The organism is Pseudomonas sp. GD03944, assembly GCF_029839275.1.
Classification (GTDB): Bacteria; Pseudomonadota; Gammaproteobacteria; order Pseudomonadales; family Pseudomonadaceae; genus Aquipseudomonas.
In genome coordinates, this window is the sequence record NZ_JAOCAH010000007.1 from 226,186 (window position 1) to 279,394 (window position 53,209).

Genomic DNA, 53,209 nt, shown 5'->3' on the forward strand with positions numbered 1-53,209 from the left:
GCCTCGGCGCCCTTGAGCAGCGTGCCGACACGCTCCTTCATCTCGCGCGCCGCCTTGTTGGTGAAGGTCATGGCGACGATGTGCTGGGCACGGATACCGCAGTTCTGCACCAGGTGGGCGATCTTGCGGGTGATTACGCTGGTCTTGCCGGAGCCTGCGCCGGCGAGCACCAAAAGAGGGCCGCCGACGTAGTTCACGGCTTCCTGCTGCCGGGGATTCAGTCGGGACATTGCTACAACACCTGGAAAAGAGGGCGCGCATTTTAGCAGGACCGAGCGGTTGTGCCTCGACTCTCTGGTATTGGCTGACGGCGTGCGTGCGTGCCGCAGGCCGGTTTGGCCGCGGAGTGTGAACCAGTACCCGGTGAACACTTGCCGGTTCGCCATCTTTGGCGCAGGATGCGCGACGATAGCGACCGGATGCACACGATTAGACGCCGATAACGGCGCAGAAACACGGTTTGTCGATCATCTTGTTGTTGGTGGCCTGGGGAGGTTGCTTGTCCACGCTCGTCGAACCCTTGCGGTTGGTGCTGCTGGCGGAAACGTCAGAGTGGCCCGAGCTGTTGCGTGAGCGCTTGAGTGCGCTGGGCAGCCTGTTCCCGCTGATTACCGCGCCGTCCTGGGAGGCAGCCAGTACGCTGTTCGACGGCCAGCGCGACGGCCTGCTGCTGACCACCCCCGCCTGCCAGCCGGCCCAGGGCGCCTGCCCGCTGCCGACCATCCTGCTGCTCGACGAAGAACCCCATGACGCGCCCGCCGATGTCAGCGACTGGCTGGTGCGCGGCAACCTCACCGACGACGTCCTGCGCCGCAGCCTGCGCTACGTGCGCGAGCAGGGCAGCCTGAAGGAAACCCTGCACCGCCTGGCCGAGCAGGATGCACTCACCGGCATCGCCAACCGCCAGGGCTTCCAGACCCTGCTGGCCGCGCGCCTGGCCGAGTGCGAAGGGCGGGGCCTGACGCTGGGCCACCTCGACCTGGACAACTTCCGCCACGCCAACGACGCCCTGGGTTACCAGGCCGGCGACCGGCTGATCCTGCAGGTGGTGGCGCGGCTGAAGGCGCAGTTGCGTTCCGGCGACCAGCTGGCGCGCCTTGGCAGCGACGAATTCGCCCTGCTGATCGACACCCGCCGCGATCCGCGCCGGGTCGAGCGACTGGCCGAGCGCATCACCGAAGCCCTGGCCGAACCCTACTGGATCGATGGCGAAAGCCTGCTGCTCGGCTGCAGCCTGGGTCTGGCCCATGCCCGCCCGGACGTCGCGGCCGACCCGCTGATGTGGCACGCGCACATCGCCATGCAGCAGGCGAAGAACCAGCAGGGCTGCACCTTCCATATCTATGACGAACGCATCAACCGCAGTGCCCGCAGCCAGGCCGACCTGGAGGGCGAGCTGCGCCGCGCCCTGCGCCGGGACGAACTGGAACTGCACTATCAGCCGCGCCTGTGCCTGGAGACCGGGCGCATCGTCGGCCTGGAGGCGCTGGTGCGCTGGCAGCACGCCGAGCGCGGCCTGCTGAACCCCAACGAATTCGTGCCGCTGGCCGAGGAAAGCGGGTTGATCGTGCCGCTCGGCTACTGGGTCATCTCCCGCGCCCTGCGCGACATGCAGTGGTTGCGCGGCCGCGGCCTGCCGCCCCTGCACATGGCGGTGAACCTGTCGTTCCGCCAGTTCCAGGACAGCCAGTTGCTGCCCACCTTGAGCCGCCTGATCGAAGAGCGCGGTGTCGATGCCCAGTGGCTGGAATTCGAGCTGACGGAAACCGCCGTGATGCGCCGCAGCGACCAGGTGCAGCAGACCATGCTGGAGCTGGGGCGGCTCGGGGTGCGTTTCTCCCTGGACGACTTCGGCACCGGTTTTTCCTCATTCGTGCACCTCAACAGCCTGCCGATCACCCTGCTGAAGATCGACAAGAGCTTCGTCGGTGGCATGGGCGAACGCCCGGAGAACCGCCAACTGGTGCGGGCGATGATCAACCTGGCGCACAACCTCAACCTGGAGGTGGTGGCCGAGGGTGTGGAAAACGTCGAGCAACTGGACCTGCTGCGTCAGTTCGGTTGCGACCAGGTGCAGGGCTACCTGATCAGCAGGCCCGTGCCGCTCAATGAGCTGGCGCGTTTCCTGGTGTTCGGCCAGCGCCAGCCGCTGTTCAATGGTGCAGGCGCGCCGTTCTAGCGTTTCTGCTGCCTAGCCGGCAGACGACAGGCGGGTCTGCTCCGCCGGCAACTTGGCCGGCAGCAGGCGCGAGATCTTCCATTCGAAGCCCAGCACCAGGCCGGTCGCGGTCACGGCCAGGCCTGCCGCCAGCCCCCACCAGACGCCGTGCGCGCCCCAGCCCAGCGGGAAGGCGAACAGCCAGGCCAGCGGCGCGCCGACACACCAGTAGCCCGCCAGGCCGATCACCAAGGTGGTCCTGCCATCGTTGAGCCCGCGGATCGCGCCCATGGCGATGCTTTGCAGGCCGTCGAACAACTCGAACCAGGCGGCGATCGCCAGCAGGCTCACGGCCAGGGTGACGATCTCGGCGAAGGCCGGGTCATGGCGGTCGAGGAACAGGCCGATGATCCATTCCGGCAGCAGCCAGAACAGCAGGGCGAACAACAGCATCAGCGCCGCCCCCAGGGCCATGCCCAGTTGCGCGCTCAGGCGCGACAGGTGCAGGCGTTCAGCGCCGTAATGCAGGCCGACACGGAAGGTCACCGCGTAGGACAACCCCTGCGGCACGATGAAGGCCAGGGCCACGGTCTGCATGGCGATCTGGTGGGCCGCCAATTGCACGCTGCCCAGCGCACCCATGCACAGGGTGGCGAAGGTGAACAGGCCCTGTTCAGCTGCGTAGGTGCCACCGATGGGCAGGCCCAGGCGCAGCAGCGCGCCCATCTCCGCGCGTTGCGGCCGGCCCAGGCCGGCGCGCGGGGCGTAGGGGCGGTAGGTGGGCGCGAGCAGGATATACAGCGCCAATGCCAGGGCCATGCCGGTGCTGACCAGCGCGGTGGTCATGCCGATGCCTCCCAGGCCCAGGCTCGGCAGGCCGAACCAGCCCTTGATCAGCGCGTAATTGATGACGAAGTTGGCGATGGTGCCGACGATGCTGATCGCCATCACCGGGCCGGGGTGGCCGATGGCGCTGGTGAAACCGCGCAGCGCCATGAAACACAGGTAGCCGGGCAGGGCCAGCGACAGCGGGCGGAGAAAATCCATGGCCTGGCTGGCAGCAGCCGGGTCCTGGCCCAGGTGTGGCAACAGGGGGCCGAGGGCATTGAGGCATAGGGCGCTGGCGATACCCAGCAGCAGGGCCAGCCACAGGCCGTTGCGGATCAGGCGCGAGACGCCGGCGGGGTCGCCGGCGCCATGGCGGATCGCAACCAGGCTGCCCACGGCGGCGATCACCCCGGTGCAGAAGATCGAGAAGATGAAATAGCAGGTCGCGCCCAGCGCACCCCCGGCCAGTTGACCAGGGCCGAGCATGGCCATCATCAGCGTGTCGGTGAAAATCATCAGCGCATGCGCCAGTTGCGCGGAGACCAGCGGGCCCGCCAGGCGCAGCAGCGCGCCCAACTCACGACCAGGGGAATTCTTCATGATGAGTCAAACTTCGGCAGGATAAGCATCCCCGGACAGTCGGGGGATGAGAAACTGCCGCTATTCTCTGGTTTGGATCGGCCCTGCACAAAAGGAAAATAGCGATGTCTTGCATGATTAAAACTCATGGATTGAGCCTGTGAACCGCCACCTGCCGCCCCTGTATGCCCTGCGCGCCTTCGAAGCGGCGGCGCGGCATGCCTCCTTTACCCGCGCCGCCGAGGAGCTGGCGATCACCCAGAGCGCGGTGAGTCGCCACGTGCGCACCCTGGAGGAGCACTTCGGCTGTCGCCTGTTCGAGCGCCGCGGTCGCACCTTGCAGTTGAGCGAGTCCGCCCGCCTGCTGTTGCCGGGGCTGCGTGAGGGCTTCGACTCCCTGGAGCGCGCCTGCACCACGCTGCGCGCCGACGACACCACGCTGCGCCTGAAGGCACCGTCGACCCTGACCATGCGCTGGCTGTTGGCGCGCCTGTCGCGCTTTCGCCTGCAGAACAGCGACGTCGAGGTGCAGCTGACCAGTGCCTGGATGGACGTGGACGTAGTGGATTTCCAGCGCGAGCCGTTCGATTGCGCGGTGCTGCTGAGCGAGGGGGGCTTCGGCGACAGCTGGGACAGCGAGAAGCTCTTCGATGAATGGCTGATCCCGGTCTGCGCCCCGGAGGCGGCCCGCGATGGGGCCTGGGACCTGGCGCGGTTGCAGGGCGCCGAGCTGCTGCACCCGACCCCGGATCGCCGCGACTGGCGGCGCTGGTTGCAAGCCATGGGGCTGATGGAGCAGGTGCCGCTCAAGGGCGGCCAGGTGTTCGATACCCTGGAGCTGGGCATCGTCGCGGCGGCGCGGGGTTACGGGGTGTCCATCGGCGACCTGGTGATGGTGGCCGAAGACGTAGCCCAGGGGCGGCTCGGATTGCCCTGGCCGACCGCCGTGCTCAGCGGCTCCAGCTACTACCTGGTGTGGCCCAAGGGCCGCCGTGGCCAGGAGCGGGTGCGGCGCCTGCGGGATTTTCTGATGGCGGAGGTGGCGGCGATGAAAACGCCGGATGTGGCGCTGTTTCGGGGCGAAAATGTAACAAAGTTACAAAAAACCGACGAAATGATATCACTTTGACACGCAAGCCATTGACCTAGCGAGTTGCTCAAGTATTCTCCCCGGCCGCCGACAGATTGGTAAGGCCAATCTGGACTTTTTCGGCCTTGTATCTGCCATTTCGTGCCCCCCGGAGAGAGGAATGACAACCCCCCGTTCCCGTATTGCCTGGCAACTGGCGACCGCCCTTGCCCTGGTGCTGGTCGTGCTGATCAGCGTCAGCACGCTGTTCGCCCTGCGCTCGCTGAACCAGGCCAACCTGGTGACCCGCCAGGAGCACCTGGGCAGTGAAGCCCGCCTGCTCGCCGACCAGCTGAGCACCTTCCACAGCAGCCTGCGCGACAGCACCCAGCGCCTGGCCGGTCTGTTCGAGCGCCGCTTCAGCAGCGGCCTGAACGTCAGCAGCGAGCGGGTCTCGGTGGCAGGCGTGCAGGCGCCGGTGCTGTCCCTGGGTTCCGCGGCGCTGAACAATGACTTCGCCGAAGTGGACGAATTCAAGCGCCTGACCGCTGGTGTGGCGACCATCTTCGTGCGTGACGGCGACGATTTCGTTCGTATCAGCACCTCGGTGGAGAAGCCCGACGGCTCCCGTGCCATCGGTACCGTGCTGGACCGCAACGGCCCGGCCTACCCGCGGGTGATCAGCGGCGAAAGCTACGTGGGCCGTGCGTTCCTGTTCGAGCGCTTCTACATGACCCAGTACACGCCGGTGCGCGATTCCAGCGGCCGTGTGTTCGCGGTGCTGTTCGTCGGCTTCGACTACACCGACGCGCAGAACACCCAGTTCGACAACCTGAAACGCTTCCGCATCGGTGAAACCGGCTCCCTCGCCCTGCTCGACGACCAGGGCAAGTGGCTGGTGCCGCCAGCCGGTGCTCGTCAGCCGGAGCAGATCGGCGGCAAGCTGGCCAAGGTGCTCGATGAGCCGGGCCACGGCGCCTTCTGGAGCGACGGTGTCGACGAGTTCTTCAGCGTGGCCATGCCGTTCAGCGGCGGCCCGTGGCAGGTGGTGGCAAGCATGCCGCGCACGGAAATCCAGGCGGTGACCTGGCAAGTGGGCAGCCAGCTGGCGCTCGGCAGCCTGCTGACCCTGCTGCTGGCGGTGGCCGCCGTGATCTGGTTGCTGCGTCGCAAACTGCGCCCACTGGGTGACCTGGTGGCACAGGCACAGGCGCTGGGCGCCGGCGACCTGAGTGCCCGCCTGAACGTGACCAGCCACGACGAGATCGGCGAGCTGGCGCGCAACTTCAACCAGATGGGTGAAGCGCTGTCGACCATGGTCTCGCGCATTCGCAGCGCGGCGCACAACGTCAGCAGCCGCGCCCAGGCGCTGTCCGGCCTGGCCAGCGGCGCCTACGAAGGCATCGAGCAGCAGTCCGGCGAGATCAGCAGCATGGCCGGCGCCGTGGAAGAGTTCAGCGCCACGTCGTTGAACATCGCCGACAACATGCGCAACACCGAACGTCTGGCCAGCGACAACGCCCAGCAGACCCGCATCGGCCGCACCTCCATGGAGGAAGCCTCGAGCGCCCTCGGCCAGATCGCCGACTCGCTCAACGGCACCGCCGATGTAGTCAACACCCTGGGCCAGCGTTCCCAGGAGATCGGTGGCATCGTCAGCGTGATCACCTCGATCGCCGACCAGACCAACCTGCTGGCGCTCAACGCCGCCATCGAGGCCGCCCGTGCCGGTGAGCAGGGTCGTGGTTTCGCCGTGGTCGCCGACGAAGTGCGCAGCCTGGCCGGCCGCACCCGTGAGGCCACCAACGAGATTTCCACCATGATCGCCAGCATCCAGGGCGAGACCAGCAGCGCCATCAGCACCATGGAGCAGGGCAAGGCACTGATGCAGGACGGCCTGCAGCGCAACGCCAAGGTGGCCGCTGCGCTGGAGCAGATCGCCGAGCAGACCAACTCCGCCGGTGAGCAGTTCGCTGCCATCACCACAGCCACCAGCGAGCAGAGCAGCACCGCTACGGTGCTCAGCAGCAACCTGCAGAGTATCGCCCTGGCCAACAGCGAGCAGCGCGAAGTAGTGGCCAACCTGGCCCAGACCGCCCGTGAGCTGGACCAACTGGCTGATGAGCTGCGTCAGGAAGTCGGACGCTTCCAGTAAGACGAAAAAATGGCCACCCGACGGATGTCGGGTGGCCATTGAACGGCGCCGTGCAACGCGGCGCGAGTGGCGACGCGATCAGCGCGTCATGTGCAGGAAGTGCATGTGGCGTTCGTACTGGTCGAGGATGTCACCGATCACTTCCTCGCGGTTCCACCCCATGACGTCGTAGTCCTGACCGCCTTCATCAAGGTGCACCTCGGCGCGGAAGTACTTGCGTTCCTCGCTGGTGTCGTCACGGGTGTCACGCATCACGAAGCTGGGCTGGATCAGCGCCCGCGGGCGCACCTGGTAGTGGAAATCCGCTTCGTCGCCGTGGCTGACGGTGAGGATCACGCGGCCGTCCTCGCCGCTTTCGACCCGTGCCTCGCGGCCCTGCTTGCGCAGTTCCTCGGCCACCTGCTGGCAGGCGGGCATTACCGTGTCGGTGATGAAGCGCGTGACGTGGGCGCGGCGCGGCAGCATGGCGATGCTGCGCAAACGACGCTGCCAGCCGCCCGGGGTGTTGCTGCCGCGGGAGCTGAGCGCCACCTGCTGACGCAGGCCGCGCTTGGCCGCATCCAGCTGCAGGGCACGCAACAGGCCCCACATCGACGCCATCAGCGCCACCACGAAGGGCAGGGCGCTGGCGATGGTGGCGGTCTGCAGGGCTTTCAAGCCGTCGGCCAGCAGCAGCGAGATGGCGACCACGGCGATCAGCGACGTCCAGTAGATCCGCTGCCACACCGGTGTCTGGTCCTTGCCGCCGGAGGCGAGCATGTCCACCACCATGGCGCCGGAATCCGCCGAGGTGACGAAGAACACCACCACCATCAGGATCGCGATCTGCGACAGGATCATCGAGAACGGGAAATGCTCGAGGAAGGCGAACAGGGCCAGGGCGCTGTCCTTGTCCACGGCCTCGGCCAGCTCGGTGACGCCCTCCACGAGGATCATGTGGATCGCCGTGTCGCCGAACACCGTCATCCACAGCAGCGTGAACCCGGCCGGGACCACCAGCACGCCCCGGATGAATTCGCGAATGGTGCGGCCCCGGGAGATGCGGGCGATGAACAGCCCCACGAAAGGCGACCAGGACAGCCACCAACCCCAGTAGAACAGGGTCCAGCCACCGATCCAGTCGGTCGGCTCATACGCGTAGAGGTTGAAGGTCTTGCTGACGATTTCCGAGAGGTAGCTGCCAGTGTTCTGCACGAAGGTCTGGAAGATGAAGACCGTCGGACCCAGTACCAGTACCATCAGCAGCAGGCCCACGGCCAGCAACATGTTCAGCTCGGACAGGCGGCGAATCCCCTTGTCCAGCCCGACGACGACGGAAATCGTCGCCAGCAGCATGGTGAAGATCAGGACAGCGATCTGCACGGTGGTGGTGGTCGGCACGTCGTAGAGGTGGTTGAGGCCCGTGTTGATCTGCAGCACGCCGTAGCCGAGCGAGGTGGCGACGCCGAGTACCGTACCGATCACGGCGAACACATCCACGGCATGGCCGATGGGGCCGTAGATACGGTCCCCGATCAGGGGGTACAACGCCGAGCGCAGGGTCAGCGGCAGGTTATGCCGGTAGCTGAAGTACGCCAGGATCAGCGCCACGATGGCATAGATCGACCACGCGTGCAGGCCCCAGTGGAAGAAGGTCAGCTTCATCGCTTCCCGGGCGGCGGTCACCGTCTGGGGATCGCCCACGGGCGGGGCAATGAAATGCATGACGGGTTCGGCGACGCCGAAGAACATCAGCCCGATCCCCATGCCCGCGCAGAACAGCATGGAGAACCAGGTGGTGTTGTTGTATTCGGGCTCGCTGTGGTCGGGGCCCAGTTTGATGTCGCCATAGCGGCTGACGGCAAGAAAGACGGTGAAAAGCAGGATCAGGGCCACGGCCAGGACGTAGACCCAACTGGCGTTTCCGATAATCCACGCCTGGGTGGCGCCGAACACGGACTGGGCATTGTCCTTGAAGGCCGTGCTGTAGATCACCAGGGCGGCGATCAACAGTGTGGAGCCGAAGAAGACGGGTGGGTTGAGGGTTGAACGGGAAGACAGAGGTGCCTCCATTGAGCTGGCTCTCCTTGGTCTGAGTCGTTCCACTTCGTGCTGATCACAATAAGACTAGGCCATATCGTGGAGCATGAAGGAGCGTGTGGACTCTGGTTTATCGGATGTTCGTCAAGGGCGGTAGGCGCGCAAGTGTACCACTGTTGATAGATCGGGTCTTTTCTGTGCGTCATATCGATAGTTTTTGTTGCGTTTGGTTCCCTCTTGCCTCGGCGGCCTGGTGCGATGACGAGAGGCTTTCAGAGCTGCGTGCGGTATTGCAGGGCCTCGGCCAGGTGCTGCCGGCCAAGCTCAGGCTGGGCCTGCAGGTCGGCCAGGGTGCGGGCGACCTTCAGCACCCGGTGCGCCGAGCGCAGCGACAAGGCCAGGCGCTCACAGGCGTTTTCCAGCCACTGCTGGTCGCTGGGGGCCAGCCTACAGTGGGCGCGCAGCCCCGGCAGGTCGAGAAACGCATTGGCCATGCCTTGACGCGCCATCTGGATGCGCCGCGCCGCCGCGACCCGGGCGGCGGCCGAAGCCGTGTCGTCGCCGGCCAGGGGCGGGGCGTTCAGGGTGGTGGTTTCGCGGGCCACGGTGACATGCAGGTCGATGCGGTCCAGCAACGGGCCGGAGAGCTTGCCTCGGTAGCGCTGGATCTGTTCGGTCGAGCAGCGGCAACGGCCACTGGGGTCACCCAGAAACCCGCAGGGGCAGGGGTTCATGGCCGCCACCAGCTGGAAACGCGCCGGGAAGCGCACCTTGTCGCGGGCCCGGGCGATCACGATATGACCGCTTTCCAAGGGCTCGCGAAGAACCTCCAGCACCTTGCGATCGAACTCGGGCAGTTCATCGAGGAACAGCACGCCGTGATGGGCCAGGGTGATTTCGCCGGGTTGAGGGCGACTGCCGCCCCCAACCAGTGCCGGGCCGGATGCGCTGTGGTGAGGATTTCTGAAGGGTCTCTGCGGCCAGGCTTGTAGCGGTGCGTGGCTGGTCACGGATTGGATGGCGGCAACCTGCAGGGCTTCCTGTTCGTCCAGTGCCGGCAGCAGGCCCGGAAGGCGGCTGGCCAGCAGGGTCTTGCCGGTGCCCGGTGGGCCGCTGAACAGCAGGTTGTGCGAGCCGGCGGCGGCCACCAGCAGGGCCTGCTTGGCCGCCACCTGTCCCTGAACTTCCGCCAGGTCAGGGTAGGGCTGCACCTGACGCAACAGGCCCTGGGCCTGGTAGGGCGCCAGCACGGTGTGGCCATTGAGGTGCGCCGCCACTTCAAGCAGGTGGTCGACGGCGATGACCGTCAGCCCAGAGGCCAGGCTGGCTTCCTCGGCATTGGCCAGGGGCACCACCAAGGTGCGCCCGGCATCACGAGCGGCCAGCGCCGCCGGCAGAACGCCGCGCACCGGGCGAATGGCGCCGGACAGCGCCAGTTCGCCCAGGCACTCCATGGGCTCCAGGGCGGCGATCGGCACCTGGCCGCTGGCGGCGAGGATGCCCAGGGCAATGGCCAGGTCGAAGCGGCCACCGTCCTTGGGCAGGTCGGCGGGAGCCAGGCTCAGGGTGATACGTCGCTGGGGAAACTCGAACGCACAGTTGAGGATCGCGCTGCGCACGCGGTCCTTGCTTTCCTTCACGGCGGCTTCGGGCAAACCCACCAGCGCCAGGGATGGCAGGCCGTTGGCCAGGTGGGCTTCAACGGTGACAGCCGGCGCGTCGATACCGACCTGCGCGCGGCTGTGGACTATGGCCAGGGACATCGATCACTCCTTTGATCGTGTGCTGTCGCATCCTGCGACAGGGTGGTGCGTTACTCGCTCGGTGGTGCGCTGCGGGCTTCCAGTTCGGCGACCTTGGCTTCCAGCGCTTCCAGGCGAGCACGGGTGCGGGCTAGGACGACCATCTGGCTGTCGAATTCTTCCCGGCTGACCAGGTCGAGTTTGCTGAAGGCGCTTTGCAGCAGGGCTTTGAACTGGGCCTCGACCTCACCGCGCGGCAGCGGGGAATCGCTGCTGAACAGGCGGGAGGCATGGGCGCCAAGGGCGTCGAGAAAGGCTTTGGGCGGCAGCATGACTGGGTTCCGGTAATAGACCGGCGGCAGTGTAGCACGCCCACTTTGGCCGCCCTTGCGTGTGCCGGGTGCACGGTTTTCGCGCGCCGCCTCATGGGGCGCTGCACCGTTTTCGTGCGTTGGCGCTTGCGCCACGTCGCCATTCGAGGTGCTGAACACCGGTAACGTCCTGAAAAAAGGTGTTTTTCACTGGTTGGCAAGCTTTCTGCTTGAGCCCTCGTGACGCATGCACCGATGCAGTTCCGGTGCGACAGGCGAAGCGGGGGAGTGCGTCGCCGAAGCGATTGGCCGGTATCGGTGCCGTTGAGCCAGGGCAACGATGCATTACAAAAGCCAGACACTGCGCTTAGACTTGAATCGGGTTCGATATTCCTGGGGCAAGTCCACCTTACACGGGAGAAGAGTTACATGAAGCTAGTCACTGCCATCATCAAGCCGTTCAAGCTGGACGACGTACGCGAGTCCCTGTCGGAGATCGGCGTGCAGGGCATCACTGTCACCGAAGTCAAAGGCTTCGGTCGCCAGAAGGGCCACACCGAGCTGTACCGCGGCGCGGAGTACGTGGTCGATTTCCTGCCGAAAGTGAAGATCGACGTTGCGATTGCGGATGACCAGCTGGATCGCGTTATCGAGGCGATCACCAAGGCGGCCAACACCGGCAAGATCGGCGACGGCAAGATCTTCGTCGTCAACCTCGAACAGGCTATCCGCATCCGTACCGGCGAAACCGATACCGACGCGATCTAACCCAAGCCACCGAACCCCACGCCCCAGGAGTTAAACCATGACTCTGCGAAAAATCGCAGGGCTAGGAGCCCTTTTGTCCCTCGTTTCGCCAGGCCTGGCCCTGGCTGACGAAGCTGTATTGAACAGCGGCGACACAGCATGGATGCTGACAGCCACTGCGCTGGTGCTGTTCATGACCATTCCCGGTCTGGCGCTGTTCTACGCCGGCATGGTGCGTTCGAAGAACGTCCTGTCGGTGATGATGCAGTGCTTCGCCATCACCGGCGTCATGAGCATCATCTGGTTCGTCTATGGGTACAGCCTGGCTTTCGATACCACCGGTATGGAAGCGGGCGTCACCAACTTCAGTTCCTTCGTCGGTGGCTTCGGCAACCTGTTCCTCGGCAACCTGACCAAGGAAGCGCTGATCGGTGCGTTCCCGGAAAGCGTGTTCATCACCTTCCAGATGACCTTCGCCATCATCACCCCGGCCCTGATCGTGGGTGCCTTCGCCGAGCGCATGAAGTTCTCCGCCATGCTGATCTTCATGGTCGTGTGGTTCACCCTGGTGTACGCGCCGATTGCCCACATGGTATGGGGCGGTGACGGCGCACTGATGTGGGACTGGGGCGTGCTGGACTTCGCTGGTGGCACCGTGGTGCACATCAACGCCGGTATCGCGGGCCTGGTGGCCTGTATCGTCCTGGGCAAGCGCAAGGGCTATCCGACCACGGCCATGGCCCCGCACAACCTGGGCTACACCCTGATCGGCGCCGCCATGCTGTGGGTCGGCTGGTTCGGTTTCAACGCCGGTTCCGCTGTCGCCGCTGACGAGACCGCCGGCATGGCCATGCTGGTCACCCAGATCGCCACCGCGGCTGCCGCCCTGAGCTGGATGTTCGCCGAGTGGACCACCCACGGCAAACCGAGCGCCCTGGGCATCGCCTCCGGCGTGGTCGCCGGCCTGGTCGCCATCACCCCTGCTGCCGGCACCGTCGGCCCGGTGGGCGCCCTGGTCATCGGCCTGGCGTCCGGCGTGGTCTGCTTCTTCTGCGCCACCAGCCTCAAGCGCAAGCTGGGCTACGACGACTCCCTGGACGTGTTCGGCGTGCATGGCGTCGGCGGCATCGTCGGCGCGCTGCTGACCGGCATCTTCGCGGCCCCTGCCTTCGGCGGGTTCGGTGAAGTGACCAACGTCGCTCTGCAGCTATGGATCCAGTTCAAGGGCGTCGCCTTCACCGTCATCTACACCGGTATCGTCACCTTCGTGATCCTCAAGGTGCTGGATGTGGTGATGGGCCTGCGTGTCAGCGAAGAAACGGAGACCGTCGGCCTCGACCTTTCCGAACACAACGAGCGTGGCTACAACCTGTAAGCACACGGAGTGCGCCCGGACGCCAACCCCGGGCGCCTTAAACCGAAACGCGCTGCAAAAAGCGCGGCGGCACGAGGTGAATCATGGACAACACAGCATTGACTGCATTGCAGTACGGTTTCGATACCTTCTATTTCCTGATCTGCGGCGCCCTGGTCATGTGGATGGCCGCCGGCTTCGCCATGCTCGAAGCGGGCCTGGTGCGCGCCAAGAACACCACCGAGATCCTCGTCAAGAACGTGGCCCTGTTCGCCACGGCCTGCGTGATGTACCTGCTGATCGGCTACTACATCATGTACTCCAGCCCGGAAGGCGGCATCCTGCCGAGCCTGGGTTTCCTGATCGGTGACGAAAACAGCGTCGAATCCGTGCTTGCCGGTGGCGACGATGCGCCGTATTACGCGGCGCGTTCGGACTTCTTCTTCCAGATCGTGTTTGCCGCGACCTGCATGTCGATCGTCTCCGGTGCCGTGGCCGAGCGCATGAAGCTGTGGGCCTTCCTGGCCTTCGCCGTGGTCATGACCGGTTTCATCTACCCGGTTCAGGGCTTCTGGAAATGGGGCTCGGGCTTCCTCAATGAAGCGGGTTTCCTCGACTTCGCCGGCTCCAGCGTGGTGCATATGGCCGGTGCCACCGCTGCCCTGGCTGGCGTGCTGCTGCTCGGTGCGCGCAAGGGCAAGTACGGCGCCAACGGCCAGATCAATGCCATCCCGGGTGCCAACCTGCCGCTGGCGGCCCTGGGCATGTTCATCCTGTGGATGGGCTGGTTCGGTTTCAACGGCGGCTCGCAGTTGAAGATGAGCACCATCGAAGACGCCAACGCCGTGGCCCAGGTGTTCGTCAACACCAACATGGCCGCCGCCGGTGGTCTGCTCGCCGCGTTGATCGTGGCCCGCATCCTGTTCGGCAAGGTCGACCTGACCATGGCGATCAACGGTGCGCTGGCAGGTCTGGTGTCGATCACCGCCGAACCGCTGACCCCGAGCGCGCTGCAGGCCACGCTGATCGGTGGCGTGGGCGGTGTGCTGGTGGTGTTCTCGATCATCGCGCTGGACAAGATCAAGATCGATGACCCGGTCGGCGCCATCTCGGTGCACGGCACGGCGGGCATCTGGGGCACCCTGGCGGTCTGCCTGACCAATCCGGACGCCAGCCTCGGTGCCCAGCTGCTGGGTATCGCCTGCATCTTCGCCTGGGTCTTCATCACCAGCCTGATCGTCTGGGGCCTGATCAAGGTCGCGGTCGGCCTGCGGGTGTCCGAAGAGGACGAATACAAGGGCGTCGACATTGCCGAATGCGGCATGGAAGCCTATCCGGAATTCACCAAGAACTGATTCCGGGTGTTTTCGAGCAAGGGCGCCTGATGGCGCCCTTTGCTTTTTCTGACGCCGCGCTAGAATGCGCGCCGTTGGGCAACGCTTCGAATGCAGGCAGGCTGTTCGCGCGTGCCCGGCAAGGCCGGAAAGGGACAGTTCGGCAGCTCGACCAGGCGTGGTCATCTGAATTTTTTCCAGCGGTGTACGAAACCTTTCACAGCTGGGCTATAACTAACCTGCTTTCGCAAGTCATGAGGTTGAACATGAGCGACGAAGATCTGGAACAAGACGAGCTGGAAGGCGCAGACGAGGACGACGGCGAGGAGCTGGCTGCAGCCGATGACGGCGACAGCGGCGACGAAGGCGATGGCGAAGTCGTAGCCACCGGCAAAGGCAAGGCCAAAGCCAAGGCGGTCGACGTCGACGAACTGCCGAGCATCGAAGCCAAGCAGAAGGAACGTGATGCCCTGGCACGTGCCATGGAAGAGTTCCTGGCGCGCGGCGGCAAGGTGCAGGAAGTCGAGCCCAACGTGGTTTCCGATCCGCCCAAGAAGCCTGACAGCAAGTACGGCAGCCGTCCTATCTGATTGCGCTCTGAATGCCGTCTGCAAAAGCCCGCCCTTCTGGCGGGCTTTTGCGTTTCTGGGGGAGCGATGGGTGGATGGTTTCGGGTCAGTCGCCGCTGAAGCGCCTCCCGCGGGGTGGTGGGCTGTTTGTGGGAGGGGCTTTAGCCGCGACCCGCTACTGCCAGCGCTCGAGCAGGGCGGGCAGGTCCGCCAGGTAGCGGATTTCCCCATCCGGCGCACTGTCCGTCTCCCAGGGCTTGCCCAGGGGGTTGAACCACACCGCACGCAGCCCGGCGGCTTGCGCACCGGCGATATCGTCGCCGGGGTGGTCACCGATGTGCACGGCTTGCTCCGCGCCGATGCCGGCGCGTTTCAGGGCTTCCTGGAAGGGCCTGGGGTCGGGCTTGCCGACGCCCAGTTCCTCGGCGCACAGGGCGAACTGGAAATAGTCCGCCAGGCCCAGACGCCGGACATCGGCATTGCCATTGGTGATCACTCCCAGCAAGTAGCGGTTGGCGAGCTGCTCCAGGGTGGTGACCGTGTCGGGAAAGAAGGTGATGGCGTGGCGGGCTTCGAGCATCGCATGGAAGGCGCCTTCGGCCATCTGCAACGCCTCTTGGGCGTCGTAACCGACATCCTCCAGGGCATGGCGCAGGGTGCGCCGACGCAGTTCGCTGAGGCGGTGCCTGAGGCCGGGCTCGCCTTCCAGCAGGCGGTTGCGAATCTGCCCCAGGTGTTCCACTGGTTGGTTGGCTAGGCGTGGGGCATGGCGGGCGATCCAGTCGCGCATGGCGGCCTCTGCGCCCAGGATCACCGGGCGGTTGTCCCACAGGGTGTCGTCGAGGTCGAAGGTGATCAGTCGAATGCTCATTCCGCGCTGTCCTTGCGTTTAGCCCGAGGGTGGGCCTTGTCGTAGACGTTCGCCAGGTGCTGGAAGTCCAGGTGGGTGTAGATCTGCGTGGTGGCGATGTCGGCGTGGCCGAGCAGCTCCTGCACCGCCCGCAGGTCCTGGGACGACTCCAGCATGTGGCTGGCGAAGCTGTGGCGCAGCATGTGCGGGTGCAGATGCTGACCCAGTTCGCGAACGCCGGCCTGGCGCACCCGCACCTGCACCGCGCGGGGGCCGATACGGCGCCCCTGCTGGCTGACGAACACCGCGCCGTCGGCGGGGCGGGTCAGTGCACGCAGCGGCAGCCATTGCTCCAGCGCCTCGCGGGCCAGGCGGCCCAGGGGCAGTTCACGGGTCTTGTTGCCCTTGCCCTGGACCCGCACCAGCCCGGCGGCCAGGTCGAGGCCGTCGAGGTCGAGGCCGACCAGCTCCGAGAGGCGCAGGCCGGAGGAATAGAAGAGTTCGAGCATGGCCTGGTCGCGGCGGGCGATGAAATCGTCTTCCACGGCACCGTCCAGCAACTGGGCGGTGCGGTCGGCATCTAGGGTGCGGGGCAGGCGTCGCTCGCCCTTGGGCGGGGTCAGGCCATTGGCCGGGTCATGTTTGCAGTGCCCTTCGCGCACCAGGTAGCGATACAACCCCCGGGTGGCCGAGAGCAGGCGGGCCAGGCTGCGGCTGGACTGGCCGTCCATGTGCAGGCGCGCCACCAGGCGGCGCAGGCGCTGGGTGTCCAGGCTAGCCCAGTCCTGGAGCTGTTCGTGCTCACAGAAGGCCAGCAGTCTTTCCAGGTCGCGGCGGTAGCCGTCCAGGGTGTGCGAGGACACCTGGCGCTCGGTGCGCAGGTGGTCGAGGTAGGCATCCAATTGGGCTTGCATGGCGGCTCCCTGCGGGGCGCTGTACAGGCTGTTCGGCCTGCCAGCGGCAGATGGGCTCATCTGCCGGGTGACCGGTTCTAGCGGACCGAGCGCAGCGGCGTGGCGAAGCGCGGCAGCACACGGGCCAGGACTTCGGCGATGTAGCCGAGGAACAGGGTGCCCAGTGAGCTCTTGTAGTGCTGTGGGTCGGCGCTGGCGATGGCCAGTACGCCGTGCAGGCCCTGGTGGCTGAGGCCGACCACGGCGGCCGAACCGATCTGCTCCGCATCGCTTTCGCCGAACAGGAACGCCAACTCATGCTTGCGCAGCACGCCGCAGATGGTCTTGCCGCCTGCCAGCAGGCCGCCGATGGCCTGGTGGGCCTCGGCGCTGCTGACCGAACGACCGACCGGCAACGGCGAGTCGGTGAACAGGATCAGGCTGACGAACGGCACCTGGAACTCGGTGCGCAGGCTGTCTTCGACCGAGCTGATCACCTCTTCCAGGCTGCCGGCGTCGAGCAGGCTCAGCACCAGGCGGCGGGTCTTGTCGAACAGGCGATCGTTGTCACGGGCCACGTCCATCAACTGGCCGAGGCGGTGACGCATCTCGATGTTGCGTTCGCGCAGCAGTTTCACCTGGCGCTCGACCAGCGACACGGTATCGCCGCGCTGGTGCGGGATACGCAGCTCCGGAATCAGTTCGTCATGGTCGATGAAGAACTCCGGGTGCAGGCGCAGGTAGGCTGCGACCGTCTCCGAGTCGAGGGGTTTTGGCGAATCCTGCTGATCGGTCATAGGCGAACCTGTCCTTCGTACACGCGCACTGCGGGCCCGGTCATCATAACGGGCTGGCCTGGGCCTGCCCACTCGATGGACAGTTTACCGCCGGGCAGCTCCAGTTGAACCGGTGAATCCATCCAGCCCTGGCTGATGGCCGCCACGGCCGCGGCGCAGGCGCCGGTGCCGCAGGCCTGGGTTTCGCCGGCGCCACGCTCCCACACGCGCAGCTTGGCGCGCTGGCGGTCGATGACCTGCAGGAAGCCGACGTTGACCCGCTGCGGGAAGCGCGGGTGGTGTTCGAGTTTCGGCCCGAGGCTGTGCACCGGCGCGTCGTCGACGCTGTTGACCCGCAGCACCGCGTGGGGGTTGCCCATCGACACCGCCGCCAGCTCGACCGACTGCTCTTCGACCTGGACCTGGTAGCTCAGGGCCTGGCGTTCGGCCTGGAACGGAATCTGCGCCGGATCGAGGCGCGGGGCGCCCATGTTCACGGTGATCTGCCCGTCGGCCCGCACATCCAGCTCGATGATGCCGCCCTTGGTTTCCACGCGGATCTGCTTTTTCACCGTCAGGCGCTTGTCCAGCACGAAACGGGCGAAGCAGCGTGCGCCGTTGCCGCACTGCTCCACTTCCGAGCCATCGGAGTTGAAGATGCGGTAGCGGAAGTCGACGTCCGGGTTGCTCGGCGGCTCGACCAGCAGCAACTGGTCGAAGCCGACGCCGGTGTGGCGGTCGCCCCACTGCTTGGCGTTCTTGGGCTGGATGTGCGCGTGCTGGCTGACCAGGTCGAGGACCATGAAGTCGTTGCCGAGGCCGTGCATCTTGGTAAAGCGCAATAACATCGGCATCACTCCGGCAGGCGGCTTTCGCCCGCAAAGAGTTCGCTGATGGTCTCGCGGCGGCGCACTTCGAAGGCGTTTTCGCCATCGACGATAACCTCGGCGGCGCGGCCACGGGTGTTGTAGTTCGAGCTCATGACGAAACCGTAGGCACCGGCCGAGCGCACGGCCAGCAGGTCGCCCTCGGCCAGGGCCAGGTCGCGGTCCTTGGCCAGGAAATCACCGGTTTCGCAGATCGGGCCGACGATGTCGTAGCGGCGGGTGGCACCATCACGCGGCTGTACCGGCACCACGTCCATCCAGGCCTGGTACAGCGCCGGACGGATCAGGTCGTTCATCGCCGCGTCGACGATGGCGAAATCCTTGTGCTCGGTGTGCTTGAGGTATTCCACCTGGGTCAGCAGGACCCCGGCGTTGGCCACGATCGAGCGGCCGGGCTCGAACACCAGGGCCAGGTCGCGACCGGCCAGGCGCTCGCGCACAGCCTTGATGTAATCACCGGCCAGCGGCGGCTGCTCGTCGCGGTACTGCACGCCGAGGCCGCCACCCAGGTCCAGGTGCTTGATGCGGATGCCGCGATCCGCCAGGCGGTCGATCAGCACCAGCAGGCGCTCCAGGGCATCGAGGAACGGCGGCAGGCTGGTCAGCTGCGAGCCGATGTGGCAATCGACACCGATCACTTCGAGGTTCGCCAGCTCGGCCGCGCGGGCATAGACTGCCTCGGCGTCGGCGATGGCGATCCCGAACTTGTTTTCCTTGAGGCCCGTGGAAATGTACGGGTGGGTGCCGGCGTCCACGTCCGGGTTGACCCGCAGCGACACCGGTGCCTGTGCGCCGAGCTCGGCGGCCACCTGGTTCAGGCGCTCCAGTTCGTCGTTGGATTCCACGTTGAAGCAGTGCACGCCGACTTCCAGGGCGCGGCGCATGTCGTCGCGGGTCTTGCCGACCCCGGAGAACACGATGCGCGACGGCTCGCCACCGGCAGCCAGGGCGCGCTCCAGTTCACCGCGCGAGACGATGTCGAAGCCGGCGCCGAGGCGGGCCAGGACGTTGAGCACGCCGATGTTGGAGTTGGCCTTGACGGCAAAGCAGACCAGGTGCGGCATGCCGGCCAGGGCATCGGCATAGGCGCGGTACTGCGCTTCGATGTGCGCACGCGAATAGACATAGGTCGGCGTGCCGAAGCGTTGGGCGATGGCGGACAAGGCCACACCTTCCGCGAACAGCGCACCGTCGCGGTAGTTGAAGGCGTTCATAACCTGTCCTTATTCGTCGGCTTGCGCAGGCGCCGAGGCGCTGTCTTCCGGCAGGAACAACGGACCTTTCTGGCCGCAGCCCGTCAGCAGGGAGGTGACGGCGACGAGCGCGATCAGGGCAGTAAACAGCCGCTTCATGGGGAAATCCTTGTAAAAAAGCACGATTGCGCCCGAGTATACCGGCCACCCGGCGCCTTGCCTATGCGCCAGGATTCCCGTCCGGCGGGGCTTTGCCGGGATCGGCAGGCCCCTGGCGGCATGCACCGGAGTGGACGTCGCCCGGCGGGTGGAAATAATGGGGGGTGTCGTCACCCCTGTGAGGAGTCTGGATGGAAAGCCCTGCGCCACTGGCCAGTTCGGTTTCGGTCGCGTACCTGCAAGGCCTGCTGGAGTACCTGGCGCGGCAGCAGATCGACACCGCTGAATTGCTGCGCCATGCCCACCTCGGCCCGGACCTGCTGGCCCAGCGCGACCAGCGCATCGCCGCCAGCACCTACCTGGAGCTGCTCGGGCGGGCGGTGACACTCAGCGGTGACGAGCACCTCGGCCTGCACTTGGGCGAGGCGGTGCGGCCCGGTTATTACGGGGTGCTGGGTTACCTGATCATGAGCTGCGCGACGCTGTCCGACGCCCTGCACCGCCAGGCCCGCTATGCCGCGCTGGTGGGCAACCTGGGCCAGGTCGACCTGGCGGACGAGCCGCCGCGGGAAGGGCACGAGCCCCTGGTGGCGCACAGCTGGCGGCCGCTGCTGCCGCAGCAGCAGCGCCAGGTCAGCGAAGAGACCCTGGCCGGCTGGGTGACGTTCGGCCACTGGATCAGCGGCCTGGACATCCCGCCGACCGAGGTACGCTTTCAGCACCCGGCGCCTGCCGACACCCGCGAGCACCAGCGGATCTTCCGTTGCCCGGTGCTGTTCGGCCAGGCCGATAACGCCCTGGTGTTTCCCAAGCGCCTGCTCAATACCCCGCTGGGCCAGGCCGACGCCCAGGTGCGGCTGATGCTCGATGCCTATGCCGATCGCCTGCTCAGCGAGATCCGCCAGGGCCAGAGCGTGCTCGACCGGGCGCGCATGGAACTGGCGCGGCAGCTGCCGGAACACGGCGCCGACCTGCCCCTCATCGCCGAGCGCCTGGCCTTGAGTCCGCGCACCTTACAGCGCCGTTTGCGTGAAGCCGGGTTATCCTTCAACCAACTGGTCGACGAGACACGCCAGCAGCTGGTGCTGCATTATCTGCGCGACCCGGCCCTGGAATTGACGGAAATCGCCTTCCTGGTCGGCTTCAGCGAGCCCGGTTCCCTGGCCCGTGCGTTTCGACGCTGGACCGGACAGAGCCCCGGCGAATACCGCCGCCAGCTGGTTCCCTGAGTCTGCGTCAGCCGTTTTTTTGAGCCTGAATTTCCCGAGGACACCCGCAATGAGTTTGACCGAAGCCCGCTTTCACGACCTTGTCGACGCCGTTCAGCAAACGGTGGAAGACATCTTCGATGACAGCGACCTCGACCTCGACCTGGAGAACTCCGCCGGGGTACTGACCGTGCGTTTCGAGAACGGCACGCAGCTGATCCTCAGCCGCCAGGAGCCGATCCGCCAGCTGTGGGTCGCCGCCCGTTCCGGCGGGTTCCATTTCGACTACGACGCCGACAGCGACCGCTGGATCTGCGACAGCAGCGACGAACTGCTCGGCGAGATGCTGGCCCGCATCACCCTCGAGCAATCGGGCGCCGACCTTGAATTCGACGAACTCTGAGACCCCTCCCAGCGAGACCGTCGCCTCACCCTGTCGGCGTGCCTGCTGCCTGGACGAGCGTGACATCTGCCTGGGCTGCGGCCGGGCGCTGTCGGAAATCCTCGAATGGGGCACGGCGGACAATCCGCGCCGACGCGCCATCTGCCAGAGCGCCCAGGCGCGCCTGGAGGCGCACTGATCGGGCGGTCTTGTTTATTTGGATGACTGTGGTACGGTCGGGTCTGACTGTCGCAAAACCCCGCTTCTCGGAGCGGGGTTTTGCTTTTCTGAAATCCCTTTCAAGGAGACCCGCGGACGCCATGAGCAGCACACCATCGATCACCATCACGCGCCTCGACCTGCAGCGTCTGGAGCGCCTGCTCGACAGCCTCGACGATTTCGGCCCGGGTGCCGAGGCCTTGCAGGCTGAACTCGATCGCGCGGAAGTGGTAGGCCATGATCAGGTACCGGCGGGCGTGGTGACCATGAATTCGCGGGTGCACTGCCGCGAGGAAAGCAGCGGCAAGGATTACCACCTGACCCTGGTGTACCCGGAAGACGCCGGCGGCGAAGGCACGGTGAGCATCCTGGCGCCGGTGGGCAGCGCGCTGCTCGGGCTGTCGGTCGGCCAGCACATCGACTGGTCCGCCCCGTCGGGCAAGGTGCTGAAGCTGACGCTGCTGGCGGTCGAGTACCAGCCGGAAGCCGCCGGCGAGTACAACCGTTAGGACATGGTCTAGGCTCTGTGCGGAACGCGGCTGCATACGCTCGATGCGGCCCGACTTTTCGTACGGAACCTCGGTGTGCACGGCACGCCGATTCGGCAAGGAGGCCCCATGTCCAGTCTACCCCTGTACCTGCCCGAGGGTTTTTCCCTTCCCTGCGCGCTGACCTGTGCCCAGTTGGTCAGCGCCGCCTACGACCAGTACGACCAGTGGCAACACCAGGATCGGCCGCGGCGGCCCCAGGATTTCCAGTGGCAGGCGCCGTCGATGACGGGCTGGCAGTTCTCCGCGCCGATCTGGAGCATCCTCAGCGAACTGCATTTCCTCAATGAGTCGGAGCCCTTCGGCTTTGCCGCACGCGGCCCGGACGGCGAGGCCTACCTGGTGTTCCGGGGCACCGACACCGTGCAGGACTGGCTCGACGACCTGGAAGCCAAGCAGCGCAGCTACCCCTGGCAGGACGACCTGGGCCTGGTGCATGACGGCTTCCTGAAGCTCTACACCTCGCTGCGCGACATGGCGCTGCAGGCCCTCGATGGCCTGCACCCTGGCGGCCCGTTGTGGGCCTGCGGGCACAGCCTGGGCTGCACCTTGTCGAGCCTGGCGGTGCTGGACATGCGTGAACGCTGGCCGGACCTGCCGTTGCAGCATTACAACTTCGCCAGCCCGCGGCTGGCCTCGCCGGAATTCGCGGCGCATTACAACGGCTTGCAGGTGCCGACCTTCCGCGTGGTCAACGACAGCGACGTGGTGCCCGAGGTGCCGCCCGCTGTCACCGGCGACTGGCTCTACCAGCACCTGGGGCTGGCGATCACCTTCACCGCCAGCTATGCCGGCGTCGCCGCCAACCACAACCTGACCGGCAGTTACCTGTACGCCTTGCAGCACCCGCAGTCGCCCATGAGCGACTGACGCGCCTCAGGCCTTCTGCAGGGCGATGTTCAGGGCGTCTTCCAGGCGGGCCTTGTAGCGCAGGTAATGGACGGTCTGGGCGTGGCCTTCGCCCAGCACCGAGGACAGGTCCAGGTCGGTGATGTAGCAGGGGTAGCGCTCGCCGCCCGCCCGCTGGGCCAGGATGTGCTGCGCCACGGCGGCGAACAGGTCGCCGGCGTACTCCAGTTCGGAAAATTCCCGGTGGTTGCAGTACAGGGTGACGTGCACCCGCTTGCCGTCCGCCGGCTCGATGATCGCCTGCACGTCATAGAACGGGTGACTGACCGGCGATTGCGGCGCCGGGCGCAGTTCCAGGCGCTGCGCGCGCAGCGGCGGGGAAGGCAGCACCTGGTAGTAGAGGATTTCCAGGGGCGCCGAGGGCGGCGGGTTGTCCAGCGGCAGCAGGGCGTTGCGCCGGTACAGCAGCGACTGCAGGAAACGCTGCAGCGGCGTCAGCAGGCTCTGTTCATCGCGGAACGGCATGCGCTGGCGCCACACCGCGTTGTGCTCGTCGAGCACCGTCAGCTCGGCTTCACCGCTGGTTTCGTTGTGCCGGTAGAACACCTGGATGCAGGCCGGGCGGCCCTGGGGCAGGATCAGCGCCAGGTCATCGCCCTCCAGGGCATAGCGGTCCAGGCGCAGCGGGCTGTAGCCGGGCTGCTCTTCGCTCAGGTGTTCGAGCAGGGCGGGCAGGTCGTTCAGCGAGGCATGGCTGACCTGACCGGGCGTCAGTTCGAGCACGTGGTACTGCTGCTTGATCTGCAGCAGGTAGCGCTCGCCGGGCGTGCCGTAGTGGCTGAGGGTGTCGCGGAACAGTTCTTCGACCCGTTCGGCGATGGTCGCTGCACGATTGCGGCAGAAACAGCGCACCCGCAGGTTCGGTCGGTGCCCGTTGGCCGGCAGGGTGTTGAGGTAGTCGCTCAGGCAGTCGAGCAGGGCGTGGGGCCCGTCGTAGCGGGTGACCGACAGCTCGTTCCAGCTGTTGAGGCTGACCTGGTCGATGGTCTGCACCAGATTCTCACGTACCCCGGAATACCCCAGCGCGTCGGTGCGCTCGGTGGTCATGTGCACGTTCATCTGGCTGTGCTGCTTGAGCGGGTCGAGGCCCACGTTGACCAGCAACAGCACTTCGTTGGCCACGCTGGCGCGTAGCAGTGCGCTTTCCTCCACCACCGGCAGGGGCAGCGGCACCACCTGCTGCAGGCTGCCGATCAGGTTCGACAGCTCGAACTCGGTGAGGTCGCTGGTGCCCGGGTGCAGGGACAGGCGGGTGCCGCTGTCGATCACCCCGTTGCGGTGGCACCAGGCGAGCAGTTCGATCAGCTCGCGGGCTCTTTTCAGCGGCGCGAAGTCCGGCCATTCCTGGGCGCCCAGCGAGCCGTTGAACAGGGCCCACTGGATTTCGTTCGGCGCCTCGGGGCTGGGGCACTGCACCAGGGTCAGGGTGTCTTCGCCCAGGTCCGGAGCGATCCCGGGGTTGATGAATTCGATCTTGCCGGCCTTGCGCTCGAACGCGGCGTAGAGGCGCCGGCCAAGCACGCCGAGGTCGCGGCTGTTGAGCGAGCTGCCGGCCTGCTGGGTGCGGGCGAAGGCCGAGAGGAAGCGGTAGCTGTAGGTCAGCTCGTTGACCAGGGCGCGGCGCTCGCTGCTGACCTGGCGCATCTTCCACTGGCTGCGGCTGTCGAGCAGGCTGAGCTGGCGCGGGGTCCAGTTCCATTCGCCGGTCAGGCGCTCCAGCAACAGGCGCTGCCAGCTCTTGCGGCGGTCGCGAGGCGGGCGGCTGATCTTCTTGTTGACCTTGAGGTACAGGCAGCGGCGGATCAGTTCCAGGCGCTCGGTTTCACCGCGGCCCTTGAGGTACTCCTCCAGGCGGCGGTAGACGACGATGTACGGGTCCAGCTCGTCGAGGTCGAGCTGGTTGGCGTACACCGCCTGCTTGAAGCGCAGCGACAGGCATTCCACCGCCGGGTGCTCGCTGGCGTAGACCTCGGTGAGCAGCAGCTTGAGCACCGACTTGTACGGCGATTCGATGCCCTTGTAGAGCTGCCACATGCCGGCGCCGACGAATTCGCCGGGCGGGATCTGCGCCAGGTGGCCGAGGTCGAGCACTTCCTCGGCGCGGATGAAGCGTTTGTTCAGCAGGGTGCGGGTGTAGGTGTCGTAGCGCTGTTCCTCGTACACCGGCACCAGCCACCACATCGGCGTGCGCCCGCCGAGCCAGATCGCCGTGCGGTAGAACTCGTCGAGCAGCAGGTAATGCTGGGTGGTGCCGCAGTCGTCGGAGGTCAGTTGCGCCTCGCGATCGCCCAGGGTGAAGCGCGCCGGGTCGATCAGGAAGAAATGCGCTTCCGCGCCCTGGGTCGCGGCCCAGCTTTCCAGCAGGTCGCATTTCTTCCGCAGCTCGGCGACTTCCTGGGGCGACAGGTCCGGCGCATGGCACACCCACAGGTCCATGTCGCTCTGCTCGGCCTGGGCCACCGTGCCGAGGCTGCCCATCAGGAACAGACCGTGGATCGGCTGCGGCACGTTGCCCCGGCGCGGCTTGTAGGAGAACGAGCGGGTCAGGCGCTGGGCATCGGCCAGCACGTCGTCGGCTGGCTCGAAGCCGCTCAGGCCGGCAGGTGTCAGCCCGGACACGTAGCCGGGCAGCAGCGGGTGATTGACGTGGAACAGCAGCGGCAGAAGTTTCAGCACCAGTTGCTGGCGCGTCGACAGCGCCTGCATGGCCCGCTCCAGGCGGCCGTCGTTGACCTTCATGAAGCGCGCACGCAGCTGGGCCAGGACCTTGCGGTCGATACCGTCATCGATATCCGGGCGGATTTCCTGGGTGCGGCTCATGCTCTGGCTCGGCAGGTGGGTGCGGCAAGATTACCAGCCGCCAGCGACCGGGTGCAGTGCCCGCTGCGCATCGTCATGGCCCTTTCGATGGCTCGCGTCACCTGAGCGTAGTCGGCAGTGCCCGGCGTTTTCTTGAGTGGCCGGCCGTCGCGAGGCGCGTCTCTTCGCTTTGGCTTGCTCGTTAATTCCCATAATATGGGATCGAATACCGCATATTGAGAATTTGAAAAAAGCGGATTAGAGTCCAGCGCAGGAGATACCCATGTCCGACAAAAACAATAATCAAGCACCTTCAGGTGCACAGGCACTGTTCCGTGGGCTGGCCGTCATCGAGGCCGTGGCCCAGGGTGCCAGCAGCCTGGCCGATATCGGTGCCGCCATCGGCTGCACCCGCAGCACCACGCACCGCCTGATCGCGGCGCTGGTGCAGGCCGGTTACCTGCGCGCCAATGCCGGTGGCAACGGTGGCTACCAGCTCGGCCCCAAACTCATCGAACTCGGCTACAAGGCCCGGGCGCAGATGCCCCTGGCGAACGTGGCGCGCCCGCACCTGGAGCGCATCGCCCGCCTGACCCAGGACACCGTGCACCTGGGCGTGCGGGAAGAGGGCGACGTCCTCTACATCGAAAAACTGCCCAGCAGCCGCGGCCTGGAAATGCGCTCGCGCATCGGCCTGCGCATGCCGCTGGCGCTCACCGGCATCGGCAAGTCGCTGATGCTCGACCTGACCGAGGCGCAGTGGCACGACCTGTACCAGCAAGGGCTGGAGCGCCGCGCCGGGCAATCGGGCCTGCGCGAGGTGTTCACGCCCTGGGACGATTTCCGCGCCCTGATGCAGGGTTACGCCGCCGGCGGTTTCAGCTTCGACCTGGAAGAAAACGAGCTGGGCGTGCGCTGCGTGGCCGCGCCGATTCGTGATGCCAGCGGCCAGATCGTCGCCGCGCTGAGCGTCGCCAGCGCCATTCCCTATATGCCGGAGGAGCGTCTGCAGACGCTGCGGCCGGACGTGATCGCCTGCGCGACCGCCATTTCCCGAGAACTGGGCTGGAGTACCTGAATGACCGAGCACCCCTCGCCGACCCTGATCGCCCTGGACTGGGGCACGTCTTCGCTGCGTGCCTACCTGCTCGCCGACGAGGGACACGTGCTGGAAACGCGCACGCGTCCCTGGGGGGTCCAGCACACCCCCTCCGGCGATTTCGCCAGGGCCTATGAAGATGTGGTCGGTGATTGGTGCCAACGCTGGCCGGATGTGCCGGCGCTCGCCTGCGGGATGATCGGCAGTCGCCAGGGCTGGCGCGAGGTGCCCTATGCCATCTGCCCGGCCGACGGCCGCGACCTGGCCAGCCAGTTGCTGGCGCTGGACAGCGGGTGCGGCACCCTGCACCTGGTGCCCGGCGTGCTCGACGCCAGCGCCTTGCCCAACGTCATTCGCGGTGAGGAAACCCAGGTGTTCGGCGCCCTGCAACTGGAGCCGGAGCTGGCGGAAAACGCCCTGCTGGTGCTGCCGGGTACCCACAGCAAATGGGTGACGGTGCGCGAGGGGACGATCCACAGCTTCGCCACCTACATGACCGGCGAGCTGTTCGCGGTGCTGCGTGACCATTCGATTCTCGGCCGTCCGGCCCGCGAGCAGGGCAGCGATGTGTCCGTCGAGGCCTTCGTGCGGGGGCTGGAGACGGCGCGCAGCAGCGCGTGCGAAGGCGTCTCCGGGCGGCTGTTCAGTACCCGTAGCCTGCTGCTCACCGAACGCCTGGCCGCCACCGAAAGCCTGGATTACCTGTCCGGCCTGCTGATCGGCGAGGAGCTGCGCAGCGTGCTCGCCAGCTTCGCCCAGGTTCCCTGCCCGCCGCTGGTGCTGATCGGCGATGCGCAGCTGTGCGAACGCTACCGCCTGGCCCTGATGCATTTCGGCGTGACGTCGGTGCGCACCCTCGACAACGCCGGGGTCGCCGGGCTCTGGTTCATTGCCCGCGCGGCCGGCCTGGTGACCGACAGCCGCGCCCCAGCCAAGAGGAGCGCCACCCATGTCTGATGCCTACCTGCAGCAATTGCCGCTGATCGCCATCCTGCGCGGGATCACCCCGGACGAAATCGTCCCGGTGGGCCTGGCGCTGTATGACGCGGGTTTCCGCCTGATCGAAATCCCCCTGAACTCGCCTCAGCCGCTGCAGAGCATCGCCCTGCTGGCTGCCGAGCTCGGTGAGCGGGCACTGGTTGGTGCCGGCACCGTGCTCAGCGTGGAGCAGGTGCGAGATGTTGCCGAGGCCGGTGGCCGGCTGATCGTGTCGCCCAACTGCAACACCGCGGTGATCGAAGCGACCCGTGCCGCCGGCCTGTTCAGCTCTCCCGGGGTGGCCACCCCGAGTGAAGGTTTTGCCGCGCACGCCGCGGGCGCCCAGGTGCTCAAGCTGTTCCCGGCCGAACAATTCAACCCGACCATCGTGCGCGCCTGGCGCGCGGTGTTCGCCCGTGACATTCCCTTGTTGCCGGTCGGTGGGATCACTCCGGCTGGCATGCAGGCTTACGTCGACGCCGGCGCCAGTGGTTTCGGCCTGGGTTCTGCGCTGTACAAGCCCGGCATGGGCGTGGCCCAGGTGGCCGACAACGCCAGGGCATTCGTCTCGGCCTGGCAGGCCTTGCAGAGGTAATTCCGGCCCTGGACCGCAGGGCGCTCCATCCATGACAGCTGTACTCAACAATAATAAAAGGAGAGCTCGTTATGCTCGTTGACCACGCACCCCGTACGACCGAACCTTCCCCCCTTGGCAGGCTGCTCAGCCGCGTCGGTTGCGCCGTGGCGGCGCTGACCCTGGCGCTCGGCCTGGCATCGCCGGCCACGGCCGCCGAATGGCCGACGCGGCCGGTGAGCATCATCGTCCCGGCAGGTGCCGGCGGTGGCTCCGACGGCACCGCGCGGATCCTCTCGAAGTACCTCAAACAAGAGCTGGGCCAGCAGTTCAACGTGATCAACCTGGGCCAGGGCGGCGGGGTGGTCGGCATCCAGAAGATCATCAGCTCCAAGGCCGATGGCTACACCCTGGGCGTGCTGTTCAACTTCGCCCACTACAAGGAAATGGGCCAGGCTGACTTCAAGGCCAGCGACTTCACCCCCATCGGTCAGTACAACTTCGACCTCGCCGGCTTCCAGGTGAAGGCCGACTCGCCGTTCACCAACCTGCGCCAGGCGCTGGATGCGCTGAAGCAGGATCCGTCCAAGTACACCATCGCCTGTGCCGGCGGTTGCGGCGGCTCCTGGCCGATGGCCGTGGCCGGCCTGCTCGATGCCTGGCAGGTGGACCTGCAGAAAGTCCGCATGATTCCGGGCCAGGGTGCTGCGGCCGCCATGCAGGACCTGGCCGCCGGTGGCGTCGACTTCGTGCCCTGCTCGCTGCCAGAAGCAGACGCGCTGCTGAAGTCGGACAAGGTGCGCAGCCTCGCGGTGTTCGGCACCGAGCGCCAGGCGGCCTACCCGGACGTGCCGACCCTCAAGGAAGAAACCGGGCTGGAGCTGGAGCTCGGTTCGTTCCGCGCCCTGGTGGCCCCGGCCGGCCTGCCGGACGACATCAAGGTCAAGCTCGAAGCGACCCTGGAGAAGATCTACAACGATCCGGAGTGGCGCAAGGAGATGGAAGCCCGCGGTTTCCGCCCGCAATGGCGCAACGCCGAGGCATTCAGCCAATACCTGGAGCAGCACACCCGTGACGTCCAGGCCCTGATCGGCAAGCTCAACCCGTAACCGGCGACGTGGCCGCCTGCTTTGGCAGGCGGCCTGCGCTGGCTTATCGACAGGAGCGTACAGCATGAAATTCAGCGATATCGCCCTCGGGGTGTTCTTCACCGCGCTCGGCCTGGGCGTTCTGTTCAGCGGGCAGCAGATGAAGGTCTCCCCGTTCTTCCAATACGGCGCCGGGTTCTTCCCGTCCATCATCGGCAGCCTGCTGGCCCTGTGCGGGGTGATCCTGCTGGTCAAGGGCGTGCGCACGGCGGGCGCCTCCGGCTTCTGGCTGCTGCAGGCCGGCCCCTGGCTGCGCGACCGCGAGCGGCTGGTGAACATCCTGCTGGTGCCGGTACTGGTCGTGGCGTTCATCGCCCTCATCGAAACCCTGGGCTTCATCGTCAGCGCGATCCTGCTGGTCGGCATCCTCTGCCAGCGCTTCAGCGGCCGACCGCTGGTGTCCTGGGTCACCGCCGTGCTGGCCACGCTGTTCCTGTATGTGTTCTTCCAGCAGGTGATGAGCGTGCAACTGCCCATGGGCGTTCTCACCGACTACACAGGTAGCTGACCATGGACGCGATACTCAATGCCTTCGGCATGGTGATGACCTTCGAGGTCCTGGCGGTGATGATGATCGCCGCTATCTACGGCCTGTTCGTCGGGGCCATCCCGGGCCTGACCGCGACCATGGCGGTCGCGCTGATGGTGCCGGTGACCTTTTTCATGGACCCGGTGCCTGCCATTTCGGCGATCGTCACCATGGCGGCCATGGCCATCTTCTCCGGCGACCTGCCGGCGGTGTACATGCGCATGCCCGGTACCCCGGCCTCGGCGGCCTACACCGACCCCTGCTACGGCCTGTCGCAGCGCGGCCTGGGCGAATATGCCCTGAGCATGAGCGCGGTCAGTTCGGCCATTGGTGGCTGCGTCGGGGTGCTGGCACTGATCCTGTGCGCGCCGTTCCTCGCCGAGTTCGCGCTCAATTTCAGTTCGTTCGAATACTTCTGGCTGGCCTGCATGGGCCTGACCGCGGCCATCGCGGTATCCGACAGTTCGCCGGTGAAGGGCGCGGTGTCGCTGCTGCTCGGCCTGCTGGTGGCCAGCGTCGGCCTGGACCCGGTCACCGGCGAGTCGCGCTTCACCTTCGGCAACTCCGACCTGCTCGGTGGCCTGGGTTTCATCCCGGTGATCATCGGCCTGTTCGCCGTGGCGGAAATCCTGCGCTTCTGCACCCGCAACAAGCGCGGGGACAACTCCCGGCAGGCGGCGCTGGTGCCGCAGAAGCCGATGCTGATGCAGGCGCTGCGCGACATCTTCCGCTTCAAGACCGGGGTCGCCCAGGGTTCGGGCGTCGGGGTGCTGGTGGGCATCCTGCCGGGGGCCGGTGCGGATGTGGCGGCGTACATCTCCTACGCCATGTCCAAGCGGGCCGCGGCGCGACGCAAGACCCCGGACGAGGTCGACATGGCCAAGATCGTGCCGGCCACCGCCGCCAACAACGCCGCCGTGGGCGGCAGCTTCATCCCGGCCACGGTGTTCGGTATTCCCGGTGACTCGCTGACCGCCATCGTCATCGGCGTGCTGTTCATGAAGGGGCTGAATCCGGGGCCGACGATCTTCACTGAAAATGCCGACATGATTAACGCCGTTTTCCTGGCGTTCCTCTTGGCGAACATTCTGCTGATCCCCTTCGGCTTCCTCGCCATCAAGCTGTTCAAGCGCGTGCTGCAGGTGCCGCAGAGCATCCTGATGCCGGTGATCCTGGCGTTCTCCATCGTCGGTGCCTTTGCCGTGGAAAACACCCTGTTCGCGGTCACCACCATCCTGGTGTTCGGTGTGGCCGGTTTCCTCATGGAGGAAAACGGTTTCCCTCTGGCGCCGATGATTCTTGGCATCGTGCTCGGCCCGATGCTGGAAGAGACCTTCATCACCTCGATGATGCGCGCCCAGGGCGACCTGATGGTGTTCTTCGAACGCCCGGTGTCCCTGGCCCTGGCCATCATCACCCTGTCGCTGTGGACGCTGCCGCTGTTGCTGCGGTTGCTCAAGCGCCGCGCAGGGCCGCCGCCTCACTCTCCATCCACTCGTAAAGAGGAATGCACCCCATGAATTTCAACGACCTGCGCGGCAAGCGCGTGTTGATCACCGGTTCCACCCAGGGCATCGGCCTGGCCACTGCCCGGGCCTTCGCCCAGCTGGGTGCCCATGTCGGCATCACCGCGCGCAACACCCCGGCCAACCTGGATGCGTTGCTCACCGAGCTGTCCGCCAACGGCGGCCAGGCGGCGTTCTTCGCCGGTGACCTGGGCAAGACCGAAGCCTGCGTGGCCACGGTGGCGGCCTTCGTCGAGCGTTTCGGTGGCCTCGACGTGCTGATCAACAATGCCGGTGCGCTGCTGGAGCGCCGCGGCCTGGAAGCCATCGACGATGCCTTCTTCGACGCCATGACCGACGTCAACCTGCGTTCGGCGCTGATGGTCACCCGTGAAGCCATCCCGCACCTGCGCGCCTCGGCCAAGGCCAGCGGACAGAGCGCTGCGGTGATCACCACCGGCTCGATCGCCGCCCACGGTGGCGGTGGCCCGGGCGCCAGCCTGTACGCCGCGGCCAAGGCCTGGCTGCACAACATCCAGCGCAACTGGGTGCGCGAATTCACCGGGGCCAACGTGCGCTTCAACATCGTTTCGCCGGGCACCGTAGACACCGCCTTCCACGCCGACAAGGACGACAGCGCCCGTGCCGCGGTCAACAGCACCATCCCGATGGGCCGTTTCGGCTCGCCGGAGGAAATGGCGCCGTCCTACCTGTTCCTCGCGTCCCATGCCTGCAGCGGTTACATCACCGGCCAGGTGCTCGACGTCAACGGCGGGCAGGCCATGCCATGACGGCCCCTGTCACGAAGGCTCCCCCGGTACTCACCTACGGCGCGCCGATCGACCTGGAGCAGGCGCACCAGGTCGCCGCAGCGGCCCAGGTGGAAGCGCTGGCCAACGGCTGGCCGATGGTGATCGCCGTGGCCGACAGCGGCGGCCACCTGGTGCTGCTGCACAAGCTCGACGGCGCAGCGCTGGGCAGCGTCGAGGTGGCGATCAAGAAAGCCTCCACGGCGGCGCTGTTCAAGCGTTCCACCAAGGGCTTCGAGGAAACCCTGGCTACCGGCGGCGCGGCACTGCGCCTGCTGTCCATGCACAACGCCATCCTGCTGGAGGGTGGGATACCGCTGGTGCGTGACGGCCAGGTGGTCGGCGCCATCGGTGTGTCGGGCATGCACCCGTCCCAGGATGGGCAGGTGGCCCAGGCGGGCGCGGCGGTGTTTGGCTGACGGCTGTTGAAGCGGAAGGGGCGGCGCTGCGCCGCCCGGTAGCGCCTGTCAGCACGACAGGCGCGGTGGCTTCAAGGGTGTGTCACGCGGTTTCGCTGACGTTGAGGATCGTCAGCAGGTTCTGGGCGAATTCCGCGGCTTCCACCCCGAGGGTGGTCAGGTAGCCACCGTCCTGCTGGGTGATCAGGCCTTTCTCGTGCAGGCGTTTGGCGGCGGCGATGGCTTGCGGGGCGGCGACGTGATGAACCTTGAGGCCTTCCTGGGTGTTGCTCAGGTTGTAGAGCGCGAGGAGTTCCAGTTCGGCAACCAGTTCTGGGGTAAAGGACATAGGTGCTCCGACTGCTTGGGATCATGGACCGGACGTGGCAGTCGTCCGGCTCGTGGCGCACCGCCCCGGGGGGCGATGCGCGTGACCTCAGTGTAGTCAGGCAAATGCCGCTGCGCTGCTTCGTGCGACCGATCGCTTCAGTCGTCTGTCGGAAGCTCGGGCAGGGCCCGCAGCGCCTGCTCGTAGGCGGCGCCATCGAACGGCTGGTCACTGGCCAGCATGCGCTTGATCGCGTCCGCCAGCACCAGGGCCATCATGTGCAGGATGTCCTCGCGTTCGTAGCCCACCAGGGTCAGTTTGTTCAGGGTGGCCAGGGCTGCCGGGGGCTCGCCGGCCTCGATCTGGTTCTCGATCGCCTGGATCAGGGCGTCTTCGGCGAAATCTTCGTCTTCGGTGTTCTCGTGGTCGCTCATGGCCGGGCCGTCCGCAGAATGAGGTGACAGTGTGCCAGCGCTGCGGCAGCCGCGCCATTCACGGCTGCGATGGGGCTGGCCGGCGGGGCGGGTGTGGGTCTATAACCTTGCCTACCCCCACTCCGGCGTTGGAGCCTGCCCATGTACACACTCTACGGATTCCCGGTCAGCAACTACTTCAACATGGTCAAACTGGCCTTGCTGGAAAAAGGGCTGCCGTTCGAGGTCTCGACCCTGCACGGCAGCCAGAGCGAGGAATGCCTGCGCATCAGCCCCCGGGGCAAGGTGCCGGTGCTGGGCGTCGAGGGCGGCCATATCAACGAGACCAGCGCGATCCTCGAATATCTGGAGGAGCACGGCGCCGGCAAGCCGCTGCTGCCGAGCGAACCCTTCGCCCGGGCCCGGGTGCGCTCGCTGATGAAGGAGATCGAGCTGTACATCGAACTGCCGGCGCGCCTGGGTTATCCCCAGGCGTTCTTCGGCATGGCGATCCCCGAGGCCCTGAAGGCGCGCTGCGAAGCCGAGCTGCTGGCCGGCATCGCCACGCTCAAGCGCCACGGCCGCTTCACGCCCTACGTGGCCGGCGACAGCTTCACCCTGGCGGACATCTACTTCCTGTACAGCATCGACCTGGCCTGCCTGGTCGGCAAGAAGCTGTTCGACCGGGACCTGCTGGCCGACTTCCCGGCGGCCCGCGACCTGCTCGCGCGGCTCAACGACAATCCCCTCGTCAAGGCCATTGCCGCCGACAAGGACGCCGACATGCCGAACTTCCTGGCCATGGTCCGCGCCCGGGCCGGTCAGTAGGCCTCAGCGGCAGGGCGTGCCGGGTTCGGTCAGTTCGAGCTTGAAGAACTGCAGCTGGTAGCCCGACGCCTTGGCGCGGCTGCACAGGGTGGCGTTGTAGGCGCGGTAATCGGCGATGAACACCGGTTTGCCCTGCGAACTCATGCGCTGGTAGCCGTCGCACTCGTTGTAGCGGTAGCAGCTTTCGTTGACCGCGAAATCGAACAGGTCGGCCAGCTCCGGCAGCAGCTCGACGGCGTTCTTCAGGCCCACGCTGAGGTCCCGGGCATGGGCTTCGGCGGCCAGCCAGCGGTTGAAATCGAGCTGATCGGCCTTGGTCAGCTTGAAGCCGTTGTTGTTGCTGAAACCGTCCACGTTGTCCGGGTCCACGCCGTCGCACCCCTTGCTGCGGGCCACGTCCATGCGCTTGGCCAGCAGGGTGCGCACGTCGCTGCGGCGGATGTCCAGCCAGCGCTCACCCGGCCAGTCGCCCAGGGCCTTGCCGCGGGCTGCCTTGGGAAACGCCTTGGCATCGTCGCGCCAGTCTTCCCAGGTGCCGGCACTGAAATAGCAGATCACGATGCGTCCCTGGGATTTCAGGTCGGCGATGGTGGCTTTGGGGGTGTCGAACAGGTCGATGTCGTAGACGTGGCGGTCGGGAAAGTGCAGGTCGCCATCGAGCTGCATGTGCCAGCTGCTGTTGGCCGGTATGACCAGGGCAGGGGAGGCGCAGGCGTAGGAGGCTAACAGGAGCAGGCAGAGAAGTTTGCGCATGGGGAAGTACCGGCGTGGGGGAAGTGACAGCATAGATGCGGTTTCCCGCTGCCGCGAAATCCCCCGACGCGTCTAGCCGGCGGCGAAACTGTGCAGGGCGTCGCCGGTCAGGCGGTAGCCGACCCACTCGTCCTGGGGGCGAGCGCCGATGGACTGGTAGAAGTCGATGGCGGGCTGGTTCCAGTCCAGCACCGACCATTCGAAACGCCCGCAGCCCTTGGCCACGGCCAGTTGCGCCAGGTGGCGCAGGATCGCCTTGCCGGCGCCGACGCCGCGTTGCTCCGGGGTGACGTACAGGTCTTCCAGGTACAGGCCGTGCTTGCCCAGCCAGGTCGAGTAGTTGAAGAAGTACACGGCGTAGCCGATCGGCTCGCCGTTCAGTTCGCAGACCAGACCGTGGGCCGTGCTGCCCTCGGCGAACAGGCTGTTCTCGATGCCGGTGACGTCGGTCTTGACCTCGTGCTCGGCCTTTTCATAGATCGCCAGGTCGGTGATGAACCGCAGGATCAGGGCGGCGTCTTCGCGTACGGCGGGTCGGATGTGCAGGGACATGGCAGGGATGGTTTCCAGGCTGAAAAGGGATGAATTATCGAACGGGTGGGGCGTCCGGCAGGCTGGCCAGAAAGGCTTCGATGGCCTGGCGCGAATCCAGTCGCACATAGCGGCGTTCGGCCGGGGCGTTGCGCATTTCCTCGGCGTAGCGCTGCCGGTACAGGGCATGGCGGGTCCAGGCCCACAGCAGAATCGAGCGCTCGGGCCTGGTGCTGAACAGGTTGTACCAGCGCTCGCGGTTGCCGTTCCACAGCACCTGGCGGGTGACCAGGCGCTTCAGGGTGCGTCGCAGCAGCTGGTGCATGACCGTGACACGGGGCAGGTCCAGCCAGATCACCGTATCCGCCTGGGCCAGGATCTGTGGGCGTACGGCGGAGTAATTGCCTTCCACGACCCAGCTATCGCCCTGCAGGGCGTCGGCCACGGCGGCCTTGAACGGGGTGGTGGACAGCGGCTGCCAGTCGGGCTGGTGATACAGCGCATCCAGCTCGACATGACGGCAGCCCAGGCGTCGCGCCAGCTGGCGCGACAGCGTGGTCTTGCCAGCGCCCGAGCAGCCGACCACCGAAATGCGTCGGCCGGGCAGCATCAGCGGGCGGCGAGCAGGGCCTTGCCGCGCACCACGGCAGCGCGCACTTGGTTCGGTGCGGTGCCGCCGATGTGGTCACGGGCGTTGACCGAGCCTTCCAGGGTCAGTACGGCGAACACGTCCTGCTCGATCTGGTCGCTGAACTGGCGCAGTTCGTCCAGGCTCATCTCGGCCAGGTCCTTGCCGCTGTCCACGCCGTACTTCACGGCATGGCCGACGATTTCGTGGCAGTCGCGGAAGGGCAGGCCCTTGCGCACCAGGTAGTCGGCCAGGTCGGTGGCGGTGGAGAAACCGCGCAGCGCCGCTTCACGCATGATGGCGTGCTTGGGCTTGATCGCCGGGATCATGTCGGCGAAGGCGCGCAGCGAGTCGCGCAGGGTGTCGGCGGCGTCGAACAGCGGTTCCTTGTCTTCCTGGTTGTCCTTGTTGTAGGCCAGCGGCTGGCCTTTCATCAGGGTCAGCAGGCCGGTCAGGGCGCCGAACACGCGGCCGGTCTTGCCGCGTACCAGCTCCGGCACGTCCGGGTTCTTCTTCTGCGGCATGATCGAGGAACCGGTGCAGAAGCGGTCCGGCAGGTCGATGAACTGGAACTGGGCGCTGGTCCACAGCACCAGTTCTTCGGAAAAGCGCGACAGGTGCATCATCGCCAGCGAGGCGGCGGCGCAGAACTCGATGGCGAAGTCGCGATCCGACACCCCGTCCAGCGAGTTGCCGCCAACGGCGTCGAAACCCAGCAATTGTGCCGTGATCTCGCGCTGAATCGGGTAGGTGGTGCCGGCCAGCGCGGCGCTGCCCAGGGGCATGCGGTTGGTGCGCTTGCGGCAGTCTACCAGGCGCTCATAGTCGCGGCTGAGCATTTCGAACCAGGCCAGCAGGTGGTGGCCGAAGGTTACCGGCTGGGCGGTTTGCAGGTGGGTGAAGCCGGGCATGATGGTCTCGGCTTCGCGCTCGGCCTGCTCCAGCAGGCCCTGCTGCAGGCGGGTGATCTCGGCCAGGATCAGGTCGATTTCGTCACGCAGCCACAGCCGGATGTCGGTCGCCACCTGGTCGTTGCGCGAACGGCCGGTGTGCAGCTTCTTGCCGGTGACGCCAATGCGGTCGGTCAGGCGCGCTTCGATGTTCATGTGCACGTCTTCAAGGTCGACGCGCCAGTCGAACTGGCCGGCCTCGATTTCGCCCTGGATGGTGGTCAGGCCGTCGATGATGCTGTCGCGCTCGGTATCGCTCAGCACGCCGACCTTGGCCAGCATGGTGGCGTGGGCGATGGAGCCCATGATGTCGTGGCGGTACAGGCGCTTGTCGAACTCCACGGAAGCGGTGAAGCGGGCCACGAAGGCGTCGACGGGTTCGCTGAAGCGGCCGCCCCAGGATTGGTTGGTCTTTTCAGTGCTCATGGTTCTGCTCGACTGGTACGCGGGACGTGCAGGCCCGGTACGGCAAGCCTGCGTGACGAAAAAGTGCGTCGATAATAACAGGGTCGGCGACAAAGTCGCCGCGACGCATCTGCCGTTCGACGTCGCGGCGCCAGGCGCAGGCACTGTCGTGCCGATCACACTTTGCAAAGCTGCCCCGCATTTCGGTGCTTTATTTTGCCCGGCTGGGGCTGGCTGGCTTGCCCGCCGCACGGGCCACACGGAAACTGCGCCGATGCGAAAACAATGGTTCAACCCGAAAAACAACAACGCGCCCGTCGACGATTTTTTCGTCCCGGAACTCTGCCAGCCCGAAGCGTTGCTGAGCATGGTGCTGCTCGCCGAATTGCTGGTGCTGGTCCTGGTGCTGGCCGAGCCGATGCTGCCCGGCTTCGACTGGGTGCGCCTGGCGCTGACGTCGCTGTTCGTGCAATGGATCCTGCTGCTCTCGGCGGCGCTGCTGTGCCGCATGCGGCCGTTGCTGGCGCGCCTGCGCGCGGCCGTGGCCGGGGTGATCTGCTGCGCCATCGTGGTCGGCCTGACCCTGGCCTGCACCGCGGTGGCCGATTACTACGAGCTGGGCGGATCGCCGCGGGCCGGCGAAGTGAATCTTTACCTGCGCCATGCGCTGATCAGCACGATCATGTCGGCGCTGCTGCTACGCTATTTCTATCTGCAGAGCCAATGGCGCAAACAGGAGCAGGCGGAGCTGCGTGCCCGGATCGAATCGTTGCAGGCGCGCATCCGCCCGCACTTCCTGTTCAACAGCCTGAACAGCATCGCCAGCCTGGTGGTGGTCGATCCGTACAAGGCCGAGCAGGCGGTGCTGGACCTGTCCGACCTGTTCCGCGCCAGCCTGGCCAAGCCCGGCAGCCTGGTGCCGTGGAGCGAGGAGCTGGAGCTGGCGAAACGATATTTGTCGATCGAGCACTATCGGCTCGGCGAGCGACTACAGTTGCAATGGGAGGTCAGCAATGTGCCGGATGACCTGCCGATTCCGCAGCTGACCCTGCAGCCCCTGCTGGAGAACGCCCTGATCTATGGCATCCAGCCACGTATCGAGGGCGGCCTGGTGCGGGTCGAGGCACATTACAGCGAAGGGGTATTCGAACTGATCGTCAGCAATCCATATGAAGAGTCGCTCGACCGACAGCCATCGCGCGGTACGCACCAGGCCCTTGGCAATATCGATGCACGACTTGCGGCACTTTTTGGTCCCCGCGCCAGTCTCAGCGTGGAGCGCCGTGACGGCCGCCATTACACCTGTCTACGCTATCCTTGTGCGAGACTCACGCAGGAAGCCAGTGCACTATGAATGTCCTGATCGTCGATGACGAACCACTTGCCCGAGAGCGCCTGAGCCGAATGGTCAGTGAGCTCGATGGTTACCGCGTCCTGGAGCCTGCCGCGAGCAACGGCGAGGAAGCGCTGACCCTGATTGACAGTCTGAAACCGGATGTCGTGCTGCTCGACATCCGCATGCCCGGCCTCGACGGTCTGCAGGTCGCGGCCAAACTCTGCGAGCGGGAGGCCCCGCCCGCCGTGATCTTCTGCACCGCCCATGACGAGTTCGCGCTGGAGGCTTTCCAGGTCAGCGCCGTGGGTTATCTGGTCAAACCCGTGCGTTCGGAAAACCTCAGCGAGGCGCTGAAAAAGGCCGAGCGACCGAACCGCGTGCAACTGGCGGCCCTGACCCGCCCGGCAGCGGAGAGTGGTGGCGGCCCCCGCAGCCACATCAGTGCGCGCACCCGCAAGGGCATCGAGCTGATTCCGCTGGATCACGTCATCTACTTCATCGCCGATCACAAGTACGTGACCCTGCGCCACGAAGGCGGCGAAGTGCTGCTGGACGAGCCGCTGAAAGCCCTGGAAGACGAATTCGGCGACCGTTTCGTGCGCATCCACCGCAATGCGCTGGTGGCCCGCGAGCGTATCGAGCGCCTGCAGCGCACCCCGCTCGGGCACTTCCAGCTGTTCCTCAAGGGGCTCAACGGCGACGCGCTGATCGTCAGCCGCCGCCACGTGGCCGGCGTGCGCAAGCTGATGCACAACCTCTGACACCCCCGGCGAGCCTGTGCCCTGGAGACACCAGGTCACAGGCTCGAAGCGTTCCAGCCTGTTATCATCCCCGGCAGTTCGTTTTCTGGAATTGCCCATGTCTCGCGAAATTCGCATCGCCACCCGTAAGAGCGCCCTGGCCCTGTGGCAGGCCGAGTACGTCAAAGCCCGCCTGGAAGAGGCGCACCCGGGGCTGAAGGTCAGCCTGGTGCCGATGGTGAGTCGCGGCGACAAGCTGCTCGACGCCCCGCTGGCGAAGATCGGCGGCAAGGGCCTGTTCGTCAAGGAACTGGAAACCGCGCTGCTGGAGAACGACGCCGACATCGCCGTGCATTCGATGAAGGACGTGCCGATGGACTTCCCCGAAGGCCTGGGCCTGTACTGCATCTGTGAGCGCGAAGACCCGCGCGACGCCTTCGTCTCCAACACCTTCGAGAGCCTCGACGCCCTGCCGGCCGGCAGCGTGGTGGGCACCTCCAGCCTGCGCCGCCAGGCCCAGTTGCTGGCACGCCGCCCGGACCTGAAGATCCATTTCCTGCGCGGCAACGTGAACACCCGACTGGCCAAGCTGGACGCCGGTGAATACGACGCCATCATCCTGGCAGCCGCCGGCCTGATCCGCCTCGGTTTTTCCGAGCGCATCCGTTCCTCGATCAGCGTCGACGACAGCCTGCCGGCGGGCGGCCAGGGCGCGGTGGGCATCGAATGCCGCACCGGCGATGACGAAATCCATGCGCTACTCGCGCCCCTGCATCACCGCGAGACCGCCCTGCGGGTCACCGCCGAGCGCGCCATGAACAAACACCTCAATGGCGGCTGCCAGGTGCCGATCGCCTGCTACGCCGTGCTCGAAGGCGAGCAGCTGTGGCTGCGCGGGCTGGTGGGCCAGCCGGACGGTAGCCTGCTGCTGAATGCCGACAACCGCGCTCCGGCGGCCGAGGCGGAGCAACTGGGCGTGCAGGTCGCCGAGGCGCTGCTGGCCCAGGGCGCAGCGGCCATCCTGCAAGCGGTGTACGGCGAGGCCGCGGACGAGTGAATGGCTGGCGCCTGCTGCTGACCCGCCCCACCGAGGAGTGCGCCGCCCTGGCGGCGACCCTGGCGGAGCAGGGCATCTTCAGTGCCAGCCTGCCGCTGCTGGCAATCGAGGCGCTGGACGAAAGCGCCGAACACACCGACACCATCCTCGGCCTGGCGCGCTACAGCGCCGTCATCGTGGTCAGCAAGCCGGCCGCCCGCCTGAGCGTGGAACTGGTGGACCGCTACTGGCCGCAGCCCCTGGCCGACCAGCCCTGGTTCAGCGTCGGCGCGGCCACTGCCGAGATTCTCGACGACTATGGCCTGCGGGTTTACTGTCCGGCAGAGGGCGATGACAGCGAAGCGCTGCTGGCCTTGCCCCGGTTGCAGGAAGCCCTGGCCGATGCCCTGTTCCCGCGTGTGCTGATCCTGCGTGGCGAAGGTGGCCGGGAATTCCTGGCCGAGCGTTTGCGCGGCCAAGGCGTGCAGGTCGACTACCTGGCACTCTATCGCCGCAGGCTGCCGGATTACCCGCCGGGTACCCTGGCCGCGACGGTGCAAGCGGAACGCTTGAATGGCCTGGTGGTCAGCAGTGGGCAGGGGTTGGAACATCTGCGCACACTGGCGGCGGATGACTGGCCGCGACTGGCCCGTCTACCCTTGTTCGTACCCAGCCCGCGCGTTGCCGAGCAGGCACGTGCCGCGGGCGCCGAGATTGTTGTGGATTGTCGTGGCGCCAATGCCGCGGCGTTGCTGGCGGCGTTGCAGGTGCAGCCCGCCCCGGACCTCTAAGCAAAGGATGGATACGTGAGCGAAGCGACTCCCCCGAAAGAGCAGCAGCAACCGGCACAGGAGGTCCCTGTGTCCGTATCCGCCGAGGCCCCTGCCGCCGCCCCGGCATCGCGTGGCAACGGCCTGGCCATCCTGGCGCTGCTGGTGGGCGTCGCGGGTGTCGGCATCGGTTGTTGGGGTGTCTGGCAGGTGCGTGCCCTGGAGACGCGTGATCAGCAACAGCTTGCCCAGCTGGATGAGGCCCGCACCCAGGCCGCTGCCCTGGGGCAGCGCGCCGAGCGCCTCGACGGCCGCCTGAAGCAGTTGCCGTCGGCCGATGAACTGGAGGAGCGCCGCCGCCTGGTGGCGCAGTTGCAGGGTGATCAGCAATTGCTCAACCAGCGTCTTGAAACCGTCCTGGGCGCCAGCCGCCAGGACTGGCGCCTGGCCGAGGCCGAGCACCTGCTGCGCCTGGCCAGTTTGCGCCTGTCGGCCCTGCAGGACATCGCCAGCGCCGAAGCCCTGGTGCAAGGCGCCGACGAAATCCTGCGCGACCAGAACGATCCGGCCTCGTTCGCCGCCCGTGAACAATTGGCCAAGAGCCTCGAAGCCCTGCGCACCACGGTCAATCCGGACCGTACTGGGCTGTTCCTGCAGCTGGGCGCCCTGCGTGAGCAGGCCGTCCAGTTGAACAGCCTCAACCCGGACTTCGACCCCGATGGCGGGGTGCTGAGCGAACTGGCGGCAGAAGCGGAGGGCACCAACTGGTGGTCCGGCACGCTGCAGACCCTGTCCCAGTATTTCCGTATCGATTTCAATGCCGACCAGAACGTCCGGCCGTTGCTGGCGGGCCAGAGCCTGGCCCAGGTCCGGCTGGCCCTGAGCCTGTCCCTGGAGCAGGCGCAGTGGGCGGCGCTGCATGGCCAGACCCAGGTCTATCGCCAGGCGCTGACCCAGGCCGGCGATGTGCTGGACGGCAGCTTCAACCGTGACAACCCGAACAGCCGCGCCCTGCGTGCCCGGATCGGCGAACTGGTGGACCAGCCCATCGAAGTGGCCGCCCCGGACCTCAGCCAGTCGCTCACGGCCTTGCAGGCCTACATCGAGCGCAAGCAGTCCGCCCGCGACGGCCAGGAGGCGGCGCCCGCCGCTGATACCGGCTCGGAGGACGCCCGCCCATGAAGCGCGTCTATCTGCTGCTCGCCATCCTGGTGATCGCCGCAGGCCTCGCGCTGCTGGGCCTGGCCATCGCCGAACACAAGGGCTACGTGCTGTTCGCCTACCAGGGGTTCCGCTACGAGTCGACCCTGTGGGCCTTCCTCGCCCTGGTCGCGGTAGGGCTGCTGGTGCTTTACCTGCTGCGTCTGTTGCTGCGCTTGCTGGTGACCTCCGGCGGGCTGGTCAACCCCTGGTCCCGCCTGCACCGCGGGCGGCGCACGCGCCTGGCGTCCGAACAGGGCTTCATCGACCTGGCGGAAGGGCGCTGGTCCCGCGCGCAGCGCCACCTGCAGCGTGCCGCGCAAGACGACCCGCAACCGCTGGTGTACCTGCTGGGCGCCGCCCGCGCGGCGAATCGCCAGGGGCATCACGCCGACAGCGATGCGCTGATCGAACAGGCGCTGCACCGCCAGCCCCAGGCCGAGCTGGCCATCGCCCTGACCCACGCCGAATTGCAGCAGGAACGTGGCCAGACCGATGACGCCCTGGAAACCCTGCAGGCCATGCGTGAGCGCCATCCCCGGCATCACCTGGTGCTGCGTCAGATGCAGCAGGTCTACCTGCAGCGTGGCGACTGGGCCGGCCTGCTGGGCCTGTTGCCGGAGCTGCGCAAGGAAAAGGCCCTCGGCGATGCCGAGCTGAGCACCCTGGAGCGTCAGGCCTGGCTTGGCCAGCTGTCCGGCGGCCAGACCCCGGGCGACACCACCGAGCATGCCCAGGAAGCCCTCAAGCAGACCTGGCAGCAGCTGTCCCCGGCCCTGCGCAAGGAACCGGCACTGATCGCCACCTACGCCGACCAGCTGCGCCGACTGGGTGCCGAGCAGGAGGCCGAGGCCGTGCTGCACGAAGCGCTCAAGCGCCATTACGACAGCCACCTGGTGCGCCTCTACGGCCTGATGCGCGGCCGCGATTCCGCCCGCCAGCTACAGGCGGCGGAAGGCTGGCTGAAGGAGCACCCGGACGACGCCGGCCTGCTGCTGACGCTCGGCCGACTGAGCCTGCAGAACCAGTTGTGGGGCAAGGCCAAGGAATACCTGGAAAGCAGCCTGACCTTCGAGCGGCACCCGGAAACCTGCGCCGAGCTGGCGCGCCTGCTCGCCCAGCTGGGCGAGGTCGAGCGCAGCAACCAGCTGTTCCAGGAAGGTCTGGGCTTGCTCGATCGACGCCTGAGTGGCCCGGCCCGGCTCGAACGGGCCGGCTGATTCGAGGCGGGTTTTCCCACGCGGCAGGTGCCAGCGGACACACGGCACCTTTCGTGGGACGACTCGCCCGGCCCCGTTCGCCAAGCGCCTTGAAAGGCCGGTGCGCTTTCTCTACCGTAAGCGCCTTGTCCTCTCACTGAGTCGCCATGTCCTTGGCCAGCCTTCGTTCGTCGTTCTTCCTCGCTTTCGTCGGCTGCGTTGTCCTGATGGGGGCCGCGCTCTACCTGGAACACGTGGTGGGGCTGGAACCTTGCCCCCTGTGCATCCTGCAGCGCATCTGCGTCATCGGTTTCGGCCTGGTGTGCCTGATCGCCGCGCTGCATCGCCCGGCGCGCCTGGGGCAGCGCCTGTACGCGGGGTTGGCCCTGCTGTTCGCCGCGGTCGGTGCGGGTGCCGCGGGGCGGCAGACCTGGCTGCAGGGCGTGCCGGTGGACGAATTGCCCCCCTGCCTGCCCAGCCTCGACTACATGATGGAGGCGCTGCCGTTCCAGGACATCGTGAGCCTGGTGCTGCGCGGCTCGGCCGATTGTGCGGAGGTCAACTGGACCCTGCTCGGCCTGAGCATTCCGGAGTGGAGCCTGCTCGGCTTCGTCGGCATGCTGATTTTCTGCCTGTACCAGTTGCTGCGCCGTCGCTGATATTTCCTGATTTTCTCGCTCGCCATCCACGCCTCGGCCCATTGCGCACCGACCGGCGGCAGGCACCGTCCTCGGGGGCGTTGCGCACGCGCAAGCCATGCGGCATGCGGGCAGCGTATCAAACGGGCGTATGAAATTTTCTCGCCGAAGCGCCTTGATGGTGTCCGCTGGCGGGCATAATCTGGCCCGCATGCACCGTCGGAATCTTGCCGTTATGACGGTTGCCTTCCCAAGACCATGTACCGATTGACAAAAAACCGTCTCGGATCGGACGTATAACAGCAGAACCGATAAGGGAAGTGAGGTCATCATGCTCGAGAGTTGTCAGAACGCCCAAGAACGCTGGGGTGGGGTTCACCTGCTGATCGACCGCTGGTTGAAGGAGCGCCATGAGCTGGTTGCGGCTTATGCGGCGGCCAGCCAGGCACAGCAGGCGCCCGACGCCGACAAACAAACCGTCGAACGCTTCTGCGAAATTCTCGTGGACTATGTGTCGGCCGGCCACTTCGAGGTCTACGAACAGTTGACCAACGAAGCCAAGGCTTTCGGCGATCAGCGTGGCCTCGAACTGGCCAAACAGATCTACCCGCGCATCGAGGCGATCACCGAGGTCGCGCTGTCATTCAACGACCGCTGCGATGGCAAGGACAGCCGCGACAGTTGCTCGCTGGGTGAGGAGCTCAAGCGCCTCGGCCAGTTGCTGCACGAACGCTTCGAGCTGGAAGACTGCCTGATCGAAGTGCTGCACAACGCCCATCAGGAAAAGGCCGCTGCCGCACTCTGATCCGGCGTGCACTCAGTCCCGGGTGTCGAGCAGTTCCAGCTCGAACACCAGGGGCGAGTAGGGCGGAATCAGGTCGCCCGCCCCGTCGGCACCGTAGGCCTGGGCCGACGGAATTACCAGGCGCCAGTGCGCGCCGACCGGCATCTCCTGAAGCGCTGTGCGCCAGCCGGCGATCACGCTGTCCAGGCGGAACCACTGGGGCGCCTGGCTCTCATCGAACTCGCTGCCATCGGCCAGCGACCCGACATACCGAACCTGCACCCGGCTTTTTGCGGTCGGCTTGCGTCCCGAGCCGGCCCGCAACTCCTGCCGCAGCACGCCATCCTTCAGCTCGCGCATGCCGGGCTTGGCCTTTTCGTTGGCCAGAAAACGTTTCTCCGCCGCGATGGCGCGCTCGATGCGTTCGGGGACGGCTGCCAGGTGCGCTTCGTGTTCGGCCAGCAGCGATTCGATGCGTGCTTCGTCCAGGCGCAGCGGCTCGTTGTGGTAGGCATGGCGCAAGCCGTCGACCAGCGCCTGGACCTGCAGATCCGGCACCTCGTCACGCAGGCGCTCACCCAGTCGCACGCCCAGGCTATAGGCCAGTTCATCGGCATCCGGCTCGGCGTGGGCGAGGGGTGTGATCAGGCAGAAAAGCAGCAGGGCGACACGTTGCATGGACATTCTCCAGTAGCGGCGGGCGAAGAATATGCCAGGCCCGCACCCTCGCTCAACGCGCTGACTAGCGGCGCGTGACGCAGGCGTCTAGTATGGGCTGCATCTACACCCGCTAGGAGGCACGCCATGTCGGCCACTAAGAACGCCAAGAAGAAGTCGGTTAGTACCCCGCTGCATCTGCTCCAGCAACTGTCCAGCAGCCTGCTGGAACACCTCGAAAGTGCCTGCTCGCAAGCGTTGACCGATGCTGAAAAGCTGTTGGCCAAGCTGGAAAAACAGCGTGGCAGCGCCCAAGAAAAACTGCACAAGGCCCGTGGCAAACTGCAGGAAGCGGCGAAGGCCGGCAAGGCCAAGGCCCAGAGCAAGGCCAAGTCCGCCGTGGCTGCACTCGAAGATTCGCTCGACACCCTGAAAGCCCGCCAGACCGAAACCCGTGGCTACATCGTGCAGCTCAAGCGCGATGCCCAGGAAAGCCTGAAGCTCGCCCAGGGTGTGGGCAAAGTGAAAGAAGCTGCCGGCAAGGCACTGGTCGCCCGCGACGCCAAGCCTGCCGTCAAACCGGCTGCCAAGCCGGCCGCAAAAGCACCTGCGAAGCCTGCGGCCAAACCGGCTGCCAAGACCGCCAGCAAGCCAGCGGCGAAACCCGCTGCCAAGCCTGCAGCTGCCAAGCCAGCCGCGAAGCCCGCTGCTAAGCCGGCAGCGAAACCCGCCGCCAAGAAGCCTGCTGTGGCTGCTGCCAAGCCAGCGGCCAAGGCGCCTGTCAAAGCCGCTGCAGCCAAGCCTGCTGCGAAACCTGCTGCCAAGCCAGCGGCCGCCGCCAAGCCGGTTGCCAAGCCTGCTGCGAAACCCGCGGCCAAGCCCGCTGCGAAACCGACTGCCGCAGCGGCCAAGCCCGCCGCCAAGGCTCCGGCCAAGCCCGCGGTGAAAAAGCCCGTGGCGAAACCGGCCGCCAAGCCCGTCGCGGCCAAGGCGCCTGCAGCGAGCAAGCCTGCTGTCGCCAAGCCGGCCGTGAAGCCAGCAGCCAAACCGGTTGCCAAGCCAGCACCGGCCGCTGCTCCGGCGCCTGCCGCTACCGCGACTCCGGCAGCACCGGCGACGCCTGCGGCCAGCACCGGCACCACCCCGCCGGTCGCTTCCTAAGGACTGATCTGCGAGGCCGCGGTGCGCAGCGTCTGCAGCGCATCGCGGTCTTCGTCCGTCAGGTGCGGGGCCAATGCCTCGAGCCACATGACCTGTTCCTCCGCTGCCTGCTCCGGCCAATCACAGCTGACCGCCGCCAGACGTTCCAACTGCTCGCGTTCGGCATCCAGTTCCAGTCGTTTGAGTCGCTCACGCAGTGCCGCCAGGGCCGTGTCGTGCAGGGCCGCCGTGCGCCAGCGCTGACGGATCTGCCGCAAGGGCACCACCACCTCCTGCTGCCAGGGCAGGGCCAGCTGCCGCAGCTGTTCGGCCCGCGCCGGACCGAATGCCACCTTCCGCTGTTCCAGCCAGGCCGCACACAGCAGCAGGCACACATCAGCCCCCTCACCCTGCAGGTGCAGGCAGGCGGCTTCGATGCCGGGGCGCTGGTAGAGGTGTTCGGCGAAACGCCACAGATCAGTGGACATGGTGCTTTCCGGGTATGCGGCGAGCGAGTCTGGTAGACTCCGCGGCCATTATGATTCGACTCCAGAACCTCACTTTACAGCGTGGTCCCCAGCGCCTGCTAGAAGGCGCCGAGCTGACCCTGCACGCCGGTCACAAAGCCGGTCTGATCGGTGCCAACGGCGCCGGAAAATCCAGCCTGTTCGCCCTGCTGCGCGGTGAGCTGACACCGGATGCCGGTGACTGCCTGCTGCCGGCCGACTGGCGCATCGCCCACATGCGCCAGGAGGTCGACAACCTCGACCGCGTGGCCGTGGACTATGTGCTCGACGGCGACCTCAACCTGCGCACGATCCAGAACCAACTGGCCGCTGCCGAAGCCGCCCAGGACGGTGCCGCCATCGCGCGCCTGCACATCGAGCTGGACAGCGCCGATGGCTACTCGGCCGACGCCCGCGCCCGCAAGCTGCTGGCCGGCCTGGGCTTCGACAACGTGCAGATGGACCGGCGGGTCGGCGACTTCTCCGGGGGCTGGCGGATGCGCCTCAACCTGGCCCAGGCGCTGATGTGCCCGTCCGACCTGTTGCTGCTCGACGAACCGACCAACCACCTGGACCTCGACGCGATCCTCTGGCTGGAGGGGTGGCTGCAGAGCTACCCGGGCACCTTGCTGCTGATTTCCCACGACCGTGACTTCCTCGATGCCGTGGTCGATCACGTGACCCATGTCGAGCAGCAGAAGCTGACCCTCTACCGCGGCGGCTACACCGCCTTCGAACGTACCCGTGCCGAACGCCTGGCCCAGCAGCAACAGGCCTACGAGAAGCAGCAGGCGCAGCGGGCGCACATGGAAAAATACATCGCCCGCTTCAAGGCGCAGGCGACCAAGGCTCGCCAGGCGCAGAGCCGGATCAAGGCCCTGGAACGCATGGAGGAGCTGTCGGCGGCCCATGTCGATTCGCCGTTCGATTTCAGCTTCCGCGAGGCCGACAAGATTTCCAGCCCGCTGCTCAGCCTGAGCGAGGGCCGCCTCGGTTATGGCGACAAAGTCATTCTCGAGCAGGTGAAGCTGGGCCTGGCGCCCGGTGCACGCCTGGGCCTGCTGGGCCCCAACGGCGCCGGCAAGTCGACCCTGATCAAGAACCTTGCCGCCGAGCTGCAGCCGCTGAGCGGCCACCTGCAGCGCGGCGAGAACCTGGTGGTGGGCTACTTCGCCCAGCACCAGCTCGACGCCCTCGACGACAAGGCCAGCCCGCTGCTGCACCTGCAGCGCCTGGCGCCCGCCGAGCGCGAGCAGACCCTGCGCGACTTCCTCGGCGGCTTCGATTTCCGCGGCCCACGTTGCGACGAGCCGGTGCTCAACTTCTCCGGTGGCGAGAAGGCACGCCTGGCCCTGGCGCTGATCGCCTGGGGCAAGCCCAATCTGCTGCTGCTCGACGAACCGACCAACCACCTCGACCTGGAAATGCGCCTGGCACTGACCATGGCCCTGCAGGAATTCGCCGGGGCCGTGGTGGTGGTGTCCCACGACCGTCACCTGCTCAAGAGCACCACCGACGAGTTCCTGCTGGTGGCCGATGGCAAGGTGCAGCCGTTCGATGGCGACCTTGACGACTACGCCCGCTGGCTGGTGGATTACCGGGCGCGGCAGGCGCCGGTGAGCAGCGTCGAGGCCAACCCGGACAAGACCGACAAGCGCGCCCAGCGCCAGGCCGCCGCGGCACTGCGTCAGCAGCTGGCGCCGCACAAGCGCGAGGCGGAAAAACTGGAAAAAGAGCTGGGCCAGGTGCAGGAAAAACTGGCCGGTATCGAAACCCGCCTCGGCGACAGCGCGTTGTACGAGGCCGCACGCAAGGACGAGCTGCGCGACCTGCTGGCCGAGCAGGCCAAGCTCAAGGGCCGCGAAGCCGTGTTGGAAGAGGGCTGGCTGGAAGCCCTGGAAACGCTGGAAGCGTTGCAACGTGAATTGGAGGCAATGGTTTGAATTTCGAGATGCTCGACTGGGCCTGGTTCATGGCCTGGAGCCAACCCCTGATGCGCACCGGGCAGGTGGTGCTGATCCTGTTCCTGGCCTGGCTGGCCCAGCGCATCCTCACCCGCGGCATCACCCGCCTGGGCAACCGTTACCCGCAGCTGCCGCCGGAGCTGCTGATGCCGCTGCGCGGCCTGGTGCGCTGGCTGATCCTGGGCAGTGCGTTCCTGATGGTGCTGGAACGCCTGGGCGTCTCGGCCCAGGTCCTGTGGACCGCGTTGACCGGCTTCGTGGCGGTCGCCGCGATCGCCTTCTTCGCCATCTGGAGCGTGCTGTCGAACCTGTTCTGCGCGCTGCTGATCTTCGCCCTGGGGCCGTTCCGCATCGGCGATTGCGTCGAGGTCATAGAGAGTGCCGACAAGCCGGGCGTACGGGGCCGGGTGCTGGCCATCAACCTGTTCTACACCACCCTCGAAGACCTGTCCGGCGATGCGCCGGGGACCTGGGTGCAGATTCCCAACAGCCTGTTCTTCCAGAAGGCGGTGCGGCGCTGGCGCAACGGTGAAATTCCGACGGCGCGCAAGATCGAAAGCTGATGCCACGCTCGCCGGCATGACCGGCGCGCGGTAGGCTAGGCCTTTCCGTTTTCCCTTCTTCGAGGTAGTCGCCATGGCTCTGGAAACCTGGCTTGCGTTCTTTGTGGCCTGCTGGGTGATCAGCCTGTCGCCGGGTGCCGGGGCCATCGCCTCGATGTCGGCCGGGCTGCAGTACGGGTTCGTGCGTGGCTACTGGAACGCCCTGGGCCTGCAGGTCGGCCTGGCGCTGCAGATCGCCATCGTCGCGGCGGGCGTCGGCGCCATCCTGGCGGCGTCGGCCCTGGCTTTCAGCCTGATCAAATGGTTTGGCGTGGCGTACCTGGTGTTCCTCGCCTATCGCCAGTGGCAGGCGCTGCCCAGCGACCTGGCCAGCGAATCCGCCGAGCGTCCGGTCGGTCGGCCGCTGAGTCTGGTGCTGCGCGGCTTCCTGGTGAACTTCAGCAACCCCAAGGCCATCGTCTTCATGCTGGCGGTGCTGCCGCAGTTCCTCAACCCGCATGCGCCGCTGCTGCCCCAGTACCTGGTGATGGGCGTGACCATGATCTGCGTCGACCTGATCGTCATGGCCGGCTACACCGGCCTGGCGGCGCGGGTCCTGCGGGTGCTGCGCACGCCCCGCCAGCAGCGCATCATGAACCGCACCTTCGCCGCGCTGTTCGTCGGTGCTGCGGCGCTGCTGGCGACGGTGCGCCGCGCGCCGGCCTGACGGACGCAATGCCACAGTCGTGAACCGGTACCGCGACAGTGGCTGCCCAACTGCCTAGGCTGGGTTTTTTGCCAGCCGAGCACGCCGCATGCCGTCCACCTCCACCCAATCCGCTCAGTACGAAGGCGATTCCGACCTGGCCATCGCCGCCCTGCGCCACCCTCCGCTGGAGCAGGCCCTCAGCGTGGCCTGCGCCGAACTGGCAGTGGCCGAGGCCTACCTCGCTGCTGTGCGTGATCCGTCCATGGGCGCCCAGCCTCGCCTGCTGCTGGCCGTCAGCGCCACCGGTGTCGCGGCGCAACGCCGGCTGGCCGGCCTGGTCGCCAACCTGCTGCCGGACGAGCTCGAACTGGACCTGATCGAGCTGGCGGACGACAGCCTTTCCGTCGCCGTGCGCGAGCGCTGCACGCCGTTCTATCGCCGCTGAGCCTGAACGAATGGCCTGACGCCCTCTGCCGGAATCGCCGGTGCTTGCGACAATCGGTCGCGGAGCCGAGCGGATCACGGCTTGAGGAAAATCGTTAGGAAGGCAACAATTCAATGCCATCCATTCGTATTTAGGACTGGCTCCTATATGACTTCCCCCATGCGTTTTTTCAGCTGGTTGCTGCTGCCGGTTCTGGCCCTCTGCAGCCTGGCTGTATTGGCCGAGCCCGTCGATGGCGCGGCACAAGCTCTGCACCTGCTCGGTTACCTGAGCGTCGATTACCCCGCCACCGTGGCCAGCGGCCAGGTCGTCGACAGCGGTGAATACCAGGAGCAACTGGAGTTTCTCGCGGTCCTGCAAGGGCTGGTCGTGGCGCTGCCGGCGCGCGACGAGCAGCCTGCACTGCAGCAGGGCGTCGTGGCCCTGCGCCAGGCGATCGAACAGCGGGCCGACGGCAACCAGGTGGCCCAGCAGGCGCGCCAGCTGGCCGCGACCCTCGCCACGGCCTATAACGTCAGCCAGACCCCGGCCATCACCCCCGACCCGGCCCGTGGTGCGCCGCTGTTCGCCCAGCAGTGCAGCGTCTGCCACGGCGACAGCGGGGCGGGTGACGGGCCGGCCGGTCTCGGCCTGGAGCCGCCGCCGGCCAACCTGCGCGACGCGGCGCGCATGGACCGGCTGAGCCTCTACGACCTGTTCAACACCATCGGCCTGGGCATCGACGGCACCGACATGGCGGCTTTCGCCGACCAGTTGGATGACCGGCAGCGCTGGGACCTGGCCAGCTATATCGCCGGCTTCAGTGCCGATGCCAGCGCCAAGGGCGAGACATTCCCCCTCGCCGCGCTGGCCGGCACCACGCCCGCCGAGGTCGTCGCCACCCAGGGCGAGGCCCGGGCCGCGGCATTTCGTGCCCAGCGGGCGCAGCCGCCGGCCCAGCAGCGTGGCCCGCTGCAGTTGATCGAGCACACCCGCTCGACCCTGGAACAGAGCCTGGCGGCCTACCGGGCGGGTGACCACGAGCAGGCCTATGACCTGTCGGTGGGCGCCTACCTGGAAGGCTTCGAGCTGGTCGAGAGCGCCCTGGACAACCTCGATGCGGCCCAGCGCAAGACCACCGAGCGCGCCCTGATGGCCTATCGGCAGGCCTTGCAGGACGGCTTGCCCGTGCCCCAGGCCGCCCAGCGTCTGGAGCAGGCCAAGGTCGAACTGGCGACCTCGGCCACGCTGCTCGACAGCGACGGGCTGTCGGATTCGCTGAGTTTCGTGTCCAGCCTGCTGATCCTGCTGCGTGAAGGCCTGGAGGCGATCCTGGTGCTCGCGGCGATCCTCGCCTTCCTGCGCAACACCGGGCAGGAGCAGGCGGTGCGCAGTGTCCACATCGGCTGGGGCCTGGCCCTGGTGGCCGGGGTGGCGACCTGGGCGCTGGCGGCCTACCTGATCGATGTCAGCGGCGCGCAGCGCGAGCTGCTCGAAGGCGTCACGGCGCTGTTCGCCAGCGTGATGGTGCTCTGGCTCGGGGTGTGGATGCACGACCGTCGCCACGCGGCGGCCTGGAAGGACTACATCCGCGGCAGCCTGGTCGGTGGCGGCGGTCGCTTCGGCTTCGCGGTGCTGGCGTTCTTCTCGGTCTACCGCGAGTTGTTCGAAGTCATCCTGTTCTACGAGACCCTGTGGCTGCAGGCCGGCCCGGCTGGCCATGGCATGGTCCTGGCGGGCGCGGCGACGGCCCTGGTGCTGCTCCTGGGCCTGGCCTGGGTGATCCTCAACGGTTCGCGCAAGCTGCCACTGGCCACCTTCTTCGGGGTCAATGCAGTGTTGCTGTGCGTGCTCTCGGTGGTGTTCGCCGGGCATGGCGTGGCTGCGCTGCAGGAAGCCGGTGTCCTGGGGACGCGTCCGGTGGCGTTCTTCGAGTTCGACTGGCTGGGCATTCACGACGACGCCTACAGCCTCTCGGCCCAGGCCGTTGCATTGCTCGG

At 66.6% G+C, this 53,209-nt stretch carries 55 protein-coding genes (1 of these 55 cut by a window edge); 35 read left to right on the forward strand and 20 right to left on the reverse strand.

Annotated elements, in window-relative coordinates; translation table 11 throughout:
- Positions 1-230, reverse strand: the 5' end (the start) of a protein-coding gene (rep, locus tag N5C28_RS13475; protein WP_279822975.1) for a DNA helicase Rep. The gene continues 1,780 nt to the left of window position 1, outside the view; 230 of the gene's 2,010 nt are visible here — the first part of the coding sequence; the start codon lies at positions 228-230; the stop codon falls past the left edge of the window.
- A gap of 269 nt (positions 231-499) precedes the next feature.
- On the opposite strand from rep, the gene N5C28_RS13480 reads away from it, so the two are divergent.
- Positions 500-2,179 (forward strand): bifunctional diguanylate cyclase/phosphodiesterase, encoded by a 1,680-nt coding sequence (locus N5C28_RS13480; protein ID WP_279822976.1) that lies wholly within the window; start codon positions 500-502, stop codon positions 2,177-2,179.
- 12 nt (positions 2,180-2,191) lie between these two features.
- Here the strand turns inward: N5C28_RS13480 and N5C28_RS13485 are convergent, their stop codons facing one another.
- Positions 2,192-3,586, reverse strand: a complete 1,395-nt coding sequence (locus N5C28_RS13485) for a NorM family multidrug efflux MATE transporter (RefSeq protein ID WP_279822978.1) — start codon at positions 3,584-3,586, stop codon at positions 2,192-2,194.
- 139 nt (positions 3,587-3,725) lie between these two features.
- Here N5C28_RS13485 and N5C28_RS13490 point away from each other — a divergent pair, with 139 nt between their 5' ends.
- Together N5C28_RS13490 and N5C28_RS13495 are read left to right on the forward strand one after the other, a co-directional pair.
- On the forward strand, positions 3,726-4,694 hold the full coding sequence (locus N5C28_RS13490; protein ID WP_279822981.1) for a LysR substrate-binding domain-containing protein: 969 nt from the start codon (positions 3,726-3,728) through the stop codon (positions 4,692-4,694).
- A 121-nt stretch (positions 4,695-4,815) separates the two neighbouring features.
- Positions 4,816-6,789: a methyl-accepting chemotaxis protein gene (locus N5C28_RS13495; protein ID WP_279822984.1), complete on the forward strand. Its 1,974-nt coding sequence runs from the start codon at positions 4,816-4,818 to the stop codon at positions 6,787-6,789.
- 78 nt (positions 6,790-6,867) lie between these two features.
- Here N5C28_RS13495 and betT read toward each other — a convergent pair whose 3' ends face one another.
- The 3 genes from betT to N5C28_RS13510 all read right to left on the reverse strand — a co-directional run bounded on the left by betT (position 6,868) and on the right by N5C28_RS13510 (position 10,882).
- Positions 6,868-8,841, reverse strand: coding sequence for a choline BCCT transporter BetT (gene betT, locus N5C28_RS13500; protein ID WP_279822986.1), 1,974 nt, complete (start codon positions 8,839-8,841; stop codon positions 6,868-6,870).
- A 239-nt stretch (positions 8,842-9,080) separates the two neighbouring features.
- The gene (locus N5C28_RS13505) at positions 9,081-10,571 is read right to left on the reverse strand and encodes a YifB family Mg chelatase-like AAA ATPase (RefSeq protein WP_279822989.1); all 1,491 of its coding nucleotides are present in this window, start codon (positions 10,569-10,571) and stop codon (positions 9,081-9,083) included.
- A gap of 50 nt (positions 10,572-10,621) precedes the next feature.
- The gene (locus tag N5C28_RS13510; protein WP_279822991.1) at positions 10,622-10,882 is read right to left on the reverse strand and encodes an accessory factor UbiK family protein; all 261 of its coding nucleotides are present in this window, start codon (positions 10,880-10,882) and stop codon (positions 10,622-10,624) included.
- Between the two features lie 408 nt (positions 10,883-11,290).
- Here N5C28_RS13510 and glnK point away from each other — a divergent pair, with 408 nt between their 5' ends.
- The 4 genes from glnK (at position 11,291) to sutA (ending at position 14,886) form a co-directional block, all read left to right on the forward strand.
- Positions 11,291-11,629 carry a P-II family nitrogen regulator gene (gene glnK / locus N5C28_RS13515; protein WP_003096476.1) on the forward strand — a complete coding sequence of 113 codons (339 nt, stop codon included), beginning with the start codon at positions 11,291-11,293 and terminating at the stop codon, positions 11,627-11,629.
- A 37-nt stretch (positions 11,630-11,666) separates the two neighbouring features.
- Complete coding sequence (locus N5C28_RS13520; RefSeq protein ID WP_279822994.1) at positions 11,667-12,983, forward strand: ammonium transporter; 1,317 nt, start codon at positions 11,667-11,669, stop codon at positions 12,981-12,983.
- A gap of 83 nt (positions 12,984-13,066) precedes the next feature.
- On the forward strand, positions 13,067-14,317 hold the full coding sequence (locus N5C28_RS13525; RefSeq protein WP_279822997.1) for an ammonium transporter: 1,251 nt from the start codon (positions 13,067-13,069) through the stop codon (positions 14,315-14,317).
- A 245-nt stretch (positions 14,318-14,562) separates the two neighbouring features.
- On the forward strand, positions 14,563-14,886 hold the full coding sequence (gene sutA / locus N5C28_RS13530) for a transcriptional regulator SutA (RefSeq protein ID WP_279822998.1): 324 nt from the start codon (positions 14,563-14,565) through the stop codon (positions 14,884-14,886).
- A 154-nt stretch (positions 14,887-15,040) separates the two neighbouring features.
- Here the strand turns inward: sutA and N5C28_RS13535 are convergent, their stop codons facing one another.
- The 6 genes from N5C28_RS13535 to N5C28_RS13560 all read right to left on the reverse strand — a co-directional run bounded on the left by N5C28_RS13535 (position 15,041) and on the right by N5C28_RS13560 (position 19,623).
- Positions 15,041-15,736: an HAD family hydrolase gene (locus tag N5C28_RS13535; RefSeq protein WP_279823000.1), complete on the reverse strand. Its 696-nt coding sequence runs from the start codon at positions 15,734-15,736 to the stop codon at positions 15,041-15,043.
- The gene (gene xerC, locus N5C28_RS13540; RefSeq protein ID WP_279823002.1) at positions 15,733-16,629 is read right to left on the reverse strand and encodes a tyrosine recombinase XerC; all 897 of its coding nucleotides are present in this window, start codon (positions 16,627-16,629) and stop codon (positions 15,733-15,735) included. The genes N5C28_RS13535 and xerC overlap by 4 nt, the downstream gene beginning before the upstream one ends.
- 77 nt (positions 16,630-16,706) lie before the next feature.
- Positions 16,707-17,405, reverse strand: coding sequence for a DUF484 family protein (locus tag N5C28_RS13545; protein ID WP_279823003.1), 699 nt, complete (start codon positions 17,403-17,405; stop codon positions 16,707-16,709).
- Positions 17,402-18,232: a diaminopimelate epimerase gene (gene dapF / locus N5C28_RS13550; RefSeq protein WP_279823004.1), complete on the reverse strand. Its 831-nt coding sequence runs from the start codon at positions 18,230-18,232 to the stop codon at positions 17,402-17,404. Before dapF ends, N5C28_RS13545 begins: the two co-directional genes overlap by 4 nt.
- Before the next feature lie 5 nt (positions 18,233-18,237).
- On the reverse strand, positions 18,238-19,485 hold the full coding sequence (gene lysA / locus N5C28_RS13555) for a diaminopimelate decarboxylase (RefSeq protein WP_279823006.1): 1,248 nt from the start codon (positions 19,483-19,485) through the stop codon (positions 18,238-18,240).
- Between the two features lie 9 nt (positions 19,486-19,494).
- On the reverse strand, positions 19,495-19,623 hold the full coding sequence (locus tag N5C28_RS13560) for a lipoprotein (RefSeq protein ID WP_279823008.1): 129 nt from the start codon (positions 19,621-19,623) through the stop codon (positions 19,495-19,497).
- A 191-nt stretch (positions 19,624-19,814) separates the two neighbouring features.
- Here N5C28_RS13560 and N5C28_RS13565 point away from each other — a divergent pair, with 191 nt between their 5' ends.
- The 5 genes from N5C28_RS13565 to N5C28_RS13585 all read left to right on the forward strand — a co-directional run bounded on the left by N5C28_RS13565 (position 19,815) and on the right by N5C28_RS13585 (position 22,850).
- Entirely contained in the window at positions 19,815-20,852 is a 1,038-nt protein-coding gene (locus N5C28_RS13565) for an AraC family transcriptional regulator (protein ID WP_279823010.1), read from the forward strand.
- A gap of 49 nt (positions 20,853-20,901) precedes the next feature.
- Complete coding sequence (gene cyaY, locus N5C28_RS13570) at positions 20,902-21,234, forward strand: iron donor protein CyaY (protein WP_279823012.1); 333 nt, start codon at positions 20,902-20,904, stop codon at positions 21,232-21,234.
- Positions 21,215-21,412 (forward strand): DUF1289 domain-containing protein, encoded by a 198-nt coding sequence (locus N5C28_RS13575; protein WP_279823015.1) that lies wholly within the window; start codon positions 21,215-21,217, stop codon positions 21,410-21,412. The genes cyaY and N5C28_RS13575 overlap by 20 nt, the downstream gene beginning before the upstream one ends.
- A gap of 121 nt (positions 21,413-21,533) precedes the next feature.
- Positions 21,534-21,941 carry a nucleoside diphosphate kinase regulator gene (gene rnk, locus N5C28_RS13580; RefSeq protein ID WP_279823017.1) on the forward strand — a complete coding sequence of 136 codons (408 nt, stop codon included), beginning with the start codon at positions 21,534-21,536 and terminating at the stop codon, positions 21,939-21,941.
- Between the two features lie 108 nt (positions 21,942-22,049).
- Entirely contained in the window at positions 22,050-22,850 is an 801-nt protein-coding gene (locus N5C28_RS13585) for a lipase family protein (RefSeq protein ID WP_279823019.1), read from the forward strand.
- A gap of 6 nt (positions 22,851-22,856) precedes the next feature.
- Here N5C28_RS13585 and N5C28_RS13590 read toward each other — a convergent pair whose 3' ends face one another.
- A complete protein-coding gene (locus N5C28_RS13590; protein WP_279823020.1) occupies positions 22,857-25,709 on the reverse strand; it encodes a class I adenylate cyclase in 2,853 nt (950 codons plus the stop codon).
- A gap of 262 nt (positions 25,710-25,971) precedes the next feature.
- Between N5C28_RS13590 and N5C28_RS13595 the strand changes: the two genes are divergently transcribed.
- The 8 genes from N5C28_RS13595 (at position 25,972) to N5C28_RS13630 (ending at position 32,749) form a co-directional block, all read left to right on the forward strand.
- The gene (locus tag N5C28_RS13595) at positions 25,972-26,766 is read left to right on the forward strand and encodes an IclR family transcriptional regulator (RefSeq protein ID WP_279823021.1); all 795 of its coding nucleotides are present in this window, start codon (positions 25,972-25,974) and stop codon (positions 26,764-26,766) included.
- Complete coding sequence (locus N5C28_RS13600; protein WP_279823023.1) at positions 26,767-27,744, forward strand: 2-dehydro-3-deoxygalactonokinase; 978 nt, start codon at positions 26,767-26,769, stop codon at positions 27,742-27,744. It abuts the gene before it with no gap.
- Positions 27,737-28,360, forward strand: coding sequence for a 2-dehydro-3-deoxy-6-phosphogalactonate aldolase (locus tag N5C28_RS13605; RefSeq protein ID WP_279823024.1), 624 nt, complete (start codon positions 27,737-27,739; stop codon positions 28,358-28,360). Before N5C28_RS13600 ends, N5C28_RS13605 begins: the two co-directional genes overlap by 8 nt.
- A 71-nt stretch (positions 28,361-28,431) precedes the next feature.
- Positions 28,432-29,448, forward strand: a complete 1,017-nt coding sequence (locus tag N5C28_RS13610) for a tripartite tricarboxylate transporter substrate binding protein (protein WP_279823025.1) — start codon at positions 28,432-28,434, stop codon at positions 29,446-29,448.
- A 64-nt stretch (positions 29,449-29,512) separates the two neighbouring features.
- Positions 29,513-29,995, forward strand: coding sequence for a tripartite tricarboxylate transporter TctB family protein (locus N5C28_RS13615; RefSeq protein WP_279823027.1), 483 nt, complete (start codon positions 29,513-29,515; stop codon positions 29,993-29,995).
- A gap of 2 nt (positions 29,996-29,997) precedes the next feature.
- The gene (locus N5C28_RS13620) at positions 29,998-31,536 is read left to right on the forward strand and encodes a tripartite tricarboxylate transporter permease (RefSeq protein WP_279823030.1); all 1,539 of its coding nucleotides are present in this window, start codon (positions 29,998-30,000) and stop codon (positions 31,534-31,536) included.
- A complete protein-coding gene (locus N5C28_RS13625; protein ID WP_279823032.1) occupies positions 31,533-32,312 on the forward strand; it encodes an SDR family NAD(P)-dependent oxidoreductase in 780 nt (259 codons plus the stop codon). Before N5C28_RS13620 ends, N5C28_RS13625 begins: the two co-directional genes overlap by 4 nt.
- Positions 32,309-32,749 carry a heme-binding protein gene (locus N5C28_RS13630; protein WP_279823034.1) on the forward strand — a complete coding sequence of 147 codons (441 nt, stop codon included), beginning with the start codon at positions 32,309-32,311 and terminating at the stop codon, positions 32,747-32,749. Before N5C28_RS13625 ends, N5C28_RS13630 begins: the two co-directional genes overlap by 4 nt.
- Positions 32,750-32,831: 82 nt before the next feature.
- Here N5C28_RS13630 and N5C28_RS13635 read toward each other — a convergent pair whose 3' ends face one another.
- Both N5C28_RS13635 and N5C28_RS13640 read right to left on the reverse strand, forming a co-directional pair.
- Positions 32,832-33,077, reverse strand: coding sequence for a TIGR02647 family protein (locus N5C28_RS13635; protein WP_279823037.1), 246 nt, complete (start codon positions 33,075-33,077; stop codon positions 32,832-32,834).
- 137 nt (positions 33,078-33,214) lie between these two features.
- A complete protein-coding gene (locus N5C28_RS13640; RefSeq protein ID WP_279823038.1) occupies positions 33,215-33,490 on the reverse strand; it encodes a hypothetical protein in 276 nt (91 codons plus the stop codon).
- A gap of 141 nt (positions 33,491-33,631) precedes the next feature.
- Here N5C28_RS13640 and N5C28_RS13645 point away from each other — a divergent pair, with 141 nt between their 5' ends.
- A complete protein-coding gene (locus tag N5C28_RS13645) occupies positions 33,632-34,297 on the forward strand; it encodes a glutathione S-transferase N-terminal domain-containing protein (RefSeq protein ID WP_279823039.1) in 666 nt (221 codons plus the stop codon).
- 3 nt (positions 34,298-34,300) lie between these two features.
- Here N5C28_RS13645 and N5C28_RS13650 read toward each other — a convergent pair whose 3' ends face one another.
- The 4 genes from N5C28_RS13650 to argH all read right to left on the reverse strand — a co-directional run bounded on the left by N5C28_RS13650 (position 34,301) and on the right by argH (position 37,585).
- Positions 34,301-35,050, reverse strand: coding sequence for an endo alpha-1,4 polygalactosaminidase (locus N5C28_RS13650; RefSeq protein ID WP_279823040.1), 750 nt, complete (start codon positions 35,048-35,050; stop codon positions 34,301-34,303).
- Between the two features lie 72 nt (positions 35,051-35,122).
- Complete coding sequence (locus tag N5C28_RS13655; protein WP_279823041.1) at positions 35,123-35,602, reverse strand: GNAT family N-acetyltransferase; 480 nt, start codon at positions 35,600-35,602, stop codon at positions 35,123-35,125.
- A gap of 34 nt (positions 35,603-35,636) precedes the next feature.
- A complete protein-coding gene (locus N5C28_RS13660; RefSeq protein ID WP_279823042.1) occupies positions 35,637-36,191 on the reverse strand; it encodes an AAA family ATPase in 555 nt (184 codons plus the stop codon).
- Positions 36,191-37,585, reverse strand: coding sequence for an argininosuccinate lyase (gene argH, locus N5C28_RS13665; protein ID WP_279823043.1), 1,395 nt, complete (start codon positions 37,583-37,585; stop codon positions 36,191-36,193). Before argH ends, N5C28_RS13660 begins: the two co-directional genes overlap by 1 nt.
- Before the next feature lie 253 nt (positions 37,586-37,838).
- Between argH and N5C28_RS13670 the strand changes: the two genes are divergently transcribed.
- The 8 genes from N5C28_RS13670 (at position 37,839) to rsd (ending at position 45,288) form a co-directional block, all read left to right on the forward strand.
- A complete protein-coding gene (locus N5C28_RS13670; RefSeq protein WP_279823066.1) occupies positions 37,839-38,918 on the forward strand; it encodes a sensor histidine kinase in 1,080 nt (359 codons plus the stop codon).
- Positions 38,915-39,661, forward strand: a complete 747-nt coding sequence (locus N5C28_RS13675) for a LytTR family DNA-binding domain-containing protein (protein ID WP_279823045.1) — start codon at positions 38,915-38,917, stop codon at positions 39,659-39,661. The genes N5C28_RS13670 and N5C28_RS13675 overlap by 4 nt, the downstream gene beginning before the upstream one ends.
- Positions 39,662-39,758: 97 nt before the next feature.
- Positions 39,759-40,697, forward strand: coding sequence for a hydroxymethylbilane synthase (gene hemC / locus N5C28_RS13680; protein ID WP_279823046.1), 939 nt, complete (start codon positions 39,759-39,761; stop codon positions 40,695-40,697).
- The gene (locus N5C28_RS13685; protein WP_279823047.1) at positions 40,694-41,467 is read left to right on the forward strand and encodes a uroporphyrinogen-III synthase; all 774 of its coding nucleotides are present in this window, start codon (positions 40,694-40,696) and stop codon (positions 41,465-41,467) included. The genes hemC and N5C28_RS13685 overlap by 4 nt, the downstream gene beginning before the upstream one ends.
- A 69-nt stretch (positions 41,468-41,536) precedes the next feature.
- Positions 41,537-42,628 carry a uroporphyrinogen-III C-methyltransferase gene (locus N5C28_RS13690; RefSeq protein ID WP_279823048.1) on the forward strand — a complete coding sequence of 364 codons (1,092 nt, stop codon included), beginning with the start codon at positions 41,537-41,539 and terminating at the stop codon, positions 42,626-42,628.
- On the forward strand, positions 42,625-43,866 hold the full coding sequence (locus N5C28_RS13695; protein ID WP_279823049.1) for a heme biosynthesis HemY N-terminal domain-containing protein: 1,242 nt from the start codon (positions 42,625-42,627) through the stop codon (positions 43,864-43,866). The genes N5C28_RS13690 and N5C28_RS13695 overlap by 4 nt, the downstream gene beginning before the upstream one ends.
- A gap of 146 nt (positions 43,867-44,012) precedes the next feature.
- The gene (locus tag N5C28_RS13700) at positions 44,013-44,504 is read left to right on the forward strand and encodes a disulfide bond formation protein B (RefSeq protein ID WP_279823050.1); all 492 of its coding nucleotides are present in this window, start codon (positions 44,013-44,015) and stop codon (positions 44,502-44,504) included.
- Positions 44,505-44,814: 310 nt separating this feature from the next.
- Entirely contained in the window at positions 44,815-45,288 is a 474-nt protein-coding gene (gene rsd / locus N5C28_RS13705) for a sigma D regulator (protein WP_279823051.1), read from the forward strand.
- A 12-nt stretch (positions 45,289-45,300) separates the two neighbouring features.
- On the opposite strand, the gene N5C28_RS13710 is transcribed toward rsd, so the two are convergent.
- Positions 45,301-45,945, reverse strand: a complete 645-nt coding sequence (locus N5C28_RS13710; RefSeq protein WP_279823052.1) for an FKBP-type peptidyl-prolyl cis-trans isomerase — start codon at positions 45,943-45,945, stop codon at positions 45,301-45,303.
- Between the two features lie 126 nt (positions 45,946-46,071).
- Between N5C28_RS13710 and N5C28_RS13715 the strand changes: the two genes are divergently transcribed.
- Entirely contained in the window at positions 46,072-47,085 is a 1,014-nt protein-coding gene (locus N5C28_RS13715) for an AlgP family protein (protein WP_279823053.1), read from the forward strand.
- On the opposite strand, the gene N5C28_RS13720 is transcribed toward N5C28_RS13715, so the two are convergent.
- Complete coding sequence (locus N5C28_RS13720; protein WP_279823054.1) at positions 47,082-47,552, reverse strand: TIGR02444 family protein; 471 nt, start codon at positions 47,550-47,552, stop codon at positions 47,082-47,084. The two genes, N5C28_RS13715 and N5C28_RS13720, sit on opposite strands and share 4 nt — an antisense overlap.
- 50 nt (positions 47,553-47,602) lie before the next feature.
- Here N5C28_RS13720 and N5C28_RS13725 point away from each other — a divergent pair, with 50 nt between their 5' ends.
- From N5C28_RS13725 to N5C28_RS13745, 5 genes are all read left to right on the forward strand, one after another.
- The gene (locus tag N5C28_RS13725) at positions 47,603-49,513 is read left to right on the forward strand and encodes an ATP-binding cassette domain-containing protein (RefSeq protein ID WP_279823055.1); all 1,911 of its coding nucleotides are present in this window, start codon (positions 47,603-47,605) and stop codon (positions 49,511-49,513) included.
- 8 nt (positions 49,514-49,521) lie between these two features.
- A complete protein-coding gene (locus N5C28_RS13730; RefSeq protein ID WP_279823067.1) occupies positions 49,522-50,097 on the forward strand; it encodes a mechanosensitive ion channel family protein in 576 nt (191 codons plus the stop codon).
- 73 nt (positions 50,098-50,170) lie between these two features.
- Positions 50,171-50,803, forward strand: coding sequence for a homoserine/homoserine lactone efflux protein (gene rhtB, locus N5C28_RS13735; protein ID WP_279823056.1), 633 nt, complete (start codon positions 50,171-50,173; stop codon positions 50,801-50,803).
- An 88-nt stretch (positions 50,804-50,891) separates the two neighbouring features.
- The gene (locus N5C28_RS13740; protein WP_279823057.1) at positions 50,892-51,230 is read left to right on the forward strand and encodes an enhanced serine sensitivity protein SseB C-terminal domain-containing protein; all 339 of its coding nucleotides are present in this window, start codon (positions 50,892-50,894) and stop codon (positions 51,228-51,230) included.
- A 159-nt stretch (positions 51,231-51,389) separates the two neighbouring features.
- The coding region (locus N5C28_RS13745; protein ID WP_279823058.1) for a cytochrome c/FTR1 family iron permease at positions 51,390-53,209 on the forward strand (1,820 nt) is incomplete at its 3' end.

What these genes read in the sequence shown, in the direction of transcription:
- N5C28_RS13670 (WP_279823066.1), top strand. Translation starts at nt 37,839, where the DNA reads ATGCGAAAACAATGGTTCAACCCGAAAAACAACAACGCGCCCGTCGAC.
- N5C28_RS13485 (WP_279822978.1), bottom strand. Translation starts at nt 3,586, where the DNA reads ATGAAGAATTCCCCTGGTCGTGAGTTGGGCGCGCTGCTGCGCCTGGCG.
- rsd (WP_279823051.1), top strand. Translation starts at nt 44,815, where the DNA reads ATGCTCGAGAGTTGTCAGAACGCCCAAGAACGCTGGGGTGGGGTTCAC.
- N5C28_RS13525 (WP_279822997.1), top strand. Translation starts at nt 13,067, where the DNA reads ATGGACAACACAGCATTGACTGCATTGCAGTACGGTTTCGATACCTTC.
- betT (WP_279822986.1), bottom strand. Translation starts at nt 8,841, where the DNA reads ATGGAGGCACCTCTGTCTTCCCGTTCAACCCTCAACCCACCCGTCTTC.
- N5C28_RS13520 (WP_279822994.1), top strand. Translation starts at nt 11,667, where the DNA reads ATGACTCTGCGAAAAATCGCAGGGCTAGGAGCCCTTTTGTCCCTCGTT.
- N5C28_RS13600 (WP_279823023.1), top strand. Translation starts at nt 26,767, where the DNA reads ATGACCGAGCACCCCTCGCCGACCCTGATCGCCCTGGACTGGGGCACG.
- N5C28_RS13640 (WP_279823038.1), bottom strand. Translation starts at nt 33,490, where the DNA reads ATGAGCGACCACGAGAACACCGAAGACGAAGATTTCGCCGAAGACGCC.
- N5C28_RS13560 (WP_279823008.1), bottom strand. Translation starts at nt 19,623, where the DNA reads ATGAAGCGGCTGTTTACTGCCCTGATCGCGCTCGTCGCCGTCACCTCC.
- N5C28_RS13730 (WP_279823067.1), top strand. Translation starts at nt 49,522, where the DNA reads ATGCTCGACTGGGCCTGGTTCATGGCCTGGAGCCAACCCCTGATGCGC.
- N5C28_RS13590 (WP_279823020.1), bottom strand. Translation starts at nt 25,709, where the DNA reads ATGAGCCGCACCCAGGAAATCCGCCCGGATATCGATGACGGTATCGAC.
- N5C28_RS13720 (WP_279823054.1), bottom strand. Translation starts at nt 47,552, where the DNA reads ATGTCCACTGATCTGTGGCGTTTCGCCGAACACCTCTACCAGCGCCCC.
- N5C28_RS13615 (WP_279823027.1), top strand. Translation starts at nt 29,513, where the DNA reads ATGAAATTCAGCGATATCGCCCTCGGGGTGTTCTTCACCGCGCTCGGC.
- N5C28_RS13710 (WP_279823052.1), bottom strand. Translation starts at nt 45,945, where the DNA reads ATGCAACGTGTCGCCCTGCTGCTTTTCTGCCTGATCACACCCCTCGCC.
- argH (WP_279823043.1), bottom strand. Translation starts at nt 37,585, where the DNA reads ATGAGCACTGAAAAGACCAACCAATCCTGGGGCGGCCGCTTCAGCGAA.
- N5C28_RS13625 (WP_279823032.1), top strand. Translation starts at nt 31,533, where the DNA reads ATGAATTTCAACGACCTGCGCGGCAAGCGCGTGTTGATCACCGGTTCC.
- N5C28_RS13495 (WP_279822984.1), top strand. Translation starts at nt 4,816, where the DNA reads ATGACAACCCCCCGTTCCCGTATTGCCTGGCAACTGGCGACCGCCCTT.
- N5C28_RS13610 (WP_279823025.1), top strand. Translation starts at nt 28,432, where the DNA reads ATGCTCGTTGACCACGCACCCCGTACGACCGAACCTTCCCCCCTTGGC.
- N5C28_RS13725 (WP_279823055.1), top strand. Translation starts at nt 47,603, where the DNA reads ATGATTCGACTCCAGAACCTCACTTTACAGCGTGGTCCCCAGCGCCTG.
- N5C28_RS13660 (WP_279823042.1), bottom strand. Translation starts at nt 36,191, where the DNA reads ATGCTGCCCGGCCGACGCATTTCGGTGGTCGGCTGCTCGGGCGCTGGC.
- N5C28_RS13650 (WP_279823040.1), bottom strand. Translation starts at nt 35,050, where the DNA reads ATGCGCAAACTTCTCTGCCTGCTCCTGTTAGCCTCCTACGCCTGCGCC.
- N5C28_RS13585 (WP_279823019.1), top strand. Translation starts at nt 22,050, where the DNA reads ATGTCCAGTCTACCCCTGTACCTGCCCGAGGGTTTTTCCCTTCCCTGC.
- N5C28_RS13635 (WP_279823037.1), bottom strand. Translation starts at nt 33,077, where the DNA reads ATGTCCTTTACCCCAGAACTGGTTGCCGAACTGGAACTCCTCGCGCTC.
- rhtB (WP_279823056.1), top strand. Translation starts at nt 50,171, where the DNA reads ATGGCTCTGGAAACCTGGCTTGCGTTCTTTGTGGCCTGCTGGGTGATC.
- N5C28_RS13505 (WP_279822989.1), bottom strand. Translation starts at nt 10,571, where the DNA reads ATGTCCCTGGCCATAGTCCACAGCCGCGCGCAGGTCGGTATCGACGCG.
- N5C28_RS13655 (WP_279823041.1), bottom strand. Translation starts at nt 35,602, where the DNA reads ATGTCCCTGCACATCCGACCCGCCGTACGCGAAGACGCCGCCCTGATC.
- N5C28_RS13715 (WP_279823053.1), top strand. Translation starts at nt 46,072, where the DNA reads ATGTCGGCCACTAAGAACGCCAAGAAGAAGTCGGTTAGTACCCCGCTG.
- N5C28_RS13510 (WP_279822991.1), bottom strand. Translation starts at nt 10,882, where the DNA reads ATGCTGCCGCCCAAAGCCTTTCTCGACGCCCTTGGCGCCCATGCCTCC.
- N5C28_RS13545 (WP_279823003.1), bottom strand. Translation starts at nt 17,405, where the DNA reads ATGACCGATCAGCAGGATTCGCCAAAACCCCTCGACTCGGAGACGGTC.
- dapF (WP_279823004.1), bottom strand. Translation starts at nt 18,232, where the DNA reads ATGTTATTGCGCTTTACCAAGATGCACGGCCTCGGCAACGACTTCATG.
- N5C28_RS13675 (WP_279823045.1), top strand. Translation starts at nt 38,915, where the DNA reads ATGAATGTCCTGATCGTCGATGACGAACCACTTGCCCGAGAGCGCCTG.
- xerC (WP_279823002.1), bottom strand. Translation starts at nt 16,629, where the DNA reads ATGCAAGCCCAATTGGATGCCTACCTCGACCACCTGCGCACCGAGCGC.
- N5C28_RS13620 (WP_279823030.1), top strand. Translation starts at nt 29,998, where the DNA reads ATGGACGCGATACTCAATGCCTTCGGCATGGTGATGACCTTCGAGGTC.
- sutA (WP_279822998.1), top strand. Translation starts at nt 14,563, where the DNA reads ATGAGCGACGAAGATCTGGAACAAGACGAGCTGGAAGGCGCAGACGAG.
- N5C28_RS13695 (WP_279823049.1), top strand. Translation starts at nt 42,625, where the DNA reads ATGAAGCGCGTCTATCTGCTGCTCGCCATCCTGGTGATCGCCGCAGGC.
- cyaY (WP_279823012.1), top strand. Translation starts at nt 20,902, where the DNA reads ATGAGTTTGACCGAAGCCCGCTTTCACGACCTTGTCGACGCCGTTCAG.
- N5C28_RS13630 (WP_279823034.1), top strand. Translation starts at nt 32,309, where the DNA reads ATGACGGCCCCTGTCACGAAGGCTCCCCCGGTACTCACCTACGGCGCG.
- N5C28_RS13605 (WP_279823024.1), top strand. Translation starts at nt 27,737, where the DNA reads ATGTCTGATGCCTACCTGCAGCAATTGCCGCTGATCGCCATCCTGCGC.
- N5C28_RS13535 (WP_279823000.1), bottom strand. Translation starts at nt 15,736, where the DNA reads ATGAGCATTCGACTGATCACCTTCGACCTCGACGACACCCTGTGGGAC.
- N5C28_RS13565 (WP_279823010.1), top strand. Translation starts at nt 19,815, where the DNA reads ATGGAAAGCCCTGCGCCACTGGCCAGTTCGGTTTCGGTCGCGTACCTG.
- N5C28_RS13700 (WP_279823050.1), top strand. Translation starts at nt 44,013, where the DNA reads ATGTCCTTGGCCAGCCTTCGTTCGTCGTTCTTCCTCGCTTTCGTCGGC.
- lysA (WP_279823006.1), bottom strand. Translation starts at nt 19,485, where the DNA reads ATGAACGCCTTCAACTACCGCGACGGTGCGCTGTTCGCGGAAGGTGTG.
- N5C28_RS13740 (WP_279823057.1), top strand. Translation starts at nt 50,892, where the DNA reads ATGCCGTCCACCTCCACCCAATCCGCTCAGTACGAAGGCGATTCCGAC.
- N5C28_RS13645 (WP_279823039.1), top strand. Translation starts at nt 33,632, where the DNA reads ATGTACACACTCTACGGATTCCCGGTCAGCAACTACTTCAACATGGTC.
- glnK (WP_003096476.1), top strand. Translation starts at nt 11,291, where the DNA reads ATGAAGCTAGTCACTGCCATCATCAAGCCGTTCAAGCTGGACGACGTA.
- N5C28_RS13595 (WP_279823021.1), top strand. Translation starts at nt 25,972, where the DNA reads ATGTCCGACAAAAACAATAATCAAGCACCTTCAGGTGCACAGGCACTG.
- hemC (WP_279823046.1), top strand. Translation starts at nt 39,759, where the DNA reads ATGTCTCGCGAAATTCGCATCGCCACCCGTAAGAGCGCCCTGGCCCTG.
- rnk (WP_279823017.1), top strand. Translation starts at nt 21,534, where the DNA reads ATGAGCAGCACACCATCGATCACCATCACGCGCCTCGACCTGCAGCGT.